Source organism: Roseovarius sp. 217 (genome assembly GCF_000152845.1).
Lineage (GTDB): Bacteria > Pseudomonadota > Alphaproteobacteria > Rhodobacterales > Rhodobacteraceae > Roseovarius.
Genome location: NZ_CH902584.1, coordinates 971718 through 1025893, shown reverse-complemented (window position 1 = coordinate 1025893; position 54176 = coordinate 971718). Strand labels below are relative to the sequence as shown.

Below are 54176 nucleotides of genomic sequence, written 5' to 3'. Positions count from 1 at the left end.
CGCGAAAGGGCGCGCTATTGGTGTGAAAATACTGCTTTTTGGCAGGGCGCGAGGGCATGTTGTCGGCGAGAAAGTTGAACAGGGTGGTGCAGGCCGCCTTTTGCGACCAGAAGAACACGGCCCTGCTGTCATCGTGAATATATCCGCGCCAGCCCATGTGATCCTGCGATGCCTTCATTCTCTCTGAGCCTTGGCTTAAAGCCCCGAGGGATGCTTGGCAACGTGGGGTTTGCGTATTTGCGGCTTGTGTCATTTCTTGGGGAACACTAGGGTGCTGCCGACCGGTTGGTGAGGCAGTTGATCAGTATGAAGAAGCGCCTTTTCCTGCATGTCGGCATGCCGAAATGTGCGACGACGTCAATTCAGGCCTATCTGGCAGACCATGCCAACGAACTGGCGGCGCGCGGAATTCACTATGAGTTCGCCCCCGGAGAGCGTGTTCCCGAGCAGGGCAATGCCTTGCATCTCGCCAATGCGATGCTCGAGGGGGACACGGCCCGCGTGAAATCACTGCTCGATTTCTTTCTGCGGCGCGATGGCGATGTGATCCTGAGTTCGGAGTATCTGTTCGGTGTCGCGCGCGGCTCGATTGCTCTTGAGGTGGTCGAGCGCATGCGACAGGCTGGATTCGACGTCGGCGTGATCTGTTATTTCCGGCGACAGGATCTGTGGATCGAATCCGACTACAAGCAGCATGTCAAAAGTGGGGCTGACTGGCGTCGCGGCATTACCGCGCTGATGGAGATGCGGGTCGAAAAGCAGGTGCTGAACTACAATGCGATGCTGATGAACTGGGTCCGTAGCGTTGCGCGCGAGAATATCCTCGCCGTGCCCCTGAGACCAGAGCAAGCCCCGGACTATGCAGTGCGCCGATTTCTGGAGGCGCTGGGCATATCGGATATGTTGCCCGATGATGCGGTGTCCCCTCGGTCGCATAATGTCAGCCCCCCGACCGGGTTGATCGAACCCGCGCGCTATCTCAAGCGGGCCATGCTGGATCAGGGGGTTGCACCGCTGTTGGTGGGACAAGAGGTGGACCGCTTTTTTGCCAAGGCGCCGGCGGTGGTGCGTGTGCCGTCACGGCGGTTTCTGATGACGTTTCTGCGTCGGCAACGCCTGTTGGAGCAATGCGAGATGTCGAATGCTGCGCTGGCGCGGAATTTTCTGAACGGCGACGCCGCCTTTGACATGACGCCCGACTATGATGAGGCCAGCGAGACCCCGCTGGGCGCAGAGGCGGCGGTCATTCTCGCGGCGTATCATGTGCAGGGACAAACCGCGCTGCATTCTCGCAGCCGGCTGCGACGGGGACTAGGCGCACTGAAGCGGACCGTGTCGCGACCGCGCGTCAGAAATTGATGATGTCGCGGTGATAGCGCCGCAAGAGCAGCAAGCCGAGCATCAGCGTGATCCCGGAAACCGTCAGAACATAGACCGAAGACACATATTCAGCGTCATAGGTGCTGTAGATGCCTTTGCGCACCAAACCGATGGGATGCACCAAGGGATTCCACCACAGCCAGTCCCGATAGGGCATGGGCACCGTATCATAGAGGAAAATGACGCCCGAGATCAGCAGCAAGGGACGGTTCAAGATCGCCCATGCGCGCTCCCATATCGGGAAAACGGAGAGCAGGAAGCAATTCAGAGTGCCGACGCCTATGCCCAGCGCAAATGCCAGAAGATAGCCCATCGCCAACGCCTTCATGTCGATGATCACATTCACGTCATAGAGAAACAGGATGAGGGGAAACAGCATGACGGCAATCAAGACATGCGTGAGCGCATTCAGGATGAACCGTGCAATGAGCGCGTCGATATAGGTGACGCCGGGATAGAACAGCAGTTGCTTTGAGAACCGCAACGCCAGTGACATTTTGCCGCTGATGTCCATATACGCCATGAAGGGCAGGACGCCCGAGGCGAAGAACAAGGGGAAATTGGTTCCAAGACTCGGGCTTCTGAAGGCCAATGAGAAAAGGAAGGTCATCAGCATGATGCCTGCGACCGGCTCTAGAATGGCCCAAAGATAGCCCAAGGCCGAACGACCATAGGTCGAGGACATCTCGCGCAGGATCAGCGCCATGACGGTCTGAAGAGTGCCTGTGCGCTTGCGCGGTAAGGCCGGAGGGAGGGCTATATTTGTCATCTTGATGGATGGTGTATCACCGTGTCCTTTGATAGAAAATCCCCAACCGGCGCATCTGTCGGGCGGTAGCATAGTGAAGAGCTAGATTTGACTCAGACCAACTCTCCTGCGGAAAAACTGGCTGCAACCCCGGGCAAGGGGGCTGCGCCTGAAACGAAGACGGGTCCGAACGTGGTTCAGGCTCCGGCGAATAGAACTCCTGTGCGCCCCACTGCAAAGCCCGCGCGTGTCAAGACGCGCCATGTGATCATTGGGCTTAGCTTTGTGGCCTTGGTGGTTTTACCGGTGATCCTGTCGATCTGGTATCTCTACGGGATCGCCCGCGACCAATACGCCAGCCATGTCGGGTTCTCGGTGCGCACCGAAGAGATCGGATCAGCCATCGAGTTGCTGGGCGGGATCACCGAGTTGTCGGGGTCCAGCTCTTCGGACACGGATATTCTGTATGAGTTCATCCAGAGCCCGCAGATCGTGCGCGCGGTCAACGAGCAGCTTGATCTCTCGCGGATCTATCAGCGGCCCGGCGATCCGGTGTTTACCCTTGGGGACGATACGCGGATTGAGGCTCTGTCGAGCTATTGGCAGCGCATGGTCAAGATTTTTTACGATCGCAGCAGCGGTCTGGTTGAAATTCGGGTTCTGGCCTTTGATCCGCAGGATGCGCGGTCCATCGCCGAAGTGGTCTTTCGCGAGAGCAGCGATATGATCAACCAACTGTCTGCGATCGCGCGGGCGGATGCAATGCGTTATGCCGAAGAAGAGTTGGCGCGTGCCGAAGATAGGCTTTTGGTGTCCAACCAGTCGCTTACCAGCTTTCGCAACCGGACCCAGATTGTTGATCCGGTGGCGGATATTCAAGGCCAGATGGGGCTGTTGAATTCGCTCAACGCGCAGATGGCAGAAGCCCAGATCGAATTGGAACTTTTGCTCGACGGGTCTGCCGAGAGCGACCCGCGCGTGACCCAGACCAATCGCAAGATTGCGGCCATTCAGAAATTGATTGACGAAGAACGGTCGAGTTTCGGGGGCGTGAGCGGGGTCTCGGGTGTGACGCAATATGCGGAATTGCTGGAAGAGTATCAGGCGCTGGAACTTGAACGGCAGTTTGCCGAGAAAAGCTATCTGTCTGCTCTGGCGGCGCGTGATGTGGCCTTGGCCGAGGCGCAACGGCAATCGCGGTACTTGGCCACCCATATTTCACCCACTTTGGCCGAAACGGCGGAATATCCGCGACGTCTGATGCTATTGGGCATGATCTCGGGATTTCTGCTGATGTGCTGGTCGATTATGGTGATGGTCTATTATTCCTTGCGTGACAGGCGCTGAGCGGGCCGGGCCAATGATCGAGATACGCAACCTGTGCAAGACCTTTGTGCTCAACGGGCAGCACAAGGTGGTTGCGGATGACATCTCGGCTGTGTTTCCAGACCGCACAGCAGTTGCCATTCTTGGCCGAAATGGCGCTGGAAAATCGAGTTTGCTCAAGATGATCTCTGGCTCGATGGACCCCGACAGTGGGGAGGTGATCAGCACCGGGACGATTTCCTGGCCGGTCGGCTTTGCCGGGAGTTTTCACCCCGAGATGACCGGGCTGCAGAATGTGCGATTCATTGCGCGGGTTTACGGTGTCGATACCGAGGAGCTTGCGGATTTCGTCGCGGATTTTGCTGAGCTGGGTCCACACTTCAACCTGCCGGTGCGCACCTATTCTTCGGGCATGAAATCGCGGCTGGCGTTTGGCGTGTCCATGGGCATTCATTTTGACACCTACCTCGTGGACGAGGTGACTGCGGTCGGCGATGCCGCATTCCGCGAAAAGTCAGAAGAGTTGTTTGCCGAGCGGGTTCAGAGCAGCGGTGCCATCATGGTGACGCATGGGGTTGGGCAGGTCAAACGCCTCTGTAGCCATGCCGCCGTGCTCGAGAATGGGCAGTTCAGCTTTTACTCCGATGTCGATGAAGCGATTGCGCATCATCATGCCCTGATGAAAATCGACACGGCGAAATCTGCCTGAGGGAGGACGTTCAGGCGATGCGGAGGGCCAGCGTCGAACGCCCCGCCGTGCCGATGCCGGGAATCAAACCTCGGTATCCTCTGGGATAATGACCCGGTTATCAAAGCCGAACTGCGCCAATAGAGCGTCATTCTGGGGTTTGAATTGCTCTTCGAGCCACGCAATGCGCTGCGGGTTGCGACCCATGTCCGGGTTCTGGGTGTGATGATACGCTGTGAGGAACATCTGTCGGATATCCTCGTCGGCGCATTCCGGGTCCAGCATCGCGGCGGCGATGATGTCACAATCCTGCATGCGCAGTGACGGATTGGTGTCGTGGATCGGCACGTCCCAGTTCATCCCCGTGGGATGTCCGAGCACGTCGTCTAGAACCTGCTGAATGTTGCGGTGGCTGTCGAGAATGATCGGCAGGTCCGGAAACAGCTTGCCCCAGTTGGCCAAATAGGCCGCCGGTTTCATCGTGTCGATCCGGCGTTTGGCAAAGGTCGGGAAATCGCGCCCGCCATAGGGTCTGCGCTCGGCCAGAAAGGTATCGAAATGCTGCTTCATGAACTGCGAGTAATCGCCGAAAACGAAATCGCTGAAGGGACGCAAGAAAGCGAGAATCTGTACGGCGATTCCAGCCTTGGCGGTGATCTCTGCAAGTGCGATGCCGCGTTTCGAGAGCGAGTAGAGATCCTCATGGCTGAGAACAACGGTTTCCGCGCCATCCGCGAACATGGCTGTGACCTGATCTTCTGTGATCTCGGCCAGTTTGCCGGCATTGCCGGGATGTGATCCGGTCGGTGCTGGATAGCAGATGCCGTGCTGCGACAGGCAGTCTGTATTCTGGAGCATGACGCGCTGAAGATAGGTCGAGCCACATTTTGGCGAGCCGATATGCAGGATGATCTTTTGTGTCATGGGGCTGTATTTTAGATCCGTGGCACGCGCGTGACAAGCCGATTGGCCAGACTGTCGATCATATCTTCGGGGTGGCTTCCCAGATCAAGCAGATTGATCTCGCGGTCGGATTGGCTCACCGGGGCGGCGTGCCAAGACGCGCTGAGCGCCCCCGCCAGATCGGGTGCGGTCGCTGGCACCGAGAGGATTGCCGGGCTGAGGCGGCTCAGATCCTTGGGGCCGAACGTGTTGGTGACGACCCGCACACCGGCGGCGGCCATTTCGAGAGGGGGGTGGCTGGGATGAGGCGAATACATCAAGGAGAGACCCAGATCAACGCTGCCAAGGTAGTCGGGATAATCCTCCCAAGCAAGTTTTCCGAGGCTCTTGAGGACGAGACCGCCGGGCAGGGTGACATCGCCATGATGCTGGCCGATGGACACCAATTCGATATCCTCCGCGCCAAGCTGCTCTTGCGCGACAAAGCGGGCCAAGGCCTCGATTGCGGTGGCGTACATATTTCGCGGCACGTCCGGACGCCCATAGAGCGCCAGACGGCGCGGTGCGCCACCCGGCGTGGCGCGTGCCACGCGGCTATAGCGCTCGATGTCGATCGAGGGATGAAAGGCGAGGGCATCATCGGTGGCAAAGCCAAAGTTCTGACCCGCAAACCAGTCGCGCAGCAGGGTGGTGTTGAACACTGGATCAAATGCAAAATCATAGCTTGCCATGGCATCGGCGAATTCGGGGCCCCACGCGTAGAAATGCGGTTCGTAATCCTGAATGAGATAGAGAAACCGCGAATGGGTCATGGCGTGGCGGCGGATCAGCTTTTCTGCGACATGCGCGCTCCACCATGCGGTGGCCATGAACACGTCCTGGGCATTGAGCGACAGGGTCTTGCTCTGAACGCCGCAGAGCAGGCTGATGCGGTCCGCCGCGCCTTGCAAGTCATGCGCTCTGGGCAAGCGGCCCAGCACAAAGCTGCGGGAGGTGCCGGGGGACGAGAGGGGCAAGTCGGTGGCGATGAACCGGACGTGGTAGCCGCGGGCCGCAAGCCCGAGACCGATGTCGAGCGCTGTGGCGATTCCGGCAAAGATCTCGGTTGGGTTCAGCGTCGGCACAAGGATGTTCAGCGCAGGATGGGGCGCTGTGAACTCGGGCACAAAGCGCGGCTCTTTGCGCAGGTCGACAATGCTCTCGTATTTGACCGGGGGCCTGTCCTGCCGGTGCGAGGACGAGGGTGGCCGGGGCGTCATGCCGGGAGAGAGCGAGTAAAGCCGGGTGTCGAACCCGTCGATCGTGGTTTTCAGGCTGGGCCCAAAGGCCTCGCGCAGGGTCCAGACCATGCGTCCTGTGCTGACCACGGCAAAGCCCGCCGCGATCCGCGCCAGACCCGTGTGCCCCTGTAGGGTCAGGACGAGCGCGTCGCGCAGATGCGTGCCCATCCCGCGCATCCGCCGCAGATAGGGACGCAGCGGGGCGGCTTTGGCCTCGCCATGACTGAGTCGGCCATCGGCGATGGCATCGGTGAGCCGGTTATAGGTCGATTGTCCGAGATAGCGGGCCAGCGCATAGGCCGTGGCCTCTTTGCGCAGCCACATCGCGTCGGGGCGCTTGACGCGCAGGCCTCCGCCTTGGCGGCGGTCGATTGCGCCCATCACATTGCTGTCATGCTGCCGGTAATCAACGAGGCACTCGTCGATCACGTGGACGCCGCCGGTCGCACTCGCCAACAGTCCGAGCCAGAGGTCGTGATAGAAATGGACCCCGCTCTGGGGGGGAAAGGGAAGGGCCAGTCGCACCAGCCGGGGTCGCATGAGGGTCGTCATGCCGGTGATGTTGTTGCGATAGAGCAGCCCGCGCAGACCGGGATTGCGCTTGCGCCGCTCGGTGGCGAACATGGAGCGCTGCAAGACGGTCTTGCCATCCGGCCCCACCAGCCGCGCATCACTATGCACGAGGTCGGCACCGCTGGCTGCGAGGGCAGCCACGCCTTTCTCCAGACGATCCGGATGCCAGATGTCATCTTGATCACACAGGGCGATGAGAACCGCGTCGTCGTCCAGCCCTTCGGCGGCGATTAGGCGCAGCGTCTCGCTCAATCCGGCCTCGAAGGCGCGGACGGAATCCAGCGTGACGTCGCTGGGAACAAGGCTAACGGGAAGGCCCGCCGCTGTGGCGAGGTCGGACACCAGCGTATCTGAACTGGTATCGGCAATCACGGCAATCAGACGTCGGGATGCATGGGTCTGATCCGCGATAGATCGGATCTGTGCCTCCAGATAATCAGGCTCTGGCCGAAACACGGCCATTATGATGAAAATGCAAGGAGACATCATGTCCAGAGTGATCGAAATACCGTCTGGCGTCTAACGGAGCGTTGGGCGCAATGCAAGCGGTGCCCCACCCGGTCGGCATCATCGCGCGCGATGCCCTGTCTCACTCGACCGTGACGGATTTGGCAAGGTTGCGGGGCTGGTCGACGTCTGTGCCTTTGGCAATGGCGGTGTGATAGGCGAGGAGTTGGGCAGGCAGGGCGTAGAGGATCGGGGTGAGAATGGGGTCAGTGGCGGGCATTGTAATGGCCTGCCAGACGCCATCACCGGCCTCGGCGACACCGCGCGCGTCGGACACGAGCAGGATGCGGCCACCACGGGCCATGACCTCTTGCATATTGGACACGGTCTTGTCGAAGAGCGCATCGCAGGGGGCCATGACGATCACCGGCATTGTGTCGTCGATGAGGGCGATCGGGCCATGTTTCAGCTCACCCGAGGCATAGGCCTCGGCATGGATATAGCTGATTTCCTTGAGCTTGAGCGCGCCTTCCAGCGCCAGCGGATACATCAGGCCACGCCCCAGAAAGAGCGCGCTGGGGGATGTCGCAAGCTGGCGGGCGACGGTCTGGATCTCTGCGTTGCAGCCCATTGCGGTGTTGAGGGTGGCGGGCAGAGCGCGCAGGGCCGACAAGAGGTCAACCAGACGTTCCGGCTCGATCTCTCCCCGGTCCTGCGCCGCCTTGAGCGCCAGCAACAAGAGCACGGTCAGTTGGCAGGTAAAGGCCTTGGTCGAGGCCACGCCGATCTCGGCCCCGGCATGGATGGACAGCGCCAAATCGCTCTCGCGGGCGATGGAGCTCTCGGAGACGTTGATCACCGAGATGATCTGTTCTGCGCGTCCCGTTGCATAGCGCAGAGCCGCGAGCGTATCGGCGGTCTCGCCCGACTGGCTGACAAACAGCGCCACGGTTCCGGGGGTCACGGGGGGCTCGCGATAGCGGAATTCCGAGGCGATATCGACCTCGACCGGCAGGCGGGCCAATTGCTCGAACCAGTATTTGGCGGTGAGGCAGGCATAATGTGCGGTGCCGCAGGCGACCATGGTCAGCCGTTCGATGCCGGCGAAATCCGGCAGCCCCTCGGGCAGGGTGATGCGGGTGCCATCGCTGCTGAGGTAATGACCCAAGGCCGCGCCGATCACCGAGGGCTGTTCAGTGATTTCCTTGGCCATGAAATGCCGGTGGCCAGCCTTGTCGACGCGGGTGCTGTCGATCTCGATGGTCTTGATGGGGCGATTTGCCAGATGGCCATGGCGATCGGTGATGGTCAGGCTGGTCCGCGTGAGAACCGCGATGTCACCCTCTTCGAGATAGGTGATGCGGTCGGTCATCGGGGCCAGCGCAATGGCATCCGAGCCAACGAACATCTCGCCCGTGCCATGGCCTATGGCCAGCGGGCTGCCGCGTCGTGCCGCCACCAGAAGATCGGGTTCGCCCTCAAACAGAAAGCAGAGCGCGTAGGCCCCCTCGAGCCGGGCGATGGTTGTGCGCGCGGCTGTGACGGGGTCCATGCCCTGCGTCATGTAGTGATGCGTCAGAAGGGCGACGGTTTCGGTGTCGGTGTCGGTCTTATGGCCGATCCCGGCGGCGGCCAGTTCGGTGCGCAGGGTGCGGAAATTCTCGATGATACCGTTATGCACAACGGAGACCGGGCCAGAGCGGTGCGGATGGGCATTGGCCTCGGTCGGCGCACCATGCGTGGCCCAGCGGGTGTGGCCAATCCCGGCCTTGCCCGCCAGCGGTTGATGCACCAAGAGATCCGAGAGATTGACCAGCTTGCCCACCGCGCGACGACGGTCAAGATGCCCGCCATGCACGGTGGCAATCCCGGCGCTGTCATAGCCACGATATTCCAGCCGCTTGAGGGCCTCGACCAAGAGGGGCGCTGCCTCGTGATTGCCAAGAACTCCAACAATTCCACACATCAGTTTGATCCTTTGTCGCGGCTTCGGGTCTTGGCGCGGAGCATTTCGAACAGTTTGGCGGCCATTCCGGGTTTGTCCACCTGCCGCGCGCGGGCGATCGCCAGCGCATCCGGTGCGACATCGCGGGTGATCACCGATCCCGACCCGGTCATGGCCCCGTCACCAACGGTGACAGGGGCCACTAGCATGGTGTTGGAGCCGATAAAAACCCGCGCGCCGATCACAGTCTCATGCTTGGAGACACCATCGTAATTGCAGGTGATGGTGCCTGCGCCGATATTGCTCTCATCTCCCACGCGCGTATCGCCGATGTAGCTCAGGTGATTGACCTTGGCCCCCTCGCCGATCAGCGCGTTCTTGAGCTCGACGAAATTGCCGATGCGGGCGTGCTCGGACAGTTCTGTCCCGGGGCGAAGCCGGGCATAGGGGCCGACCACCGCGCCGCGCGCCACATGGCAGCCTTCGAGATGCGAGAAGGCGCGGATATGTGCGCCGGTTTCGATGGTCACGCCGGGGCCGAAGACGACATAGGGTTCGATCACGCAATCACGGCCGAGCCATGTGTCATAGGCGAATTGCACCGTTTCCGGCGCGACAAGGGTTACGCCGGTTTCCAGCGCTTCGGCGCGTTTGCGGGTCTGAAATCCAGCCTCGGCGCGTGCGAGTTCGGCGCGGGAATTGATGCCCATCGTCTCGGACTCTTCGCAGGTGACGGCAGTCGCCGACAGCCCCCGCACCCGCGCCAGACCCACGATGTCGGTCAGATAATATTCGCCCGAGGCATTGGTATTACCAACCTGTGCGATGAGATCGAAAAGCAAAGCGGCGGGCGCCAGAACCACGCCGCTGTTGCATAGGGTCAGAGCGCGCTCGGCCTCGGTGGCGTCCTTGAACTCGACGATCCGCAGGAGATCATCGCCGTCCGTCACCAACCGCCCGTAGCGGCCCGGATCGGCCGCCTCAAAGCCCAGCACGACGATGTCATGGGTACTGCGCGCGGCCTGCATCCGCTCCAATGTCTCGGGCTGGATGAAGGGTGTGTCGCCATAGAGCACAAGCGCGTCACCGGGGTAGTTCGCCAGGAGCGGCGCAGCTTGGGCCACCGCATGGGCAGTGCCCAATTGCTCGGATTGGATCACGATCTGCGCGGTCTCGTCAAACTCCAGCGCCGCGGCGCGTACGGCCTCGGCCCCATGTCCGGCCACCACGATCACATGATCGGGCTCGAGGGTCGCGCCCGCCTGTATCGCATGCCCCAACATCGGCGCGCTGCCAATTGGGTGCAGCACCTTGGGAAGCTCGGAATTCATCCGCGTCCCCTGACCTGCCGCCAGTATGATCAGTGCCGTCGCCATTGCGCGTCCTCTTGCTCGTCTGAGTCCGTTTTATCCGGTTGCGGCACAGGTGCAAGTGTAGGGGCGGGCTCTGCCAAAAATCACCACGAATATCGACAATTTTAACCTTTCCTTCACGCCGACGCGGTGCTGTAGTCCTGCTGCAACCCATTGCAGCGCAAGGAGGTGAGGAAACTGAGAGAAACCGACTTTCGGAAATGGATGGTTTTACTTGCAGCGGGGACGCTGCTTGTTGGGATCATCCGGCTCTTGATAGGGCTCTAAGCCCCTGAAAGAAAAGACCCTGCGGAGTAGGCGCTCCGCAGGGTCACGTTTTCGGTGAGGTCACTGAAAACCGATTTTCGGATGTCCTGTTTATAGCCCAATTCTTACCAAAAAGTAAAGGCACGCTTGCGCCCCATGCAAAACGCCGCCCCGAGGGGCGGCGTTTGTCGTATCCGTCCAGAAACAGGGTTCAGAACCCGAGACCGGCGTATTTGTTCTTGAACTTGGACACGCGGCCACCGGCATCCATCAGACGCGAGCTGCCGCCGGTCCAGGCGGGGTGCACCGACGGGTCGATGTCGAGCGACAGCGTGTCGCCTTCTTTGCCATAGGTCGAGCGCATTTGCACAACAGTGCCATCGGTCATCTTGACGTTGATGGCGTGGTAATCGGGGTGAATCTCTTTTTTCATCGTACCAATCCTTACGCGGAAGCGCCCGATTGGGCCTTGTAGGTGGAATCCTCGGCGATGCGGGCCGATTTGCCGCGACGCGAGCGCAGGTAGTAGAGCTTGGCGCGACGCACGCGACCACGGCGCACAACCTCGATATTGTCGATATTGGTCGAATAGAGCGGGAACATACGTTCCACACCTTCGCCAAAGGAAATCTTGCGGACGGTGAACGACCCTGCGATGCCCTTGCCGTTTTTGCGGCTGATGCAGACGCCTTCAAAGTTTTGCACGCGCGAACGTGTGCCTTCGGTCACCTTGTAGCCGACGCGAATGGTGTCGCCGGCCTTGAAATCGGGAATGGTTTTCCCGAGCGAGGCGATCTGTTCCGCCTCAATCTGAGCGATAATATCCATCGCTTCTCTCCTGATTTACTTGCGGTTTTTCCGCAAAGATGTCTCGCGCCCTCAGAGCTCTTGGTCTTCTTCCGGGTCCGCAGTTGCGCCCGCCAGAGATCAGGTCGTCATTGTCTGTGATCCGTTTGCCAAGGCTACCGCAGGCGACCGAAGAAGGTCTGGTGGGCCGTCATGCCTAAAACAAACAGGCCCGGAGCCGCAAAGCGATTCCAAGCAAGGCGGTATATAGGGACAAGTGGCGGGCGGATCAAGCCCGATGATACGTTCAAAGCGGTGCATTAAAGGTCAGGGTTGAGCTTTGTTTGGATGGCGATTATCCATGCAAATGCATGCAATCAACAAGAGAGAAATCATGAAGAGAGTAACGAGTACTGTGCTGATGCTGGCGGCATTCTTGGCCGGGTGTGGAGATGTCCCGACGGCAGCGGAAACTCAGGCACAAGCCAAGACCGACGCTGGCTGGGCGACGCGTGAAGCTGTCACTTACAACGGCAATCCGTTCGAGATCGCCGTTAATCCGGAAAGAACAGTTGCTCAAGTTCAAGCAGGCAATAAGAATTTTTCCTACACGCCGAACGATGTCGAAGCAGTTGCGCGCAGCAAGACCGGTTGCAAACCCAAGTTTGAAGCTGGTGTTTTGGCCTTCATGGGCGGCTTTGACGGCACTGCTGATCTAAAAATTGTCAAGGGAAAGAACAACCAACCATTCCGATGGAGCGTTAGCCTGACATGCTAAATCGGCGCGTTAGGCGCGCGGTTGCTCTTGGGGCGGTGGTTTTGCAATCGGCGTGTAGCGATGCGTCCCTTCCAAGCCGCAGCGCGACGGGCGCTATTGCAGAGGTGACGGCACGGGATAATCAGTTCGCTGATTATCCTGTTATCGGCACCACTTATTTGTCATTCGATGGCGCACACGGGTTTCAGATCAATTATATAGGGCCTAGGGGTAAGGCTTGGCTATGGTATCCAGGCAACCGTAGGGGCGTCGCCGAAGAGTGGAAGCTTGACACCGTCAATGGGTCCTCTGCGATCTGTTTTCGCCACCCAACAAAAAGCTACAACCCGATCACCAAAACCACAGGCGGCGCATTTGCATGTCAGAGCCTTGCGTTGTCGCAAAAAGCCAAAGTTGCAAGCCTTCCCGGAGATCCATTCGACTTGGCGTCCGGATCCGTGCCGTATGTCTTGGCAAAATGCGCCGCGCCGCAGGCGTTTCAATTTGATCTCAAGAAGTTTGGTTGCTAAGCGGATATCACCGCGCAGCGTTTACTTGGCCTTTTGGGACGCCCGATATGCATCCCAAAGGTCGGGACGCCGTTCAGCGGTTAGGCGCTCGGACATTTCGCGCCGCCATTTCTCGACCCGCGCGTGATCGCCAGAGGTCAGAACCTCTGGGATGACCCGGCCCATCCATTCGGCAGGGCGGGTATACTGCGGATGCTCCAGCAACCCGTTGGAATGGCTTTCCTCGGCCGTGCTTTCGGCATTGCCCAGCACACCGGGCAAGAGCCGCACGGTGGCGTCGATCATCGCCTGCGCGGCAATCTCGCCGCCGGTCATGACGAAATCGCCCAAGGAGACCTCTTGGATGCCATAATGCTCGATCACGCGCTCATCCAGCCCCTCGAACCGACCACAGATCAAGGTGACACCGGGGCGCTGCGAGAGGTCCTGCGCCATCGCCTGATCAAACCGCCGCCCGCGCGGGCTGAGGTAGATCAGCGGCCAGCCGGGCGGGGTGGCCGCCATAGCCTCGTCAATCGCGCGGCCCATGACATCGGCGCGGATCACCATGCCCGCGCCGCCCCCGGCGGGCGTGTCATCGACGTTGCGATGCTTGCCCTCGCCGTAAGGGCGCAGGTCGATCGCGTTGAGTGCCCAGAGGCCGTTTTGCAAGGCGCGTCCCGTCAGGCTCTCGCCCAGAATGCCCGGAAACGCTTGGGGAAGCAGGGTGATCACCCGCGCGGTCCAGACGCCTGCGAGGTCCGGCGTGGGCGTGATCAACTCGCGCGGGGTCAGGGTGGCGCGGATGGATTTGCGCCCGTGCGAGCGGGGCGTGTCGCTCATATCAGACCATCGGGCGGGTCGGCGATGATGCGGCCAGAGGCCAGATCGACGGTTGGCACCGCCTCAAGCGTGAAGGGCAGCAGAACCGTGGCGCTGAGGCCGGGACCGTGGATTTCCAACAGGTCAGACGCACCGTGATTGAGCACCGCCTTGACCCGTCCCAAGAGGGTGCCGCCCGTGTCGAACACCTCAAGCCCAATGAGATCGGCGTGGTAATATTCATCATCCGGCAGATTGGGCAGTTGCGCGCGCAGGGCATAGAGCCGGGTGCCACGCAGGGCATCGGCGGCCTCTTTGGTGGCGATGCCGGACAGATGTGCGGTAAAGCCGTTGGTGGTCTGGCCGGTCAGGCTGATGTCAAACTGCCGCGTGCCATCCTCAGAGGTCAGAGGGCTATAGCTGGCTATATCCTCGGGCATGGCGGTAAAGCTCTTGAGCCGCACTTCGCCGCGCACGCCAAAGGCGCCGCCGATGGCGCCCACACAAATGCGGTCACTGTCGCTCATGGCGTGGTCTCCGGTTTGACAGATCGGGATATGATCCGCTGAATTCCGCGGATGTGCAATGGGGCCACACGCATGCTCAACGCACCTCGGTCGGCAGGGTGGGGCGGCGGGTTTCCCATCCAGCCTGTTCCAGCTCTGGCGTGTCGCTGGTGGTTTCGGGCCAGCCGACGCAGAGATAGGCGACCAACGCCCAGTCGGCGGGCACGTCGAGGTCGCGCGCGAGTTGCTCTGGATCAAGGATCGAGACCCAGCCGACGCCAAGCCCCTGCGCACGCGCCGCGAGCCAGAAATGGGTGATCGCGCCGACAACGGAATAGCGCCGCATCTCGGGCATGGTGCCCGCGCCAAGGCCCGCGCCCTTGTCGGTGGCCTCGTCGCAATAGATCGCCAATTGCACCGGCGCCTCTTGCATGCCGGACAGTTTCAAGCCGCTGTAAATGCGTGACTTTTCACCGTGATACCCCTTGAGGGCGCGGTCATTTTCGGCTGTAAAGTTGGCCAGTGCCGCGGCGCGGGCCTCGGGGGATTGCACCCGGATCACGCGCCACGGTTCGCTCAGACCCACAGAGGGCGAGAGCAGGAAGGTGTCGAGGCAGTCCTGTAAGACAGCCTCATCCACCGCGTCCCGGCGGAAGCGGCGCACGTCGCGCCGCCACCGCATGAGATCGCGCAGGGCGGTCTGGAAGTCCTTGGAAAACTGTGACATTCCAGCGCCTTACCTGTCTTATTCCTCGGTTGCAGCCTCTTCGACCACGGCCTCTTCGGCGGGGGCGTTTGCCGCTGCTTCGGCTGCTTCGGCCTTGGCTGTCTTCTCTGCGGCACGTTCCTGAGCTTTCTTGCCCGGAACGGCTTTCTTCAGGTTTGCGCGCTCTTTCTTGGCGACAACGCCGGCGGTCTCAAGCATGCGGCTGATGCGGTCGGTCGGCTGAGCGCCCTGCGCCAGCCAGTGCTGGATACGCTCGACATCCATTTTCACGCGGTCTTCGCTGTCCTTGGGCAGAAGCGGGTTATAGGTGCCCAGTTTCTCAATGAAACGACCATCGCGCGGCATGCGGCTGTCGGCGGCGACGATACGGTAGAAGGGGCGCTTTTTGCTGCCACCACGGGCGAGACGGATTTTCATAGCCATTTGATATTCTCCTTTAATGGCGGGGGTTGATGGGGTTTGATCCCACCTTACGATTGGTGTTGTTGGTGATGTCGGATCACCTCGGCGATGATGAAGTTCAGGAACTTCTTGGCGAATTCCGGGTCCAGATCGGCCGTTGTCGCCAATTCTTCGAGCCGTTCGATCTGCGCGGCTTCGCGCGCGTGATCGGACGGGGGAAGGTCGTGTTCAGCCTTGAGTTTCCCCACGGCCTGCGTGTGTTTGAACCGCTCAGCCAGCGTGAAGACGAGGATCGCGTCAAGCCGGTCGATGCTCTGGCGGTGCTCTTTCAAAAGCTGGGCGGCAAGGGCGGTTGCGTCAGTCATGCGAGCCTCCGGCCTGTACAAACCTTGAGGTTTGCGGCGTGAAACGTAAGGTTTGGGCGATGTCACCCGTACTGGTCGGGATGTCGGTCATGTGGCGCGCCTTTGAGGCCCCGGAGGGGGCCGTGTGCGGTGCATTGAGTTTGGTCAAACAGGTCATGCTGCCACCTCGCCGGATTTCGGGTGTCGCCAAACCTGACAAGGTGTGCCGAGCAGGGTGCCGTCACGCTCAAAGCGCGCACCGAGACGCTCGGCCAGAGCCTGAGAGCGGGTATTGGCCGGGTCAATATAGGAAATCACGCCGTCGAGGCCGAAGTGCGCGGCCCCATGGGTGCGCGCGGCGTGGGCCGCGCGATAGGCGATGCCGCGCTCCTCGTACCCGTCCCAAACCTGCCAGCCAAGCTCCGGCTCGTCCCAGCCTTCGCGAAAGATGAAACCGCAGACCCCGAGCGGGTTGCCAGTGCCGCGATCAGCGATCACCCACATGCCAAAGCCGCGCAGCGCCCAATGGCCGAGGTTGCCCGCGATGAGCCGCCAGCAGTCCGCGCGTGACAGGGGGCCACCGACAAATTGGCTGCGGGTGCCTGCGTAGAACGCAGCGAGCTGGTCAAGATCATCCTCGCAGATGGTGCGCAGGATAAGATCACCGCTTTTGACCTCGGGGATATGCAGGGTGAGGGTGGTCATGCATAGGCCTCGACCGAACCGTCGTCGTCGCGGCCATCGTCTGCGCCCGGCGCGGGGTGGCGGTAGAGCAGATCGTGTCCCATGTGGATATTCTCATATTCCCGCTCGAACCATGCGCCCAAGCGTTCGGCAAGGGCGACCGAGCGGGTGTTGCCCGGCACGATATTCGAGGTGAGTGTCGAGAATCCAAGATCCTCATAGGCATAGCGGCGCGCGCGGGCCGCGGCCTCATAGGCGATGCCGCGCCCCTCGAACCCGGCATAGAGCGCCCAGCCCAATTCCGGCTCGGGCCAGCCTTCGGGGTTCCAGATGCCGGCGATGCCTGCGGTTTCACCGCTGTCTTTCATCTCGATGGTGAAATAGCCGTAGCCATGAATATGCCAATGGCCGACGTTGAGGGCAAACCAGCGCCATGCCTCGCCCCGGTTGGGCGAAGACCCAAACCCCTCGGACCGCTCCCGGTCGAGCAGAAAGGCGATGGTGGGGGCGATATCCTGTGGTTCTGGTCCACGCAGGATCAGGCGCGAGGTTTCCAGCGTGGGGGCCTGGGTCAGGTTCATCGCTGTGCCATCCCCCGGCGAGGTGCCGGCTGCGCAGTGGGATTTGAGTATTTTGGGAACAGTGAAAGCATGGCGTTATTTCTTTTTGCCAAAGCCGGAGAGGCCGGGGGGCAGGCCCATGCCGCCACCAAGGCCGGGCAGACCGCCACCCAAGCCGCCGGGGAGTTTGCCGCCAAGTGATTTGGCCGCCTCTTCCATTGCTTTGGGGTCGTTCATGTCGGGCATGCCGCCCTTGCCGAACATGCCCTTCATGGCCTGTTTCAGCATGCCGCCTTTGCCCATCTTGCCCATTTTTTTCATCATGTCGGACATTTGGCGGTGCATTTTGAGAAGTTTGTTGAGGTCCGAGACCTCCATGCCGGACCCGGTCGCGATCCGCTTTTTGCGGCTGGCCTGAAGCAGCGCGGGATTGGCGCGCTCTTTCTTGGTCATTGACTGGATCATGGCGATCTGGCGGGTGAGCATCTTGTCGTCGAACCCGGCCTCCTGCACCTGTTTCGACATTTTGCCCATGCCCGGCATCATGCCCATGAGCCCTTCCATGCCGCCCATTTTCTGCATCTGCTCAAGCTGGCCCTTGAGGTCGTTCATGTTGAACTGACCCTTGGCCATGCGGCGCATCATCTTTTCGGCCTCGGCGGCCTCGATGGTTTCCTGCGCCTTTTCCACGAGGGCGACGATGTCGCCCATGCCAAGGATGCGGCCCGCGATACGCTCCGGCTCGAAGGTTTCGAGCGCGTCCATCTTTTCGCCAAGGCCGACAAAGCGGATCGGCTTGCCGGTCACGGCGCGCATCGAGAGCGCCGCACCGCCGCGCCCGTCGCCATCCATCCGGGTCAGGACCACACCGGTGACGCCGATCTTGTCATCGAATTCGGTGGCGACGTTGACGGCATCCTGTCCGGTCAGACCATCGACCACGAGCAGGGTTTCGCGGGGATTGGCGACGTCGCGAACTGCCGCCGCCTGCGCGATCAACTCTGCGTCAATGTGCAGCCGCCCTGCGGTGTCGAGCATGTAGACGTCATAGCCACCAAGCGCCGCTTGGGTCTTGGCGCGTTTGGCGATTTGAACCGGGTCTTCGCCCTTGACGATGGGCAGCGTATCGACGCCGATCTGTTTGCCCAAGATTGCCAGCTGTTCCATCGCCGCCGGGCGGTTGGTATCAAGCGAGGCCATGAGCACGCGCTTGCCGTCGCGATCCTTGAGCCGCTTGGCGAGCTTGGCGGTGGTGGTGGTTTTGCCCGAGCCTTGCAGCCGACCATCAGAATGGGGCAGGCGGGTGTCGATCTTGAGCGCGCGGGATCACGGCGCCGCGCAATGTCTCGACCAGGCGTCATGCACGATCTTGACGACTGCTGGCCGGGGTCACGGATTTGGTCACGGCCTGCCCGGTGGCGCGGCTCTCGACGGTCTTGATGAAATCCCGGGCGACGGGCAGGGACACGTCAGCCTCAAGCAGGGCGACACGCACCTCGCGCAGGGCGGTTTTCACATCCTCTTCGGACAGCGCGCCTTGCTTGGTGAGCCGGTCAAAGACACCGGAGAGGCGTTCGGATAGATTTTCAAACATCGCTCAGGCTCCTGTGCCGGTTGCTGCCATGTCACCCCCATATAGGGGCAACGGTTCAAACGATAAACGCCCCCGTGGGCGCAACGCGCTGACGGGGGGCGATCCCGACACGGGGCCGGGACCGGAAGCATCGGCCTCCGGGAATTGGGGGGCGTTTAGCGCGGGGGTGGGGGGGAGTCAAGCGTGGGGTCTAAGACGCGGCGCTGGGCGAGCCAGTCATTGATGGCGCGCACCACCTCGCCTGAGGAGCGGCTGCTGTCATAGATCTCGGTGATCGGGTGCAGGAGCGCATCACCACTTGCGCCATCGCGCAGCACGAGCGAGGGGCGGTGCAGTTTTCGTCGCACGCGGGCGGGGTCAATGTCGGTAGCAGAGCCTGACAAGGTGGTCTCACCCGTGGCGCGGACTAAGTCGTCAAGCGGAAACACCGTCTCGCGGTGGCGAAAGATGGTGCGTGAGCGCAGGGTTGCGGTGCCCGCCCCCGCGTCTAGGATGAGTTGCAGGCGTTCGACAAAGATGCCGACACCCGCAAGCCCCATGCCGCCGCCGACCAGCAGAAAGACCAGACCGCCAACGAGGCTCTGCGGCATCACCAAAAGACCCACCCCGGCAAAGAGCATCGTAAAGAGGCTGAGCATGATCGCGATGAACCACGGTATCTCTTCGATGATCAGCAGATCCGGGCTGGTGTGTGTGACGTTCATCAGGGGGCGCTCTACGGCTGGGTGCCGCTATGCTACGCGCATCGCAGGTGATTGCAACCGCCGCTCCGCCGCCGCATAGTTGCGCGGCGAACGGGACAGCGGGCAGGGTGATCGCGGTGATGGACAATTGGGACGAAGTGCGGACCGCGTATAATGTGGCGCGGATCGGCACTGTGAGCGGGGCGGCGGAGGTGTTGGGCGTGCATCATGCCACTGTCATCCGCCATATCGACGCGCTGGAGGAGCGGCTGGGCGTCAAGCTCTTTCAGCGGCACGCGCGGGGCTACACCCCGACTGAGGCGGGCGATGACCTGCTGCGTGTGGCGCAGGCGACAGATGACCAGTTCAATCAGTTGGCCGGGCGCATCAAGGGCCAGGGCAACGATGTCTCGGGCGAGTTGGTCGTGACCTCGATCGGCGGTTTGAGCCATCTTTTAGTGCCGGTGCTGGCGGCGTTTCAGCACGATTATCCCGGTCTGGTGGTGCGCTATCTGACGGGCGATCGCCTGTTCCGGCTGGAATATGGCGAGGCGCATGTGGCGATCCGGGCGGGGTCCGTGCCGGATCAACCCGACAATGTGGTGCAGCCGTTCTTTCAGCAGCAATTCACGCTCTATGCCAGCGAAGGATATGTGGCGCGCTACGGGTTGCCCAAGGGCACGGAGGATCTGGCCAAGCATCGCTTTATCGGCGCGGATGATCCCAAGACGCGCGCGCCGTTTCTGCGCTGGTTGCAGGATAATGTGCCTGGCGAGGCCATCGTGTTTCGCTCGGGCGATGTGCATGCGCAGCGCAATGCGATTCTTGCCGGGGCGGGGATCGGATTCACGTCAGTGTTGCAGGCGGCAGAGATGCCGGGGCTGATACAGGTCATGCCCCCCAGACCGGAATGGGCCGCGCCGCTCTGGCTTGTCACGCATATGGATCTCCACCGCACCACCAAGGTGCAGGCATTTCTGAGTCACCTCAAGGAACGCGCGGCAGCGTGGCAGGCGGGATGACACCTGCCCTCAAGGGGCATTTGGCGATGCTGTGTTTCTCGGGGTTGGTGGCCGGGTCCTTTGCGCTGGGCTCGATGGCGGCGCAGCATTTGGCACCTGCGGCACTCAACGCGCCGCGTTTCCTCCTGGCGGCTGTGATCGTGGGCACGGGGGCCATGCTGAGCACGGGTATTCCGCGCAGCACCTGGGTAGCGCCCTGGCGCTACCTGCTGCTCGGCGGCGCGATGGGGCTCTATTTCGTGATGATGTTCGAGGGGCTCAAGACGGCGGCGCCGGTGTCGGCAGCGGCGGTGTTTACCCTCACCCCGATCATGGCGGGGATCGCCGGCTATGTGCTCTTGCGCCAGATCACCACGCCGCGCATGGCGCTGGCGCTGGGTGTGGGGGCGATGGGCGCGCTCTGGGTGATCTTTCGCGCCGACCTCTCGGCTTTGGTGGCGTTCGAGGTCGGGCGCGGCGAAGTGATCTATTTCTTTGGCTGTGCCGCACATGCGATTTACACGCCGCTGGTACGCCTGCTCAATCGCGGCGAACGGCCGGTGGTGTTTTCCTTTGGCACCATGCTGGGGGCTGCGGTGCTGATCACGGCGGCGGGCTGGGGCGAGATCCGGGCGACCGATTGGGCGGGCCTGCCCGCGATCGTCTGGGTCACCATTGTCTATACGGCGGTTTTCGCCACCGCGATGACCTTCGTTCTGTTGCAATATGCCAGCCTGAACCTGCCCAGTGCCAAGGTGATGGCCTATACCTATCTCACGCCCACATGGGTGACGCTCTGGCAGGCGGCGCTTGGGCATGCCTTGCCACCGCTTTTGGTCCTGATGGGGGTGGGGCTGACGGTGGTGGCGCTGGTGTTGTTGTTAAAGGACGAGAGCGCGCCTCAGATGAAACCTGCGGCCTGAAGATCGCCGCGCAGCTGGCGCAATTCGGTCGGGGTCGGATCGTCCTCCGCGCTGGGTGCAAGCTGCGCAAGGGCGGCGGTCGTGGTCAACTCCACCTCTGAGAAGCTGGTGATCTGCCGGGCGATGGCGTCGAATGTGTCCTGACGGGTGCGGCGCTGGATGAGGCCAACGTTGGTTCCGGGGGTCATCACGAAGGCGGCCATGTGGAACGCCGAACCATCAGGGCCGACGATCACGCGGGCAGCGCGGTAGCGCGCAATCTGCTCGGTCACGCTGTGGCGCTCCGGGTGAAAGATGTCGTAGCCCGCGCGGGACATCCAACGCTCGATGAGCTGTTCATGCGGCACCTGTTGTTCCGGATTCTTGAGGCGACGGCGCGAGACATAGACCTTGTCTGGTCCAACGGGCGCGTCCCCGGCGCAGAGGTGGCGGCGCATATAGGTGCGGGCCTCGGGCGTGCCGCCGCTCCAGTGCAAATGGCCAAATCCCTGTGTCGGAAGGATCAGCTCATCGACCTGTGTCGGGATCTCGACCAGATGCACGGGGAGGGCCTGCCCCAGCATATCCAGCAGCGGGCCAAGACGGCGGCGCAGCACGGCGGCGATGTCACGGCCCGCCATTGGCAGCAGCGCGATGCCGTCCACGGCCCCGATCACATGATCGAGCGCCCAGAGACGTGGCACCGCTTCGAGCAGGAAATGACCGAAATGGTGCCGCCCCACCCCGGCAAAAAGCCAGCGTCCCGGAAGCTGTGCGCATGCGCCGGGTGACAGCACGGGGTCGGCTGTAAAACGCCCGGCGGATAAGAGGGTGCGTGCCGCAGGCAGGACCATGCCGTCGGGCATGAGCGCACCACAGGCCATGCCGGTCTCGGCGCGCAATGGCATGAGGATGGCCCCCGGCACGGTGTCGATCCGCGCCTCGGGCATATGGCGGGCGTCAGGGATCATCCGGCAATTCGCTTTGCAGGAACCGCTCGAACGCATCGAGATTGACCGCCTCGAACTGGCCAAAGCTCTGCATCCAGATCGAGGCATCGCGCAGGGCGTCCGGCTCCAGCTTGCACCAGGTCACCCGGCCCCGCCGGTCCTGACTGATGAGACCGGCGCGGCTGAGGATGCCCAGATGTTTGGAAATCGCGGCAAGGCTCATCTCGAACGGTTCGGCCACATCCGTGACCGCCATGTCATCCTCGAGCAGCATCGACAGGATCGCGCGCCGGGTGGGATCGGCGAGGGCGGCAAAGATCATATCGAGGGCAGGCGTGCTGTGCATGTTTCTCATAAGCCCAAGCGCGCGGCCCGCGTCAACGGCAGATCCATGCCGACAGGGCTGAAATTGGTGTTGATCTGTGACAATGTCGGGCTGCGCCAGAGCCGCTAGGCTGGTTCGACGCAAAACGGAAACACGAAAGGAAAGACCATGTTCTCGACAATCCTGGTTCCGGTTGATCTGCTCCACAAGGACACATTGACCAAGGCACTCGACGTGGCGGGGGATCTCGCCAAACGGCACGGGGCGCGGATCAAGGTGGTCAGCGTGGGCGGGGAACTGCCCAATGAGCTGGGTCACAACGCTGCCGAATTCTCGCAGACGCTGAAGCGCTTTGCCGATGATCTGCGGACCAAATACGCCGTCACGGTCGAGGCCGAGCCGATCATCAGCCACGATCCCGAGGTCGAGACAACGTCGGCGCTCATGCAGGCGATCGAGCGGACTGGTGCCGATCTGGTCGTGGTGGCCAGCCATGTGCCGGGCTTTCTTGAGCATATCTTTGCCTCGCATGGCGGCTATATTGCCCAGCATGCCAAGGTGTCGGTCTTTGTCGTGCGCTGAAACTCAACCGTTCGGTTGAATATGGCAAATGGCCCTTTGGGCGGATAGGGGCGGTTGCGGCAGAATGGCCGCCTCAAGCCTCTTGGTGAAAAATTCGTTCATTAGCAATGGCTTGACCGTAACGTTCTGATACGGTTCGGATGCTTGACTCATGCGCGCCTTGGGCCTAGCAAGTGCGCAACATCCTGAGGGGGAACCGCGTGACCGATCCCGAGCAGAGCGAGCGACTGGCAGAGCTGGAAGCAAGGATCGCCAAGCTCAAGGCCAAGGACGCGCCAAAGCCCCATCAGGACGAGCATTATTCGCAGGCTCAGATGGCATGGCGGATGGTGATTGAGTTGGTGGCCGGTCTGATGATCGGTTTTGGCATGGGGTACGGGCTGGATTCCCTCTTGGGAACGATGCCCATTTTCCTTGTCATATTTACGTTGCTGGGGATGGCCGCGGGCGTCAAGACGATGATGCGCAGCGCCGCCGAGATCCAGCAGGGCATAAACGATCCCGCACAAGGCGGGGATGAGAGGGCAAAGAATGGCGACTGAAGCGCACGGTGCCGATGACGGTGGTCTGGTTTTCCACCCGATGGATCAGTTCATAGTCAAGCCGCTGTTTGGCGAGGGCGCGGTGGGCGTGTTCACGCTGACCAACGTCACGCTGTGGATGGCGCTGACGGTTCTCGCGATTATCGCGCTTCTGGTTATGGGCACCTCTGGACGGGCGACGATCCCGACCCGGATGCAGTCGGTGGCCGAGCTTCTGTATGAATTCGTCCGCAAGATGGTCGAGGATGTGGCAGGCAAGGATGCGCTGGTGTTCTTCCCCTATATCATGACGCTGTTTCTCTTCATCCTCTTCGCCAACTTTCTTGGCCTCCTGCCGATGGCCTTTACCACCACGAGCCATATCGCGGTGACGGCGGTGATGGCTGTGATGGTGTTTTTGACGGTGACGATCCTCGGTTTTGTCAAGAACGGCCCGGCCTTTCTGAGCCTGTTCTGGGTCAGTTCCGCGCCGCTGGCGCTGCGGCCCATTCTGGCCGTGATCGAGCTGATTTCCTACTTCGTGCGCCCGGTCAGCCATTCCATTCGTCTTGCCGGCAACATGATGGCCGGTCACGCCGTGATCAAGGTGTTCGCTGGCTTCAGTCAGGTGGCGATGATCGCCCCGCTGTCGATCCTTGCGGTCTCGGCTATGTATGGGCTCGAAGTGCTGGTGTCCTTCATCCAGGCCTATGTCTTTACCATCCTCACCTGCGTGTATCTCAAGGATGCGCTGCATCCGCACCATTGAGGGTGATCGAGGGGTTTTAACCACCCTGTGAACAACCAGACTACGGCGGGTCCGCCCGCCTCACGACCAACCTCGCAATGCCAATTCCAACGTAAGGAGACATCTCATGGAAGGCGATATCGCACAATTGGGTCAATTCATCGGTGCAGGCCTCGCAGGCATCGGTTCGGGTGCTGCCGCGATCGGTGTGGGCCACGTGGCCGGCAACTTCCTCGCAGGCGCGCTGCGCAATCCGTCTGCTGCCGCCGGTCAGACCGCGACGCTGTTCATCGGCATCGCATTCGCCGAAGCTCTGGGGATCTTCTCGTTCCTCATCGCGCTTCTGCTGATGTTTGCTGTCTAAGTCCCTCGGGTAGCTGATCCTTACGGCCGAGGGGTGGCGCATCGCCAGCCCTCGGTGACACGGAACTTTCCCCTAGGAGGACGACATGGCAAGCGAAACGCATGACGCCGCTGGTCAAGCCGCATCCACGCCGGGCCTGCCCCAGCTGGATTTTTCGACCTTTGGCAACCAGATTTTCTGGCTCCTCGTCACGCTGGTCGTGATTTACTTTGTCCTGTCGCGTATCGCGCTGCCGCGCATTGCGGCGGTGATGGCAGAGCGTCAGGGGGCCATTACCAATGACCTCGCTGCGGCGGAGGATCTGAAGGTCAAGGCCGAGCAGGCCGAGCTGGCCTATCTCAAGGCGCTGGCCGATGCCCGCGCCGAGGCGCAGACGATCGTCGCCAAGGCCAAGGCAGAGATCAAGGCGGAGCTTGATGCCGCCACCGCCAAGGCGGACGCCGAGATTGCGGCACGCGCCGCAGAAGGCGAGCAGAAGATTGAGGAAATCCGGGCCAATGCCATGGACAGCGTCAAGGAAGTGGCCAAGGACGCCGCTGCCGAGATCGTTGCCGTCATGGGGGGCAAGGCAGACGCGAAAACGGTCAGCGCAGCCGTCAACGCCCGGATGAAAGGATAAGCGCCATGCAAAAGATGCTCTTGACCATGGTTGCCGCTCTTATCGCCAGCCCTGCGCTGGCAGCGAGTGGCCCGTTCTTTTCGCTGGCCAACACGAATTTCGTCGTGTTGCTCGCGTTTCTGCTCTTTGTCGGGTTTCTGATCTATGTGAAGGTGCCAAGCCTTGTAGGCAAGAAGCTCGATGAGCGGGCAGTCAGCATCAAGGCGGAACTCGACGAGGCGCGCGCGCTGCGTGAGGAGGCACAGACCCTGCTGGCCAGCTATGAGCGCAAGCAGAAGGAAGTGCAGGCGCAGGCTGACCGGATTGTGGCGCACGCCAAGGACGAAGCCAATGCCGCCGCCGAAGAGGCCAAGGATGAGATCAAGGCGTCGATTGCACGCCGGATGCAGGCCGCCGAGGAGCAGATCGCAAGCGCCGAGGCCCGCGCCATCCGCGATGTGCGGGATCAGGCCGTGGTCGTGGCTGTCGCTGCCGCGCGCGATGTGATCGCCAAGCAGATGACCGCCGCAGACGGCAACGCGCTGATCGACGCGGCCATTGCCGATGTGGATGCCAAGCTGCATTGAGCGGCTGACAGAGGTGTAATTGGCCCGGGTTGGAAACGACTCGGGCTTTTTCATGTCAGATTGAGATTTGTGATCACAAATTCGTGTCTGTTCAAGATTTCATCAGGGTGGCCGGTGCCCTGTCGGCCAGAGACTCGGGGCAAATGCGACGGAAACCTTGATTCCTTTGCTTGAGCTTTGTGATCACACGATTATTTTCGTGATCACAAAAGTAAAATTTTTGCGGCCATTTGACCCTAATTGGGGGATTTGTCATGCTGGACAGGTGACAGAGCCGAGAAAAAGTATAACAAAAGGCGCAGCAAAAGACGGCTATCGCGCCGCCCGCCATCTGCAAAGGAGTTGCTCCATGGCTGAAACCAAACAGGTTGAACGCCCGCTTTCGCCGCACTTGCAAATTTACCGTCCGCAACTGACCTCGATCACCTCCATTCTGACACGGATCACCGGCAATGCGCTGGTGGTGGCGGCAGCGCTGATTGTGTGGTGGCTGCTGGCGGCTTCGACCTCTGACAATTATTTCGCAATGGCCGATGCGGTGCTGACCTCTTGGTTTGGCGATCTGGTGCTGACGCTCTCTCTCTGGGCGGTGTGGTATCACTATCTGGCCGGGCTGCGGCATCTCTATTTCGATGCGGGCAAGGGGATGGATATTCCCACGGCGGAAAAGCTGGGCTGGGCCTGTATCATCGGGTCGGTCGTGCTGAGCGTCATCACGCTTTTGCTGGTTTGAGGAGAGTATCATGCGCTATCTGACCGCACGTAAACGCGCCGAGGGCAAGGGTGCCGCCGGCACCGGGACCGAACATTTCTGGTATATGAAGCTGTCCGGCGTGGGTCTTGCGCTGATCATCCCGGTGTTTCTGGTGGCCTTTGGCCGCGCTTTGGGCGGCGACCGCACCGAGGTGATGGCCGCCTTTGCCCACCCCGGCATGGCAATCCTCACGGGTCTCGTGATCTTTTTCGGGCTGCGGCACTATGCCAGCGGCGCGCAGACGATGATTGAGGATTACAGCCACGGCAGCATGCGCCGGGGCCTGATTATCGCGGTGACTGTCCTAAGTTATGGGCTGATCGCCACCGGGCTTTTTGCCCTCGCCAAGATCGCGCTGTGAGGAAGTATTAAATGGCTGCTTATGAATACGAGACGCATGATTATGACGTCGTTGTTGTGGGCGCGGGCGGGGCGGGCTTGCGCGCGACGCTGGGCATGGCCGAACAGGGGCTGCGCACCGCTTGTGTGACCAAGGTTTTCCCGACCCGTTCACATACCGTGGCGGCGCAGGGCGGCATTGCGGCAAGCCTTGGTAACATGGGCCCCGACAGCTGGCAGTGGCATATGTATGACACGATCAAGGGCTCGGATTGGCTGGGCGATACCGACGCGATGGAATATCTCGCGCGCGAGGCCCCCAAGGCGGTCTATGAGCTGGAACATTACGGCGTGCCGTTCTCGCGCACCGAAGAGGGCAAGATCTATCAGCGCCCGTTCGGCGGCCATACAACGGAATTCGGCGAAGGCCCGCCGGTGCAGCGCACCTGCGCCGCCGCCGACCGGACGGGGCACGCGATCCTGCATACGCTCTATGGTCAGAGCCTCAAGCAGAAGGCCGAGTTCTACATCGAGTATTTCGCCATTGATCTGGTGATGACCGATGGCACCTGCACCGGCGTCGTCTGCTGGAAGCTGGACGATGGCACCATTCATGTCTTTAACGCCAAGATGGTCGTGCTGGCCACCGGCGGCTATGGCCGGGCCTATTTTTCGGCGACCTCTGCCCATACCTGCACCGGCGATGGTGGTGGCATGGTGGCGCGCGCCGGCCTGCCGCTGCAAGACATGGAATTCGTGCAATTCCACCCGACTGGTATTTTCGGCGCGGGCTGCCTCATCACCGAGGGCGCGCGCGGCGAGGGCGGATACCTCACCAATTCCGAGGGTGAACGGTTCATGGAGCGTTATGCGCCCAACTACAAGGATCTCGCCCCCCGCGACTATGTCAGCCGCTGCATGACCATGGAAATCCGCGAAGGGCGCGGCGTGGGGGCGGATGGTGATCATATTCACCTCAACCTCAGCCACCTGCCACCCGAGGCGCTGCATCTGCGCCTGCCCGGCATTTCCGAAAGCGCGCGCATCTTTGCGGGTGTGGACGTCACCAAGGAACCGATCCCGGTTCTGCCCACCGTCCACTACAACATGGGCGGTGTGCCGACGAATTATTGGGGCGAGGTGGTCAATCCCACCAAGGACAATCCCCATAACGTCGTCCCCGGTCTGATGGCTGTGGGTGAGGCGGGCTGTGCAAGCGTGCATGGCGCGAACCGGCTTGGCTCCAACTCGCTGATTGACCTCGTGGTGTTTGGCCGCGCCGCCGCCATTCGCGCAGGCAAGGTGGTGGACGCCGAGTCCGCCGTTCCGGGCACCAACAAGGCCGAAGTCGACAAGGCATTAACGCGCTTTGACGCGCTGCGTCACGCGACCGGCAAAATTCCGACGGCCGAGTTGCGGCTCGAGATGCAGCGCACGATGCAGGCCGATGCCGCCGTGTTCCGCACCTCGAAAACGCTGGCCGAAGGCGTCGAGAAGATGAAGGCCGTGGCGGCCAAGATGGACGATATCAAGGTCACGGACCGGAGCCTCGTGTGGAACAGCGACCTGATGGAAACGCTGGAACTGACCAACCTGATGCCCAACGCACTCGCCACGATCTTTGGTGCCGAGGCACGGCAAGAAAGCCGGGGCGCGCATGCGCATGAGGATTTCAGCACCCGCGACGATGAAAAATGGCGCGTGCACACGATTGCACGGGTCGAAGGCAATACCGTCGATCTCAGCTATCGCCCGATCATCACCGATCCTCTGACGACCGAGGATGAGGGCGGTATCAGCCTCAAGAAGATCGCGCCAAAGGAACGGACGTTCTGATGCGGATTGCTTTGGCCTGTCTCGCGCTTGCGGCTCTGAGCGCCTGTGAGGCGACCAATCAGGTCGCGGACGGCCTCGCGCGCGCGCAGGCCAAGAGCGTGGTCAACACGGTCGTGGCGCAGCGGTTTCCGGGTCTCAACGCTGCCCCGATCACCGATTGCGTGATTGATGCCGCCTCTGCCGGTGAAATCATCCAGATCGCGAGCGCAAGCGTCACAGGGGTGACGCCGGAGACCACGCAACAAGTGATCGCAATCGCGCAGCGCCCCGAGGCCGTGCAATGTATTGCCCAAAATAGCCTGACCCTCTTGGGCGGCTGACAAGGAGTAGCAAGATGGTTCAACTCACACTCCCCAAGAATTCGCGCATGACGACGGGCAAGACATGGCCCAAGCCCGAAGGGGCCAAGACTGTGCGCAAGTTCCAGATTTACCGCTGGAACCCGGATGATGGGAAAAACCCGCAGGTCGATACTTATTTCGTCGATATGGACACCTGTGGCCCGATGGTTCTGGACGCGCTGATCAAGATCAAGAACGAGATTGATCCCACGCTCACCTTCCGCCGCTCTTGCCGTGAGGGGATCTGCGGATCTTGCGCGATGAATATCGACGGGATCAATACGCTGGCCTGCATTTATGGCATGGATGAGATCAAGGGCGACGTGAAGATCTATCCGTTGCCGCATATGCCGGTGGTCAAGGACCTGATCCCCGATCTCACGCATTTCTACGCCCAGCATGCCAGCATCATGCCCTGGCTGGAAACCAAGACCAACGCCCCCGCCAAGGAATGGAAGCAGTCGATCGAGGACCGCGAAAAGCTGGACGGTCTTTATGAATGCGTGATGTGCGCCTGTTGCTCGACCTCGTGCCCGTCCTATTGGTGGAATGGCGACAAATACCTTGGACCGGCAGCGCTCTTGCATGCCTATCGCTGGATCATCGACAGCCGCGATGAGGCGACGGGCGAGCGTCTGGATGATCTGGAAGATCCGTTCAAGCTCTATCGGTGCCACACGATCATGAACTGCACCAAGACCTGTCCCAAGGGTTTGAACCCGGCCAAGGCGATTGCCGAGATCAAGAAACAGATGGTCGAGCGGCACGTCTGAGGTCCTGACATTCTTGCGGTGGGCAACAGCCTGCCGATCTGCGGGATAGGCTTTGGGAGTCGTGTTGCGACTGTGATATTCTCTCAGAAATGGGAGGACCTTTGATATGTCGATGACAATCATGGTGGGCACCACCAAGGGTGCATTCCTGCTACGTTCCGATGATGGGCGCTGGGACGTCGAAGGTCCGTTCTGCGATGGCTGGCCGATCAATCATGTGGTGGGTGATCCGGAGACCGGGCGGTTTTGGGCGGCGGGCGGCGGTGAATGGCACGGCGCAGGTGTCTGGCGGTCAGACGATGACGGCGAAAGCTGGACCCTTTCCAAGCTCTCGAATGGCCAGTTGGACGAATGGGCTGCAAATGATCCGAAATTGGCTGGGATGTTTGGCTGGAAGCCAGTCGAGGCCCCTTATGATGGCGAGGTATCGTCAATCTGGTCGCTGCATCATGCGCATGACACGCTCTATGCGGGGGCAAAGCCAGCGACGCTTTTTGTCAGCCGGGATGGTGGGCAAAGCTGGGACCGGGTTGAAGGCCTGAACAATCATCCATCGCGGGAAAGCTGGAATCCCGGCGCTGCGGGGCTGGTGCTGCACACGATCCTCAGCGATCCGCAGGAGCCGGACAAGCTCTGGCTGGGGATTTCTGCGGCGGGCGTTTTTGCCACGGAAGATGGGGGCGAAACATGGGTGCGTCGCAATCGTCTGTCGAACGCCGGTGCCAGCGCCGAACATAACCACCCGGCGGCACCGAGTGACGGCGAGATTGGACACTGCGTGCATAACATGGCGCGCGCGGCGGGGGATGAAGTGATCTATCAGCAGAATCATCATGGCGTGTTTCGCAGCACTGACGGGGCAAGGACATGGGAGGACATCACGGTCGGATTGCCCTCGACCTTTGGTTTTCCCATCGCTGTGCATCCGCACGATGCTCTGACGGTTTGGGTCTTGCCGCTCAACGGTGATACCGAGGGGCGATATCCCCCGGAGGCTGCGGCGGCGGTGTGGAAATCCACCGATGGCGGAAACAGCTGGATAGCTAAGCGTGAGGGGTTGCCCGGACAGAATTGCTATTTCACCGTGCTGCGTCAGGCCATGGCCACGGATACCTCCAGCCCAGTTGGCGTCTATTTTGGCACCAATACCGGCTCTGTCTTTGCGAGCCGGGATGAAGGCGAGAGCTGGACCGAGATCGCGCGCCATCTGCCAACGGTCTTGTCGGTCGAGGCGATGGAGCGGGCGGGCTGAGGTAAATCCACCATTGCGCGACGTTTGCCATGCGGTTCCTGCATGGCGAACATGCAGGGATGTGGGTTTATGCTGCGGTGCAGCGTCTTATGTTTCCAACATAGGAAATATGGAGATAATGCCATGGCTTACCCGGCCAAAAAACCCGTGAACCCGGTCCCGTCCCCGAAAGCCGAAACCCCTGATTGGGTGGCGGTTTACTACAGTCCGGAGGCACCCGCCAACCAGTCCACAGCACCGGGCGTCGATGCCTTGGAGCAGATGTACGCGTATTACGACGCCTGATTGAGCGTTCACGCAGATGTGGCCCCTGCCGGAAACGGCGGGGGTTTTCTTTTGGCCCGTGCTGCGGGACTGTCCCCTGCAACCAGAGGAGATGACCCGATGCCGCTATTGCCAAGCCTGCCTGATCCCGCGCATCTGAGGGATCTATACGCGCGGTTTCCCCATAACGTTCGCCCGCTCATGGAGTATACCGACGGTCTCTTGCGCGGCGACGGGGAATTGAGCGTGGGCGAGCGTGAGTTGATCGCGACCTATGTTTCGGCCCTCAATGCCTGTTCCTTTTGCACCGGCGCGCATCGCGCCTATGCCGAGGTCTTTGGGATCGACGGCGCGCTCATCGACGCATTGATCGAGGATTTCGAGACAGCGCCGGTGGACGAAAGACTACGCCCGGTGCTGGCTTATGTGGCCAAGCTCAACACCCTGCCGAGCAAGCTGATCAAGCGCGACGCGCAGGCGGTCTATGACGCGGGCTGGTCCGAGGCGGCGCTCTATGAGGCGGTGCAGGTCTGCGCACTCTTTAACATGATGAACCGGATCATCGAGGGGACGGGCGTAAATTTTGACTATGCCGAGGCGCCAGACGGCCATCCCGCGGCAGGATCGACGCCCGGGGATCAGGCGGCAACCTATCGCCGGTTCGGTGAAATGATAGAGGCAATGGCCAAGGGATAGTTGCATGCTTGTCGTGGTCGGCCTGATCATAGCCTTTGTGCTGGTGCTGATCCTGTCCAACCGGCGCACACGCGTCTGCCGCTGGCGGGCGGACCGGCGACAGGATCGCGACGGGCAGTTTTATTATCGCTGCATGGCCTGCGGGGCAGAGGTCTTTACATCCACGGGCAAACCGCCTTTGGATTGCGTGGTGAACCCCCGCAATCCCTGAGAGGTGTGAGATGACCCAAGCCCCCGCCGATGCCGAGGCCCGCCGTGCGCTGCGCCCGGTGATCTGCTATCCCAATGACACGCTGGCGCAGCCTGATCTGGCGCTCTATGCCGCCGCGCGCGAGGGGGCAGAGAAGCTGGCAGAAGTGGTGATCCCTCCGCGCGAGGCCGCCTGTTTTCGCGTCGCTGCGGGTCAGTTTTTCCGGATCACCAGCGTCGAGGGGCCGCAGGTGGGCGACCTCAACCTGTGGAACGCGACGGACCTGTCAGAGCGGTTTTATTCCGGCAAGACGCGGGCGCTGCATGGCACGCATGTGACGCGCGGCGAGCGGCTCTGGTCATCTTTCCCGCATCTGCGGCCGATTGCCACGATTGTCGAGGACACATTGGGCTGGTACGGGATCGACGAATTCGGTGGCTCTGTGCATGATGTGATCGGCACGCGCTGCGATCCCTATACCGGTAATCTGCTGTCAGGTGTGCAGTATCACCATTGCTGCCATTCCAACCTGACGCGCGCCTTGGCGGATGAGTTGGGCGTGAGTTTGGCAGAGGCTGAGCGCCATGTGCATGACGTGCTCAACGTCTTTATGTGTACCGGATTCACCCGCGATACGGGGCAGTATTTCATGAAGGCCAGCCCGGTCCGCCCCGGCGACTATCTGGAGTTTTTCGCCGAGATAGACCTGCTTGGCGCGCTCAGCGCCTGTCCCGGTGGCGATTGCTCGTCCGAGCATACCAGCGATACGGCGGCCTGCTATCCGATGCTGGTCGAGGTGTTCGCGCCTGTGAAGGGCCCGCTGCAGGGATGGCAGAGCCCCGCGCGCAACGGGTATGATGGGAGTCACGGTCGGTAGAGAGTGGGTTTTGGGCCAGTTGCGGTCGTTTAATTTGCCACGCGCGCGGAACAAGGCGCGAAGCGCCGCCGCGCGATCGCTGGGCCGTCCGTCGCACCGAAGGTGCGCCGCTTTGCCTCGGCACGCCTTTGGCGTGACGGCCTAGCGATTTTGAGATGGTGTGCATCTCTTTGAAGTCATACGGACTTTGCTTGCATCAAGTGGCAGTTGCCGCCGTTGCATCGCTAGTCCCCGGCCCAGCGATCGCGCGGCTCATCGCACGGGACCAATGCCAGCAAAAGGCCAGAACCGCCCCCCTGACCATTCAGAGGGGCGGTTTTGATTTAGTGAACCACGGCGTTCTGTGGCGGTTCCTGCGTGGTGTTGCCCACCCGGTCGCCGATGATCAGCCCCTCAGGCCCCGCCGTCACCGGCACCACGGCCCCGTCGAGGATATCCCCCGCCAAGAGCGCCTCGGCCAAAGGATCCTGCAACGCGCGCTGGATCACCCGTTTCAGCGGGCGCGCGCCATAGACGGGATCATAGCCCTCGTCGGCCAGCCATTTGTGGGCAGCGTCATCCAGCTCCAGACGGATCTTGCGCGCCGCCAGCCGCTTGAGCAGACGTGCCATCTGGATATCGACGATACCGTCCATCTGCGGTCTTGTGAGCCGGTCGAACACCACGATCTCATCCAGCCGGTTGAGGAACTCGGGCCGGAAATGCGCGCGCACGGCGTCCATCACGTCGCGCTTGGCGGTGGCGGCATCCGAGCCTTCAGGCAACTGACTGAGCGCCTGAGAGCCAAGGTTCGACGTCAAGATGATCAGCGTCTGCTTGAAGTCCACGGTGCGCCCCTGACCATCGGTCAGCACGCCATCGTCGAGCACCTGCAAGAGCACGTTGAACACCTCGGGATGCGCCTTTTCGACCTCGTCGAACAGGACCACCTGATAGGGCCTGCGGCGCACGGCCTCAGTCAGAACACCGCCCTCGTCATACCCGACATAGCCCGGAGGTGCGCCGATCAGACGCGACACTGAATGCTTCTCCATGAATTCGGACATGTCGATCCGCACCATGGCGCTGTCATCGTCAAAGAGGAACTCGGCCACCGCTTTGGTCAGTTCGGTCTTGCCCACGCCGGTCGGCCCGAGAAAGAGGAAAGAGCCCAGAGGGCGGCCTTCGTCATTGAGACCCGCCCGCGCCCGGCGCACGGCATTGGCCACGGCCTTGACGGCGGTGTTCTGACCGATCACGCGGCGGTGCAGGTTGTCCTCCATGCCGAGCAGCTTGTCGCGCTCGCCCTCCAGCATCTTGGCGGTGGGGATGCCGGTCCAGCGTTCCACCACCTGCGCGATTTGCTCGGGGCGAACGGCCTCTTCGACCATGACGCCATCGTCACCCTGGGTTTCGGCCTCGGCCAGATGCTTCTCCAGCCCCGGAATGACGCCATAGCTCAACTCACCGGCGCGCGCGAGATTGCCTTCGCGCTTGGCGATGTCCAATTCTGCGCGGGCGCGGTCAAGCTGCTCCTTGATGTCGCGCGCCCCGGCCAGCTTGTCGCGCTCGGCCTGCCATTTGGCGGTCATCTCGGCAGAGCGCTGCTGCAAGTCGCCCAGTTCCCGCTCCAGCTTTTCCAGCCGATCACGCGAGGCGGCGTCGTCCTCTTTCTTGAGCGCCTCTGCCTCGATCTGCTTTTGCAGGATCTCACGATCGAGCGCGTCCAACTCTTCGGGCTTGCTGTCCACTTCCATGCGCAGACGGCTCGCGGCCTCGTCCATCAGGTCGATCGCCTTGTCGGGAAGGAACCGGTCGGTGATATAGCGATGCGAGAGCGTCGCCGCCGCCACCAGCGCCGAGTCAGAGATGCGCACGCCGTGGTGCAGTTCGTATTTCTCTTTGATGCCCCGCAGGATCGAAATCGTATCCTCGACCGTCGGCTCCTCAACCATCAGCGGCTGGAACCGGCGGGCAAGCGCCGCGTCCTTTTCCACATGCTTGCGGTATTCATCGAGCGTGGTCGCGCCGATACAGTGCAACTCGCCGCGCGCCAGCGCCGGTTTGATCAGGTTTGCGGCATCCATCGCGCCATCGGCCTTGCCGGCCCCTACCAGCGTGTGCATCTCGTCGATGAACAGGATGATCTCGCCCGCCGCCTGCGTTACCTCGTTGAGCACGCCCTTGAGCCGCTCCTCGAATTCGCCGCGATACTTGGCCCCCGCGATCAGCGCGCCCATGTCGAGCGACAACAGACGCTTGTTACGCAGGGATTCCGGCACATCGCCATTGACGATGCGCAGGGCCAGACCCTCGGCGATGGCGGTTTTACCCACCCCCGGCTCACCGATCAGAACCGGGTTGTTCTTGGTCCGGCGGCTGAGCACCTGCATGGCGCGGCGGATTTCATCGTCACGGCCAATGATGGGATCAATCTTGCCCTCACGCGCCGCCTTGGTCAGGTCGCGGGCATATTTCTCCAGCGCCTCATAGGTGTCCTCTGCCGAGGCAGAATCCGCCGTGCGCCCCTTGCGAATGTCGTTGATCGCCTCGTTGATCTTTTGGGCGGAAACTGCCCCAGCCGCCAGCGCCTCTTTGGCGGGGGATTTCACCAGCGCCAATGCGGTGAGGATACGCTCGACGGGGACAAAGCTGTCACCCGCCTTTTGCGCCAGTTTCTCGGCCTCGGCCAGAACCTTGCCGGTCTGTTGGTCCATATAGGTCTGCCCGGCATCGCCGGACACCTGCGGAATCTTGGACAGGGCAATATCATTGGCCTGTGTCACGCGCTCGGGCGCGCCACCGGCACGTTTGATCAGATTGCTGGCCAGACCCTCTGGGTCATCGAGCAGCGCCTTGAGAATGTGTTCGGGGGCCAGTTTCTGGTGGCTTTCGCGCATGGCGATAGTCTGGGCGGCCTGAATGAAACCACGCGACCGTTCCGTGAACTTATTGAAGTCCATGGGCTTTCTCCTTGTGACAAGCGTTACCCCTGTGGCGCACCCAGCATTAGGCATGCGTCGGTCGGGAACCTCAAATGATAAATGGGTAACGCGCCTGTGCGGTTCAAGACGGATTTTACGGGAATCGCGCAATCCCCACGTTTTCGTGACGGGGTCTTGGCAGAAGCCGTTGGCCACCCAATCTGTTCAAGAGTTATCCACAGGACGTTTTCGCCCATTCCGGAGGACAAGAACCATGACAGAATCACGCGTGAGACTGGAAGCCATCGGATATAATCCCGAATGGGCCGCGTTTGTCGCACGGGCCGAGGTGATCCAAGGGGCCGAGCGGCTGGTCTATCCCGTGCATTTCTGCGCCCCCCTGACCGCAGAATTCGCCCGCATCGCGCGCGGCTTGACAGACTGCGCCCGGCACTTGCATCGCTCTGGCCGCGCGGACCTGAGGATGCGGCGCGCCCCGGGCCGGACCCCGCCTGCCCTGACGGCCTGAACGCATGTTGCGCGTATGATAGCCAGGGCGCAGTCATACAGGGCGCAGTCATATTTTTGGCGTGATTCCGCGCGCATGTATATTTGGAGTAAACTAGGTAAAATATCGGCGTAGCGTGCCGTTAGTAGAGTAACGAGTGAGTGGGTTTTCTGGAATGCATATTACCAAAGTGCGCGCGCGCGATCTGCGCCGGGACGTCCCGACCGGCTGTGTCAGCGGAGTTCTCTTGCTGGAAACCGGAAACGGACAAGTCAGCCTCAATGTAAGCGCCCCCGTGGCAGAAGCCCTCAACGACGGTCTCTGGTCGGACGCCTTGCGACAATTGCAACGCCTGCCAGAGTTTCGGCGCAACGCGGCTCAGATCACCTTGGCGGCGTCCGCCTTGGACGGGATGTGCGCAGAGGCGTGACAGAGGCTTGACGCAGCCCACCGCCGCCGCGACAAGGGCGCGACACCTGCCGCAAGAGGAGCGCCGCCAATGACCGCCGTCGTGACCGATGATCGCCTGATCGTAGCCCTGGATGTGCCCAACGCGCTGAAGGGGCTCAAGCTTGCAGAGCAATTGGGTGACAGTGTCGGGTTCTACAAGATCGGTTTGGGGATGCTCACAGGCGGGGGTCTTGGCCTTGCCAACGAGCTCAAGACCGAACTGGGCAAGCGGATTTTTCTGGACATGAAGCTCTTTGACATCGGCGCCACGATCGAGGCGGCGGTGCGGGGGCTGGCGCAGTTTGATCTGGATTTCCTGACCGTGCATGGCGATCCGCATGTCGTGCGCGCCGCCAAGCAAGGGGCCTCGGGCAAACCGATGAAGATCCTCGCGGTGACGATCCTGACCTCGCTCGACCGCGCCGATCTCGACGCCGGGATGATCAAACCGGGCGATCTGCCCGATCTGGTGGCCGAGCGCGCGGGCCGCGCCTTTGACGCCGGGGCCGATGGCGTGATTGCCAGCCCGCAAGAGGCGGCGATGATTCGTGCCCTGCCTGAGGCTTCGGGCCGCCTTATCGTTACACCGGGAGTGCGGCCTGCGGGCAGTGCGCTGGGTGATCAAAAGCGGGTGGCAACCCCGGCACAGGCAATTGCTGACGGGGCCGATCACATCGTCGTCGGACGCCCCATCTGGTCCGCCCAAGATCCGCGCGCGGCGGCTGAGGCGATTCTGTCCGAATTGCGCGGCTGAGTGGCTGAAAATATCTGGAGCGGGTAACGGGAATCGAACCCGTAACTGAAGCTTGGGAAGCTTTCGTGATACCTTTTCACCATACCCGCCGCGGCGCTCTGGATAGCACCGTCGCTCTGCCTGCTTCAAGCGAAAACTTGCGGGCCTGACCGGCGCTTTATGACTAACCCGCCCGGTTCAAGACCCAAACCGGATCAGGCTCTGCCCCTTGGGGCTTGTGCTGCGGTACACCACCGTCTCGGGCAGGTGTAGCGTCAGCGGTGCCTCTGCCAGCCCGGCCCGCCACGGCTGGCCGAGATCAAGGCAGCTCGCCTGCGCGCCGGTATAGTCGCGGCGCAGCGACACCCACCGCAGATTGCCCAGATCGCGGGCAATCTCGCGCCCCGCCTGCGTCACGCTGCTGCGGCGCAACATCTCGCGCCCCAGACCTTCGGTGCGGGTGTCCTGTCCTGGCAGATCGGACCAGACCCCGCAGAGATGCGCGCGCCCGTTGATCGGCCGCAGTTCCGCCGCAAGGCGCAGGCCCCCGCCGCTGCTGTAGCGCCCCTCGACCACCTGAGCGGCACCAGAGAGCGGCACCGTGCGGCTGTTGCGACTGAGGAACGGGAGCACTTCCAATGCGGCACTCATCGCGCCGGTGCCGGTCTGGCGAAAGTCGATCTGCGGATCGCTGCCGCCGCCGTTCCTACGGCTGATCTGCTTGCGCGGCACGAACACCTCGGGCACGCGGCCCGGTTGCCATGTCAGCGTGGTGAGGATGCAGCGTGCGGGCGCGCCGGCATAATCGAGCCTCGGGTCGATCTGCGGTAAATCCCCGAGGTTCCGCGCGACGCGCTGACCATCCACATAGACCGTCGCCAGCCGCACAATCTCGCGCGCGGCGCCTGTGGTATAGCTCGACTGGCTCTCGCTCTCGGACCAGACGCCGCAGAGCGCGGTGCGCCCGTCCGTTGTCGGGCGCAGCTCGGTGGCGATGGTCAGGCCGCCACCGCTGCTGAAGGTGCCATGTGCGAGGCTCACCCGCTCGCTCAGCGTGGTTTGCGCCTCTGCGCCCCCGGCCAGTCCAAGGATCAGAGCAAATGACAGGGACAAACGCAGCATGAGAGCCTCCGGGGGTGTTTGGTGCAGTGTAGCAGGCCAAACACCCCAGCTCAATTGACCTCGGCGGAGCGGCGTCAGCCCGCCGCTTGCAGCAATTGCTCTTCGACCAGACGGTCGGCGAGGATTGCGGGGCTTATCCCTTCGCCCGCTGCGCGCGTCAGGATATGCGCCATGCGCGCCTGCATCGCGCCCAGCCGCTCTTCAACCCACGGGGCGCGGGGCGCGATCTGCAGGATTTCGGCGGCGACATTGATGATCCCGCCGCCATTGGCAACGTAATCGGGCAGGTAGAGGATGGCGCGCGCGCGCAGGCGGTCGGCATCCTCGGGCGTGGCCAGTTGGTTGTTGGCCGCGCCACAGACCATCTTGGCCTTGATTTCGGGGATACTGCGCGCATTGAGCACGCCGCCGATGGCACAGGGCGCAAAGATATCGGCGTCAACGGCATGGATGGCGCGCGGATCGACCACGGTTGCGCCAAACTCGCGCACCGTGCTGGCGGCATGCGCCGGGTTCATATCTGCGACGCTCAGGCGCGCGCCGGTCTCATGCAGCAAGAGACAAAGATGCCAGCCGACATGCCCCAATCCCTGCACCGCGACATGGCGCCCCCTCAGATCGTCCGTGCCCCAGAGCTGCGCAGCACCGGCGCGCATCGCGCCCAACACGCCGCGCGCGGTCACCGGAGAGGGATCACCGCTGGCATGCGCGCCCGTGTCCAGCCCGGCGACAGACCGCGTTTCGCGGGTGATCTCGGCCATATCCTCGGGCGACATGCCCATATCCTCGGCGGTCCAATAGCGACCGCGCAGCATGTTGATCGCACGGCCCATGGCCCGCAGCATTTGGGGCGTCTTGTCGCGCATCGGATCACCGATGATCACCGCCTTGCCACCGCCCAACGGAAGGCCGGCGGCGGCGTTCTTGTAGCTCATGCCCCGCGAGAGGTTCAGCACATCCTCAAGCGCGGCATCGTCACCGTCATAGACGCGCATGCGCAGGCCGCCCGCGGCCGGGCCAAGCCGGGTGGAATGCAGCGCGATAAACCCGCGCAAGCCGCTCTCGCGATCCTCGACGCGGTAAACTTCCTCATGGGTGGGACTGGCCAGACGTGTGAGCATGATGGACTCCTCCTTGACCGCAAGGATAAGAGCGGTCAGACGCGATAAAACGGCAAACATGGGTCACATGCGTGGAGATTTTGGGTGATATCCCCAAGAACAGGGAGTAGATTAGGTTAAATGGATCGTATCGACCGCCAGATCATCGCCGCCCTGCAACGCGACGGACGCCAAAAGCTCGCCGATCTGTCGGCGGTGGTGTGCCTCTCGCCTACGCCTCTGGCACGGCGTATCGCCCGGCTCGAATCCGATGGGGTCATCACCGGCTATGCCGCGCGGGTCAATCAAGAGAAGCTCGGCCTGCCGCTCAACGCCTTCATCTTTGTCGAGTTGGAGCATCACACCCGTGACGCGATCACAGCGTTTGAAACTCGGCTCAGGCGGTTTGACGAGGTGATGGAATGCTACCTGATGACCGGCACCCGCGACGTGCTCTTGCGGGTGGTGGCCGCCGACCTCTCAGACTTTGACCGATTTCTCGAGGAGGGGTTGATGCAGACCCCCGGCATCCGCTCCATGCGGTCAAGTTTTGCGCTGCGGACCATGATCCGCCGCGACGCGTTGCCCGAGGTCTGAGCCGTGCAGCGGTTCGACGTGATCGTGGTCGGGGCCGGGCCTGCTGGCGCATCCGCCGCTTATGCTGCGACGCGCGCGGGGCTGCGGGTGGCGCTGATCGACCGCAAGTCATTCCCGCGCGAGAAACTCTGCGGCGGGTTGATCACCGGGCGCGCGCGCAGGCACTACGCCGAGATTTTTGGACATGCGATGCCGTTCGAACCGCAGGACTGCAAGACCACGGTGGATTTCTGGTTTCGCGGGCGGCCCATGGGCCTGATCAAAGACGCCCCCGCCCTCTACACAACGATGCGTTGGGATATGGATGCGATGCTCTGCGGGCAGGCTCTCGGGGCAGGGGCGCAGGATTTCACCGGGCAGGCGGTGGCTGAGATCGACCACGACGCCCGGACCGTGATGCTCAAAGGCGGGGCTGTGCTGGACTACGGCGTGCTGATCGGCGCGGATGGCGTCCATTCCCAAGTGGCGCGCGCCCTCTTTGGCCAGCCATTCGATCGGCAGCGCATTGGCTTTGGGCTCGAGATTGAGGCGCGCGGCGCGCCAAGCGACCCCGCCGCGCCGATTCGAATAGATCTGGCGGCGGCGCAGTGGGGCTATGGCTGGGTCTTTCCCAAGCGCTGCTCGACCACAGTGGGGGTGGGCGGCCTCTTGTCAGAGAACCCGGATATGAAACGCGCCATGGCGGACTATTGCGCGGTGCTGGGGCTCGCGTCGGAGGAGGCGAGCGTCAAGGGTCAGTTCTTGCCGTTTGGCGATTTTCGTCCCATACCGGGGCAGGGTGCCGTGCTGCTTGTGGGCGATGCGGCGGGGCTGGTCGATCCGATCACCGGCGAAGGCATCGGCTATGCGATGCAGAGCGGGCAATTGGCGGCAAAGGCCGCGATTGCCGCGCTGGGCGCGGGGCGGCCCCAGACGGCACTCAGCCATTACCGCCGCGCGCTGCGCCCGGTTCACCGCGCCCTGCACATGGCGCGCCTGATCCGTCCGGTGATCTTTCTGCCCGCGCTAGAGCCGGGCTTTGCCCGTGCCTTTCAACGCTCCTCCACCCTGCGCCACGATTACCTGCGCCTGATGGCGGGAGAGGTGGAGTATGGGCAAATTCTGGCGCGTCTGGTGCTGCGCCTGCCCCGCCTCGGGATCATGGCTCTGCGCGCCCGCTTCTGACCGGGGGAGGAGGGATGGGGGACGCTGTCCCCCAAACCGTCAGAATGCCGCCTTAAAGAGCGCCGTCAGATTGGTCTCGGTCAGTGGCACCGGGTTGCCGCCACAGCTTGGATCGGTCAACGCACCCGCGACGAGGTCGGGAATCGCGGTCTCGGTCACGCCGAGATCGCGCAGGCCGCGCGGGATGCCGAGGCTGTCGTTGAAGTCCTGTACAAAAGCGCGGAACCCGGCATAGCCGCCTTTGAGGCCCAGATATCCCGTCGCCCGGTCGAACCGGTCGCGGATCACATCGGCGTTGAGATCGAGCACGGCAGGCATGCAGACCGCATTCGTGGTGCCGTGATGGGTGTTGAAATAGGCGCCGACCGGATGGCTCATGGCATGGATCGCGCCCAGACCCTTTTGAAACGCGGTGGCCCCCATGGCGGCGGCGCTCATCATCTGCGCGCGCGCCTCGATATCCGTGCCATCGGCATAGGCGCGCGGCAGGTAGTCGATCACAAGGCGCATGCCCTCCAGCGCGATGCCTTGGGACATCGGGTGGTAATGCGGGCTGGAGAATGCCTCGACGCAATGGGCAAAGGCGTCAAGCCCGGTGCCTGCGGTGATGAATTTCGGCATGCCGACGGTCAGTTCGGGATCGCAGATCACCACCGTGGGCAGCACCTTGGGGTGAAAGATGATCTTCTTGGCATGGGTCACGGAATTGGTGATCACCGAGGCGCGCCCGACTTCTGATCCGGTCCCGGCGGTGGTGGGCACGGCGATGATGGGCGCAATGGCATCGGCATTCGCGCGTGTCCACCAATCGCCGATATCCTCATAGTCCCAGATGGGCCGCGTTTGCCCGGCCATAAACGCCACCATCTTGCCCAGATCGAGGCCAGAGCCACCTCCAAAGGCGATCACCCCGTCATGCCCGCCCGCCTGATAAGCAGCGACACCGGCGGCAAGGTTGATCTCATTGGGGTTGGGATCGACCTCGGAAAACATCGCGCGGCCAAGGCCAGCGGCATCGAGGATATCGAGCGCGCCCGCCGTGACCGGCAGCCCCGCCAGCCCCTTGTCGGTGACCAGAAGCGGGCGCGTGATCCCGGCCTGCGCACAGGCAGCGGGCAGTTCAGCAATCCGGCCAGCGCCGAATTTGATCGCGGTCGGATAGGACCAGTTGGCAGTCAGGGTCATTGCGTCACCTTCTTGAGATGGTAGGATTTGGGGCGTGTGAGGTTGTGATAGCCGATCACCGACAGGCCGCCGCCGCGCCCGGTGTTCTTGCAGCCGGTCCAGCAGAGGCCGGGATCAAGATAATCGGCGCGGTTGAGAAACACCGTGCCGGTTTCGACGCGGTCGCCCACCGCCTGTGCGCGGGCGACATCGGCCGTCCAGAGGCTCGCGGTCAGGCCAAATTCGCTGTCGTTCATCAGCGCGATGGCCTCGTCATCCGAGGAAACCGGCATGATGCCCACCACGGGGCCAAAGCTCTCGTCGCGCATGACGCGCATCTTGTGGGTCACTTTGGTCAGGATCTGCGGCGTGAGGTAAGCTGCGCCATCGTCGCCGGGCATGGTCGCGATATGCGCCTTGGCTCCCATCTCCAGCGCCTCGGCCACCTGTGCACGCACCTCTGAGGCAAAGCGCACATTGGCCATCGGCCCGATCGTGGTCTCAGCCTCCAGCGGATTGCCCAGTTTATAGGACTTTACCAGAGCCACGGATTTCTCGACAAAGGCATCGAACAGGCTCTGATGCACATAAATCCGCTCGATCCCGCAGCAGCATTGCCCCGAGTTGAACATCGCCCCGTCGATCAGCGTCTCAACGGCGGCATCCAGATCAGCATCCTCCATCACATAACCGGGGTCTTTACCCCCCAGTTCCAGCCCGAGCCCGGTAAAGGTGCCCGCCGCCGCGCGTTCCATCGCGCGCCCGCCGCCGACAGAGCCGGTAAAGTTGATGAAATTGAACGCTCCCCCCGCAATCAGCGCCGATGTGGTGTCATGGTCCAGAAACACGTTTTGAAACACATCCTCGGGCACGCCCGCCGCATGAAACGCCTGTGCCATGCGCTCGCCCACCAGAAGGGTTTGGGTCGCATGTTTCAGCACCACGGTATTGCCCGCGATGAGCGCGGGCGCCACGGTGTTGATCGCGGTCATATAGGGGTAATTCCACGGGGCCACGACAAAGACCACGCCATGCGGCACCCGCCGGATATAGCGCAGGAACGTGGCATCCTCGCCCACCGCGATATCCGCCAGCGCGCCTTGGGCAATCGCCGCCATATGGCTTGCACGCTCGTTGAAACCGCGGAACTCGCCGCCATAGCGCACCGGGCGGCCCATCATATGCGCCAGTTCCGGCACGATCTCATCGTTCATCGCGCCCACGGCGGCGACACCGGCCATCACCAACTCTATCCGCTCCTGCAAAGGCCGCGCCGCCCAAGCCGCCTGTGCCGCACGCGCCCGGCCCGCTGCCGCTTGCGCAGCTTCCAGCGTCAGCACCGGACGCTCGGCATAGACCGACCCGTCGATGGGAGAGATACATTTCACTGTCTGCATGATCGCATCCTTGATCACGGGCATGACGCCCGTCCTTTCATCGTTCCACAAATACTCAAATCCGACCGTGCGGCGCTCAGGCCCGCTCGAATCCGCGCGCCACCTCGTAATCCGTGACCACGCGGTCGAAATCCTCGATCTCGACCTCGGCGGCGCGGGCGTAATGGTCTATGACCGCATCGCCGAATGTGTCGCGCAGGAATTGAGACTGCTTGAGCGTGAGATAGGCATCGCGCAGCGTTTCCGGGATGCGCCCTGTCTCGCCGCTATAGGCATCGCCCGTAGCGGGCGGGGCCAATTCCAGCTTGTCTTCGATCCCCTTGATCCCCGCCGCCAGCATCGCGGCCATGGCGAGATAGGGGTTGAGGTCCGATCCCCCGACGCGGCATTCCACGCGCACCGCCTTGGACCCCGCACCGCAGAGGCGAAAGCCTGCGGTGCGATTGTCGACCGACCACAGGATACGGGTGGGGGCAAACGTGCCCTTCTGGAACCGCTTGTAGCTGTTGATATAGGGGGCGAGGAAATAGGTGTAATCAGGCGCGTATTTCAGCAATCCGGCCATGTAATGCTTCATCATCTGGGACATGCCCAGCTTGTCCGCAGGGTCAAAGAATTCCGGTTTGCCATCCTGCCACAGCGATTGATGCACATGGCTCGATGAGCCGACGCGCCGATGATCCCATTTCGGCAGAAAGCTCGCGGCATGGCCCTGTTGCCACGCAATCTCCTTGATCGCGTGCTTGGCAATGGTGTGGTAATCGGCGGTATCGAGCGCCGGGGCATATTTGATGTTGAGCTCTTCTTGCCCCGCCTCCGCCTCGCCCTTGGTGTTCTCGATCGGCAGACCGGCAGCAAAGAGGTGATTGCGGATGGGCCGCATCACATGCTCTTCCTTGGTGGTCTGGAAGATATTGTAATCCTCGTTATAGCCCGAGAGCGGCGTCAGCGCGCGATAGCCGGATTTGCGGATTTCATCATAGCTTTTCTCGAACAGGAAAAACTCCAGTTCCGTTGCCATCATCGCGTCAAAACCCATGGCATCCAGCCGCGCCAATTGCCCCTTGAGCATGGCGCGGGGGCTGTGCGGCACCTGCTCATGCGTGTGGTGATCCAACACATCGCAGAGCACCATCACCGTCCCCTCGAGCCAGGGGATCGGGCGCAATGTGCTCAGGTCCGGCTTCATCACATAGTCGCCATAGCCGCGCTCCCAGCTTGTGGCGGCAAAGCCCTCGGGCGTGGTCATTTCCAGATCGGTGGCCAGCAGGTAGTTGCAGCAATGCGTCTCTTCCCAGGCGCTGTTGACGAAGTGCGCGGCGTGAAAGCGTTTGCCCATCAGGCGGCCCTGCATGTCCACAAGGCACACGAGCACGGTATCCACCTTGCCCGCCGCGACCTCTGCCTTGAGGGTTTCGAATGTCAGCCCCATGATGTGCTCCGTCTTTCCGTATCTGAACGTCTTTAAAGGTTTCGGGTTGTGGGTAAAGCGCCCCCCGGCGCGACACCGGGGGGCAGTTGGACTCAGGTGTAGCGATAGGGTCGTCCGGCCTTGGCCATGTCTGCGTTGTACTTCTTGAAGATCTCGACAACCTTGGCCTTGGTCGGGCTTTCGGCGGCGATTTCGTCCCAGAACACCAGAGCGGCATCCTCGACCTGCTGCCATTCGGCATCGGGAATTGTCGTCAGCTTCATCTTGGTGCCATCGACCCGCAGCGAGGCCTCGCCGCCCCAATACCACCACTGGCGATAGTAATGCGACTGGTCACAGCACACCCGGAACAGGGTTTGCAGATCCTCGGGCAACTCGTTCCAGCGGTCCATATTGGCAAAGAACGACCCGGCCCAAGCGCCCGAGATGTTGTTGGTCAGGAAATAATCGGTCACATCCGCCCAGCCCACCGTATAATCCTCGGTGATGCCCGACCATGCGATGCCATCAAGTTCGCCGGTCTGCACCGCGACCTCGATATCCTCCCACGGCAGGGTGACAGGCACGACACCGAACTGCGTCAGGAACCGGCCCGCCGTCGGGAAGGTAAAGACCCGCTTGCCCTCCAGATCCTTGAGGCTGTTGATCGGCTCCTTGGTGGCGAAATGGCAGGGGTCCCATGCGCCCGCGCTGATATGCTTGACGCCGACCTTGGAATATTCCTCGTCCCAGATCTCGTTCAGGCCGTATTGGTTGAAAAGGACAGGTACATCGAGGCTGTAACGGCTGGCAAAGGGGAAATAGCCGCCAAAGACGGTCACTTCGGTGGGGCTTGCCATGCTGTCATCATCCGACTGCACCGCATCAATCGTGCCGCGCTGCATGGCGCGGAACAACTCGCCCGTTGGCACCAGCTGATCGGCAAAGAACAGTTCGATCTGCATGCGGTCGCCGGCGATCTTGTTGAACATGTCGATGGCGGGTTTCACCACATGCTCGGCCAGCGCGGCCCCGGCATAGGTCTGCATCCGCCAGGTGATGGTCGATTGCGCGAGCGCCGGGGTGGCCAGCGGCGCGGCCAGCGCGCCTGCCCCGGCAGAGGTCAGAAACTTGCGTCTAGAGGTCATCGTCTTCTCTCCTTGTTGTGAAATCCGGCCCCTGTCCGGGGCTCTTCTCGGGGTTATTTTCCGTAAACATACTCTGGCAGCCAGAGGGCGATTTGCGGGAACACCATCACCAGAACCAGCGCCAGCACCATCACACCGACAAAGGGCACAATCGAGCGATAGATGTCGCGCAGGCTGATTTCCGGTGGGGCCATGGCCCGCATGAGAAAGAGGTTATAGCCAAAGGGCGGCGTCATATAGGCAATTTGCGTGGTGATCGTATAAAGCACGCCATACCAGATCAGATCGAACCCAAGCGCGCCCACCAGCGGCACATAAAGCGGCGCCACAATGACGAGCATCGCGGTGTCATCCAGAAATGTGCCCATCAGGATGAACGAGAGTTGCATCAGGATCAGGATCATCCACGGGCTGAGATTCAGTTGCTCGGTAAAGAGATATTCAATCGCCTTGACCGCACCCAACCCGTCGAAGACCGCGCCAAAGCCCAAGGCGGCCAGAATGATCCACATGAACATGCACGAAATCGCCAGTGTGTTGCGCACCGAGGTCTCGAACACCTCCCGTGTCATCCGCCGCTTGAGCACCGCCGCCACAAAGGCTGCCATTGCCCCAATCGCCGAGCTTTCCACAAGGCTCGTCCAACCTTTGACAAAGGGAAACATCATCGCGGCAAAGATCACCAGCGGCAGCAGCCCCGCGCGCAAGAGGCGCAGCTTTTCCGCCAGTGGCACGTTGCGCTCGTCCTCGGGCAGCACCGGGCCAAGCTCGGGCTGAATCCGACAGCGCACATAGATGTAGATCACGAACATCGTGGCCATCATCAGCCCCGGCAGCACGCCCGCCAGCCACAATTGCCCCACGGGTTGCCGCGCGATCATCGCATAGAGCACCAGCACCACCGAAGGCGGCACAAGGATGCCGAGGGACGAGCCCGCCTGAATGACCCCCGTCACCATGATCTTGTCATAGCCGCGCCGCAACAGTTCCGGCAGGGCGATGGTGGCCCCAATCGCCATGCCCGCCACCGACAGGCCGTTCATCGCGGAAATCAGCACCATGAGGCCAATCGTGCCAATCGCCAATCCGCCGCGCACCGGCCCCATCCAGACATGGAACATCTTGTAGAGATCATCGGCGATCTTGGATTCCGACAGCACATAGCCCATGAAAATGAACATCGGCAGCGTCAGCAGCGGATACCATTTCATCAGCTTCATGGCGCTGGCAAAGGGCACATCCACCCCGCCCACGCCCCAGAGCAGCATCGCCGCCGCCGCGCCGACAAATCCGATAGCCCCGAAGACCCTCTGCCCGGTCAGGAGCATCAGCATCATCGAGGAAAACATCAGGATGGCGATCATTTCATAGGGCATCAGAGCGCCTCGCCTTTGATCCGAAGGATGTCACGGCAAAGTTCTGCCAGTGCCTGCAACAGCATCAAGAAAACGCCCAGACAGAGCACGGCCTTGATCGGCCAGATAAATGGTCGCCACGCGGTCGAGGAGCGCTCCATAAAACCAAACATCTCGCCCGCCGCCGTTGGCCCTTGGGTCACCAGGGTCTTGACCACCTTCCAGAACCACGAAAACGGCTCTGTCCCGAAATACCCCAGCGAATAGGCGGTAGAGCCCACCGCGCCATAGAGCAGCACACCGAGATAAAACAGCAGGAAGAACACGGTAAACGCATCAACCCAGGCCTTGGTGCGATCCGTCCAGGCACCGTAAAACAGGTCCATCCGCACATTGCTGCCCAGTTGGATCGAATAGGGCCCGCCCAGCACGTAATAGGCCACCATCACGAATTGCGCCGTCTCCAGCGTCCAGAGCGAGGGATCAAAGAATGTCTTGGAGATCGAGGACCACAGGAGCACCCCGATCAACACGAAAATCAGATACATGGCGACCCGCCCGATAAAGCGGTTCATCGCGTCGATGGCACGGATATAGCTCAGCACGGCTCTAGGCATGCGCCCCCCCTTTGACGGTCTCGCCAAGAACGTTCAGCGCCGGACGCAGCAGGGTCAGCAGCTCATCCGTCATCCGCGCCTCAGCCGCCGCATCGCGCAAGAGATCATTGCGGATCTCGATCATCACATTGGGCAGGTTATGCGCCAGACCATGCAGCTTGAGCGAATGGGTCACACCATCCTCGGGGCCGTAAGGATCATTGCGGCGGATCACCCGATGGGGCAGGCGGTGCGCCTCGGCCAGCATCGCATCCGCCAGCCCTGTGTCACTGTCATGCAGAATACCGATCTCGCAGCCGCGCGGGGTGCCGAACCAGACAGGGGTAAAGCTGTGGATGGTGATCAGCGCCGTCACCAGCCCCGCCGCCTTGCGAGCGGCAATCACCTGACTGACAGCGGTGCAAAACGGCGCATAGACCTCTGCAACCCGTTGGGCGCGGGCCGCTGCATCAAGGTTGCGATTGCCCGGCACCTCGATCACCTCGGAGCGGTCGGGCATGGCGCTCTCTGCCTCGGGCGGGCGGTTGCAGTCATAGACAAGGCGCGACACCTTGGCCGCCACCATCGGCGCATTCAGCGCCTTGGCCAAGGCCAGCGCCACAGCCCGCGCACCGGGGTCCCAGGCCGCATGGCTCTGCCGCGCCTCGGCACTCAGTCCAAGGCCGTGATACTGCGCCGGGATGACATTCGACGCATGTTCGCACAGGATCAACGCCGGGCCAGTGGCCTGCCCGCCGATCACCTCGACCACGTCAGAATCATCCTCTTGCAAATCGCGTGTCATGCGCCCCCCTGCGGCGTTTGTAAAAATGTTTCCACATGAAGAAATTTGTGTCAATATATTTCCAGCGGGTATCACCGGATTGCGATCCGGCCTGCCTGTTTCGACGGCACCAGTTTAGGATCAGCGATGTGACCAAGCCCCCGCCAACCGTGCGCGACTTGATCCGCGCGCATTACAGCGCTCTCACCCAATCCGAACGCAAGTTCGCGCAGGCGCTGCTCGACAGCTACCCGGCGGCGGGTCTGGCCTCGATCACCATCGTCGCGGCGAATGCCGGGGTCTCTACGCCCACCATCGCCCGCATGGTGCAGAAACTGGGATTCAAGGGCTATCCGCAATTCCATCAGGCCCTGTTGAAAGAGTTGGAGGCCAAGGTTTCCGGCCCGACGCAGCGCCGCGCCAACTGGGCCTCAGAGGCCCCCGCCACCCATTCGCTCAACCGCTTTGCGCAGGCGGTGACACAGAATATCGAACAGACCTTCGCCAATATCGACAGCGCCCGCTTTGACGAGGCCGCGCGCCTCTTGGCCGATACCGACGGACGACTCTATCTGGTCGGTGGGCGGATCACCCGCGCACTGGCCGACTATGCCTTCACCCATTTTCAGGCGGTGCGCGGACGGGTCACGCATATGACCTCGTCCTCCGCCACTTGGCCGCATTACGTGCTGGATATGGTCGAGGGCGACACGCTTCTGATGTTCGACATCCGGCGTTATGAAACCAGCCTGATGCGTCTGGCCGAGATTGCCACGGCGCGCGGTGTCCGCGTCGTGCTGATCACCGATCAGTGGATGAGCCCCATCTCGGATCTGGCCACCCATACATTCAACTGCTGGGTCGAAATCCCCTCGGCTTGGGATTCCAACATCTCGACCATGATGCTCTTGGAGGCGCTGATCGCAGCGGTGCAAGAAGAACGCTGGCCCGCCACCCGCGAGCGCTATGAACAGCTTGACGCCTTGTTCAACGCGACCCGTTTGTTTCAGAAATAACCACACCCTTGCCCGCGATCAGGTGGGTGATCTGCGTCGCCGCCTGCGCCACCGCCGCACCGAACTCTGCGATCTGGGCATCGCCAAACCGGCTGCTGGGGCCAGAGATCGACACACCGGCGCAGGGCTCTCCGCGGTCATTGAAAATCGCGGCACCGATGCAGGACATCCCGTCATACCGCTCATTGCGGTCAAACGACCAACCACGGCGGCGGGTTTCGGCCAGATCATCAAAGAGGGCGCGCGGCGTGATCAATGTCTCTTCGGTAAACCCCTTGAGGCCCGCCCCCTTGAGCAGCGCCATCAGCCGATCCTCAGGCAGCGATGCCAGAATCGCCTTGCCGGTGCCAGAGGCATGCATCGGGGTGCGTGATCCGGGTGGAAAGAAGGCGCGGATCGGATTCTGCGTCTCGACCTGACCGATAAACACCACCTCGGCCCCGTCCGGCACCGCCAGATTGGCGGTCTCGCCGGTCTGCTCCATCAACCGCCGCATCACCGGGCGGCCCGCATCGGCCAGATTGGTCCGCTTGAGATAGGCCACCCCGGTGCGATAGGCCTCGATCCCGATGGTCCAATCCTGCCGCTCTTCGTCGAACCGCACGAAATCGCGTTTCTGCAAGGTGGTCAGAATGCGGTGCGTCGTGGCGGTGGGAATCCCAAGGCTCAGCGACAGATCCGTCAGGTTCACCCCCTCTTGCCGCGCCACGGCGGTCAGCACCGAGAGCGCCCGATCCAGCGCCTGCATTGTCCCGGCGCTGCTATCGGCGAATTGCGATTTCGGGCGGCCGCGCGCGCGCTTGGTCTGGGTCATGGCGGTGATTCCCTTGGTGGCTGTCGTGGTGGGCGATTGTATGCAGAATAAAAAATATTTTCATGTTATTCTTTTAATTCGTTATGAAAAAATAAAAATCAAACAATATCATATGTTTGATTATTTTATTAATATAATGAAAATACCTTTCAAGAAAATTGCAAAGGCGGACTTCCTGCGTCATAGTATGCTCATCTCAGAGGAGGATGGCGCAATGTCAGATCAGAACCCGGTTTTCATTCCCGGCCCCACGAACATTCCCGACCGGTTGCGTCGCGCCATGCAGGTGCAGACGCAGGACCACCGCTCGCCCGCTTTCGTCAACACGCTCAACCCGGTGCTCAAGGGCTGCAAGACCGTCTTCAGCACCACCAAGGGCGAGATCATCACCTTTCCCGCCTCCGGCACCGGCGGCTGGGAGGCGGCGATCACCAACACGCTCAGCCCCGGCGACAAGGTTCTTGTGGCGCGGTACGGCATGTTCAGCCACCGCTGGATCGACATGTGCCAACGCCACGGCCTCGACGTGCAGATCATCGAATGCCCTTGGGGCAGCGGCGCGCCCGCTGACCGTTTCCAAGAGGCGCTGACCGCCGACAAGGGCCACAGCATCAAGGCCGTTCTTGTCACGCATAACGAGACCGCGACCGGCGTCCGCTCGGACATCGCCGCTGTCCGGGGTGCGATGAACTCTGCAAAGCATCCGGCACTTCTCATGGTCGATTGCGTCAGCTCCTTGGGCTCTATGCCCTTCGAGATGGATGACTGGGGCGTCGATATCGCGGTCTCCGGCTCGCAAAAGGGCTTCATGCTCAACACCGGCATGGCAATCCTCGCCGTCAGCCCCAAGGCGCTGGCGATGATGGAAACCGCCAAATTGCCGCGCACCTTCTTTGATTTCCGTGATATGATGGGTGCCAATGCCAAAGGTGGGTTCCCGTATACCCCGCCCTTGCAATTGATCTACGGCATGGCCGAGAGCCTCAACATGCTGTTCGAAGAAGGGCTTGAGAATGTCTATGCCCGTCACGCCCGGATCGCAGAGGGCGTGCGCCGCGCGGTTGACGCCTGGGGCTTGAAACTGGTGGCGCAGACGCCAGATCTCTACTCGGACACCGTCAGTGCGGTCTTTGTGCCCGAGGGCTTTGACAGCAACCGCCTAACAGAGCGTGTCTTTGGAACCTACGGCATGAGCTTTGGCGTGGGTCTGGGCGAGATGAACGGCCGCGCCTTCCGCATCGGCCATCTCGGGAGCCTGACCGAGTCGATGATGCTCTCGGGTCTGGCGACGCTCGAAATGGCGATGGTGGATTTGAATTACCCGGTTAAACTGGGGTCTGGTGTGATCGCGGCGCAGGAATACTACCGCTCGACCGCCAAACCCGTTCTGGCCGAAAAAGCCGCGTGAAAGGAAGAGACATGCTGGATCAACGCATCGCAAGCGATCTGACCATTGACGACATGCGCGCCGCGCATGAGCGTATCAAACCCTACATCCACCGCACGCCTGTGCTGACCTCGTCCTTTCTCAACGACCTGACCGGGGCGGAACTGTTCTTCAAATGCGAGAACTTCCAAAAGGCCGGTGCCTTCAAGGTGCGCGGTGCCTCCAACGCGGTCTTTGGTCTGACCGACGCGATGGCGGAAAAGGGTGTGGCAACCCACAGCTCTGGCAATCATGCGCTGTCGCTCAGCTATGCCGCTGGGCGGCGAGGCATCCCCTGCTACGTGGTCATGCCCCGCACCGCCCCGCAGGCGAAAAAGGATGCTGTGCGGGGCTATGGTGGCATCATTACGGAATGCGAGCCATCAACCACCAGCCGCGAAGAAGTATTTGCCAAGGTTCAGGCCGAAACCGGCGCGGAATTCGTCCACCCCTACAACGACCTGCGCGTCATTGCCGGTCAGGCCACCTGCTCTGCCGAACTGCTGGAACAGGTGGATGGGCTGGATGCCGTGATCGCCCCAATTGGCGGTGGCGGCATGGTGTCGGGCACCTGCCTCACGCTCTCGAATCTGGCACCGCATGTCAAAATCTATGCCGCAGAGCCGGAACAGGCGGACGACGCCTATCGCAGCTTCAAGGCGGGGCACATCATCGCGGATGACGCGCCTGAGACCGTGGCCGATGGCCTCAAGGTGCCGCTCAAGGAAAACACCTGGCATTTCGTCAGCCACAATGTCACCGACATTCTGACCGCCAGCGAAGAGGAAATCATCGACGCGATGAAACTCACCTGGAAGCGGATGAAGATCGTGATCGAGGCAAGCTGCGCCGTACCTCTTGCCACCATCCTCAAAAACCGCGAGGTTTTCGCGGGCAAGCGCGTGGGTGTGATCATCACCGGCGGCAATGTCGATCTCGACACGCTGCCGTGGATCAAATGACCAATTTCCTTCGGTGCGCGATCCTCGCGCGCCGCAACTGAACAACCCGTAATCTGGGAGGATATCCGATGAAAGACACGATCAATCTCGACGAATTCGAAGTGGGCTATGACATTCCCGCCCTGCCGGGCATGGACGAATCCGACATCCAGACGCCCTGCCTTGTGCTCGATCTCGATGCGCTGGAACGCAACATCAAGAAGATGGGCGATTGGGCCCGCGATCATGGCATGCGCCACCGTGTCCACGGCAAGATGCACAAATCCGTTGATGTGGCGCTCCTGCAAGAAAGCCTTGGTGGTGCCTGCGGCGTCTGCTGCCAAAAGGTCAGCGAGGCCGAGGT

At 61.7% G+C, this 54176-nt stretch carries 61 protein-coding genes, 1 tRNA gene and 1 pseudogene (2 of these 63 cut by a window edge); 32 read left to right on the top strand and 31 right to left on the bottom strand.

The features are described from left to right. Nucleotides 1-178, bottom strand: the beginning of a protein-coding gene (locus ROS217_RS04845; RefSeq protein WP_009816559.1) for a sulfotransferase family 2 domain-containing protein. The gene continues 677 nt to the left of window position 1, outside the view; the window shows 178 of its 855 coding nt (coding positions 1-178); it begins with the start codon at nt 176-178; its stop codon lies beyond the left edge, outside the window. 128 nt (nt 179-306) lie between these two features. On the opposite strand from ROS217_RS04845, the gene ROS217_RS04840 reads away from it, so the two are divergent. Continuing rightward, nucleotides 307-1359: a hypothetical protein gene (locus ROS217_RS04840; RefSeq protein WP_009816558.1), complete on the top strand. Its 1053-nt coding sequence runs from the start codon at nt 307-309 to the stop codon at nt 1357-1359. On the opposite strand, the gene ROS217_RS04835 is transcribed toward ROS217_RS04840, so the two are convergent. After that, on the bottom strand, nt 1349-2149 hold the full coding sequence (locus ROS217_RS04835; protein WP_040650362.1) for an ABC transporter permease: 801 nt from the start codon (nt 2147-2149) through the stop codon (nt 1349-1351). The two genes, ROS217_RS04840 and ROS217_RS04835, sit on opposite strands and share 11 nt — an antisense overlap. 201 nt (nt 2150-2350) lie before the next feature. Between ROS217_RS04835 and ROS217_RS04830 the strand changes: the two genes are divergently transcribed. After that, on the top strand, nt 2351-3475 hold the full coding sequence (locus ROS217_RS04830) for a sugar transporter (RefSeq protein ID WP_009816556.1): 1125 nt from the start codon (nt 2351-2353) through the stop codon (nt 3473-3475). A 13-nt stretch (nt 3476-3488) separates the two neighbouring features. Continuing rightward, nucleotides 3489-4163 carry an ABC transporter ATP-binding protein gene (locus ROS217_RS04825; RefSeq protein WP_009816555.1) on the top strand — a complete coding sequence of 225 codons (675 nt, stop codon included), beginning with the start codon at nt 3489-3491 and terminating at the stop codon, nt 4161-4163. Nucleotides 4164-4226: 63 nt separating this feature from the next. Here ROS217_RS04825 and ROS217_RS04820 read toward each other — a convergent pair whose 3' ends face one another. The 6 genes from ROS217_RS04820 to rplS form a co-directional block, all read right to left on the bottom strand. Next, a complete protein-coding gene (locus ROS217_RS04820; RefSeq protein ID WP_009816554.1) occupies nt 4227-5066 on the bottom strand; it encodes a hypothetical protein in 840 nt (279 codons plus the stop codon). An 11-nt stretch (nt 5067-5077) separates the two neighbouring features. After that, nucleotides 5078-7387, bottom strand: a complete 2310-nt coding sequence (locus ROS217_RS04815) for a rhamnosyltransferase WsaF family glycosyltransferase (RefSeq protein ID WP_157046545.1) — start codon at nt 7385-7387, stop codon at nt 5078-5080. Nucleotides 7388-7487: 100 nt separating this feature from the next. Continuing rightward, nucleotides 7488-9311 carry a glutamine--fructose-6-phosphate transaminase (isomerizing) gene (glmS, locus tag ROS217_RS04810; RefSeq protein ID WP_009816552.1) on the bottom strand — a complete coding sequence of 608 codons (1824 nt, stop codon included), beginning with the start codon at nt 9309-9311 and terminating at the stop codon, nt 7488-7490. Then, entirely contained in the window at nt 9311-10666 is a 1356-nt protein-coding gene (glmU, locus tag ROS217_RS04805) for a bifunctional UDP-N-acetylglucosamine diphosphorylase/glucosamine-1-phosphate N-acetyltransferase GlmU (RefSeq protein ID WP_009816551.1), read from the bottom strand. The genes glmS and glmU overlap by 1 nt, the downstream gene beginning before the upstream one ends. Nucleotides 10667-11120: 454 nt before the next feature. Further along, nucleotides 11121-11342 (bottom strand): 50S ribosomal protein L31, encoded by a 222-nt coding sequence (gene rpmE / locus ROS217_RS04800; RefSeq protein WP_009816550.1) that lies wholly within the window; start codon nt 11340-11342, stop codon nt 11121-11123. Between the two features lie 11 nt (nt 11343-11353). Next, the gene (rplS, locus tag ROS217_RS04795) at nt 11354-11737 is read right to left on the bottom strand and encodes a 50S ribosomal protein L19 (RefSeq protein ID WP_009816549.1); all 384 of its coding nucleotides are present in this window, start codon (nt 11735-11737) and stop codon (nt 11354-11356) included. 319 nt (nt 11738-12056) lie between these two features. Here rplS and ROS217_RS04790 point away from each other — a divergent pair, with 319 nt between their 5' ends. Both ROS217_RS04790 and ROS217_RS04785 read left to right on the top strand, forming a co-directional pair. Next, nucleotides 12057-12473: a hypothetical protein gene (locus tag ROS217_RS04790; RefSeq protein ID WP_009816548.1), complete on the top strand. Its 417-nt coding sequence runs from the start codon at nt 12057-12059 to the stop codon at nt 12471-12473. After that, complete coding sequence (locus tag ROS217_RS04785; protein WP_157046544.1) at nt 12467-12982, top strand: hypothetical protein; 516 nt, start codon at nt 12467-12469, stop codon at nt 12980-12982. The genes ROS217_RS04790 and ROS217_RS04785 overlap by 7 nt, the downstream gene beginning before the upstream one ends. A gap of 21 nt (nt 12983-13003) precedes the next feature. On the opposite strand, the gene trmD is transcribed toward ROS217_RS04785, so the two are convergent. The 9 genes and pseudogenes from trmD to ROS217_RS04740 all read right to left on the bottom strand — a co-directional run bounded on the left by trmD (nt 13004) and on the right by ROS217_RS04740 (nt 19304). Then, nucleotides 13004-13804, bottom strand: coding sequence for a tRNA (guanosine(37)-N1)-methyltransferase TrmD (trmD, locus tag ROS217_RS04780; RefSeq protein ID WP_009816546.1), 801 nt, complete (start codon nt 13802-13804; stop codon nt 13004-13006). Then, nucleotides 13801-14310, bottom strand: a complete 510-nt coding sequence (rimM, locus tag ROS217_RS04775; RefSeq protein ID WP_009816545.1) for a ribosome maturation factor RimM — start codon at nt 14308-14310, stop codon at nt 13801-13803. The genes trmD and rimM overlap by 4 nt, the downstream gene beginning before the upstream one ends. A gap of 76 nt (nt 14311-14386) precedes the next feature. Further along, complete coding sequence (bluB, locus tag ROS217_RS04770) at nt 14387-15016, bottom strand: 5,6-dimethylbenzimidazole synthase (protein ID WP_009816544.1); 630 nt, start codon at nt 15014-15016, stop codon at nt 14387-14389. An 18-nt stretch (nt 15017-15034) separates the two neighbouring features. Further along, nucleotides 15035-15439 (bottom strand): 30S ribosomal protein S16, encoded by a 405-nt coding sequence (rpsP, locus tag ROS217_RS04765; RefSeq protein WP_040650361.1) that lies wholly within the window; start codon nt 15437-15439, stop codon nt 15035-15037. A 47-nt stretch (nt 15440-15486) separates the two neighbouring features. Continuing rightward, nucleotides 15487-15783, bottom strand: a complete 297-nt coding sequence (locus tag ROS217_RS23410; protein ID WP_083781515.1) for a chorismate mutase — start codon at nt 15781-15783, stop codon at nt 15487-15489. A 153-nt stretch (nt 15784-15936) separates the two neighbouring features. After that, nucleotides 15937-16467 carry a GNAT family N-acetyltransferase gene (locus tag ROS217_RS04755; protein ID WP_009816540.1) on the bottom strand — a complete coding sequence of 177 codons (531 nt, stop codon included), beginning with the start codon at nt 16465-16467 and terminating at the stop codon, nt 15937-15939. Continuing rightward, complete coding sequence (locus tag ROS217_RS04750; RefSeq protein ID WP_009816539.1) at nt 16464-17027, bottom strand: GNAT family N-acetyltransferase; 564 nt, start codon at nt 17025-17027, stop codon at nt 16464-16466. The genes ROS217_RS04755 and ROS217_RS04750 overlap by 4 nt, the downstream gene beginning before the upstream one ends. A 75-nt stretch (nt 17028-17102) precedes the next feature. After that, a pseudogene (gene ffh, locus ROS217_RS04745) lies at nt 17103-18600 on the bottom strand (signal recognition particle protein). Nucleotides 18601-18755: 155 nt separating this feature from the next. Then, nucleotides 18756-19304, bottom strand: coding sequence for a hypothetical protein (locus ROS217_RS04740; RefSeq protein ID WP_009816536.1), 549 nt, complete (start codon nt 19302-19304; stop codon nt 18756-18758). Nucleotides 19305-19423: 119 nt separating this feature from the next. Here ROS217_RS04740 and ROS217_RS04735 point away from each other — a divergent pair, with 119 nt between their 5' ends. Both ROS217_RS04735 and ROS217_RS04730 read left to right on the top strand, forming a co-directional pair. Then, complete coding sequence (locus tag ROS217_RS04735) at nt 19424-20305, top strand: LysR family transcriptional regulator (RefSeq protein ID WP_040651106.1); 882 nt, start codon at nt 19424-19426, stop codon at nt 20303-20305. Then, on the top strand, nt 20302-21207 hold the full coding sequence (locus ROS217_RS04730; protein ID WP_009816534.1) for a DMT family transporter: 906 nt from the start codon (nt 20302-20304) through the stop codon (nt 21205-21207). The genes ROS217_RS04735 and ROS217_RS04730 overlap by 4 nt, the downstream gene beginning before the upstream one ends. Here ROS217_RS04730 and ROS217_RS23125 read toward each other — a convergent pair. Together ROS217_RS23125 and ROS217_RS04720 are read right to left on the bottom strand one after the other, a co-directional pair. Further along, a complete protein-coding gene (locus ROS217_RS23125) occupies nt 21186-22157 on the bottom strand; it encodes a glycosyltransferase family 61 protein (RefSeq protein WP_009816533.1) in 972 nt (323 codons plus the stop codon). The two genes, ROS217_RS04730 and ROS217_RS23125, sit on opposite strands and share 22 nt — an antisense overlap. Further along, nucleotides 22147-22482, bottom strand: coding sequence for an ArsR/SmtB family transcription factor (locus ROS217_RS04720; protein ID WP_009816532.1), 336 nt, complete (start codon nt 22480-22482; stop codon nt 22147-22149). The genes ROS217_RS23125 and ROS217_RS04720 overlap by 11 nt, the downstream gene beginning before the upstream one ends. 147 nt (nt 22483-22629) lie before the next feature. Between ROS217_RS04720 and ROS217_RS04715 the strand changes: the two genes are divergently transcribed. From ROS217_RS04715 to ROS217_RS04640, 16 genes are all read left to right on the top strand, one after another. After that, nucleotides 22630-23043 carry a universal stress protein gene (locus tag ROS217_RS04715; RefSeq protein ID WP_009816531.1) on the top strand — a complete coding sequence of 138 codons (414 nt, stop codon included), beginning with the start codon at nt 22630-22632 and terminating at the stop codon, nt 23041-23043. Between the two features lie 200 nt (nt 23044-23243). After that, nucleotides 23244-23585, top strand: coding sequence for an AtpZ/AtpI family protein (locus ROS217_RS04710; protein ID WP_040651104.1), 342 nt, complete (start codon nt 23244-23246; stop codon nt 23583-23585). After that, nucleotides 23575-24333: a F0F1 ATP synthase subunit A gene (locus ROS217_RS04705; RefSeq protein WP_040650360.1), complete on the top strand. Its 759-nt coding sequence runs from the start codon at nt 23575-23577 to the stop codon at nt 24331-24333. Before ROS217_RS04710 ends, ROS217_RS04705 begins: the two co-directional genes overlap by 11 nt. Nucleotides 24334-24439: 106 nt before the next feature. After that, nucleotides 24440-24676 (top strand): F0F1 ATP synthase subunit C, encoded by a 237-nt coding sequence (locus tag ROS217_RS04700; RefSeq protein WP_009816528.1) that lies wholly within the window; start codon nt 24440-24442, stop codon nt 24674-24676. A gap of 85 nt (nt 24677-24761) precedes the next feature. After that, the gene (locus ROS217_RS04695; protein WP_009816527.1) at nt 24762-25295 is read left to right on the top strand and encodes a F0F1 ATP synthase subunit B'; all 534 of its coding nucleotides are present in this window, start codon (nt 24762-24764) and stop codon (nt 25293-25295) included. Nucleotides 25296-25300: 5 nt separating this feature from the next. Beyond that, nucleotides 25301-25861: a F0F1 ATP synthase subunit B gene (locus ROS217_RS04690; protein ID WP_009816526.1), complete on the top strand. Its 561-nt coding sequence runs from the start codon at nt 25301-25303 to the stop codon at nt 25859-25861. A gap of 349 nt (nt 25862-26210) precedes the next feature. Continuing rightward, the gene (gene sdhC / locus ROS217_RS04685) at nt 26211-26594 is read left to right on the top strand and encodes a succinate dehydrogenase, cytochrome b556 subunit (protein WP_009816525.1); all 384 of its coding nucleotides are present in this window, start codon (nt 26211-26213) and stop codon (nt 26592-26594) included. 10 nt (nt 26595-26604) lie between these two features. Then, on the top strand, nt 26605-26976 hold the full coding sequence (sdhD, locus tag ROS217_RS04680) for a succinate dehydrogenase, hydrophobic membrane anchor protein (RefSeq protein WP_009816524.1): 372 nt from the start codon (nt 26605-26607) through the stop codon (nt 26974-26976). An 11-nt stretch (nt 26977-26987) separates the two neighbouring features. Beyond that, on the top strand, nt 26988-28790 hold the full coding sequence (sdhA, locus tag ROS217_RS04675; RefSeq protein ID WP_009816523.1) for a succinate dehydrogenase flavoprotein subunit: 1803 nt from the start codon (nt 26988-26990) through the stop codon (nt 28788-28790). Then, entirely contained in the window at nt 28790-29110 is a 321-nt protein-coding gene (locus ROS217_RS04670; RefSeq protein WP_009816522.1) for a hypothetical protein, read from the top strand. Before sdhA ends, ROS217_RS04670 begins: the two co-directional genes overlap by 1 nt. Nucleotides 29111-29124: 14 nt before the next feature. Next, on the top strand, nt 29125-29904 hold the full coding sequence (locus tag ROS217_RS04665; RefSeq protein ID WP_009816521.1) for a succinate dehydrogenase iron-sulfur subunit: 780 nt from the start codon (nt 29125-29127) through the stop codon (nt 29902-29904). A 106-nt stretch (nt 29905-30010) separates the two neighbouring features. Beyond that, a complete protein-coding gene (locus ROS217_RS04660; RefSeq protein WP_009816520.1) occupies nt 30011-31156 on the top strand; it encodes a sialidase family protein in 1146 nt (381 codons plus the stop codon). Nucleotides 31157-31279: 123 nt separating this feature from the next. Beyond that, complete coding sequence (locus ROS217_RS04655) at nt 31280-31441, top strand: hypothetical protein (protein ID WP_157046543.1); 162 nt, start codon at nt 31280-31282, stop codon at nt 31439-31441. 99 nt (nt 31442-31540) lie between these two features. Next, nucleotides 31541-32116, top strand: coding sequence for a carboxymuconolactone decarboxylase family protein (locus tag ROS217_RS04650; RefSeq protein ID WP_083781513.1), 576 nt, complete (start codon nt 31541-31543; stop codon nt 32114-32116). A 4-nt stretch (nt 32117-32120) separates the two neighbouring features. After that, entirely contained in the window at nt 32121-32327 is a 207-nt protein-coding gene (locus ROS217_RS04645; protein ID WP_009816517.1) for a hypothetical protein, read from the top strand. A 10-nt stretch (nt 32328-32337) separates the two neighbouring features. Then, nucleotides 32338-33183 (top strand): urea carboxylase-associated family protein, encoded by an 846-nt coding sequence (locus ROS217_RS04640; RefSeq protein WP_009816516.1) that lies wholly within the window; start codon nt 32338-32340, stop codon nt 33181-33183. A 323-nt stretch (nt 33184-33506) separates the two neighbouring features. Here ROS217_RS04640 and clpB read toward each other — a convergent pair whose 3' ends face one another. Beyond that, nucleotides 33507-36125 carry an ATP-dependent chaperone ClpB gene (gene clpB / locus ROS217_RS04635; protein ID WP_009816515.1) on the bottom strand — a complete coding sequence of 873 codons (2619 nt, stop codon included), beginning with the start codon at nt 36123-36125 and terminating at the stop codon, nt 33507-33509. A 235-nt stretch (nt 36126-36360) separates the two neighbouring features. Between clpB and ROS217_RS04630 the strand changes: the two genes are divergently transcribed. From ROS217_RS04630 to pyrF, 3 genes are all read left to right on the top strand, one after another. Further along, nucleotides 36361-36615, top strand: a complete 255-nt coding sequence (locus ROS217_RS04630; protein WP_009816514.1) for a hypothetical protein — start codon at nt 36361-36363, stop codon at nt 36613-36615. Nucleotides 36616-36769: 154 nt separating this feature from the next. After that, nucleotides 36770-37024 (top strand): hypothetical protein, encoded by a 255-nt coding sequence (locus ROS217_RS04625; protein WP_009816513.1) that lies wholly within the window; start codon nt 36770-36772, stop codon nt 37022-37024. Between the two features lie 69 nt (nt 37025-37093). Next, a complete protein-coding gene (gene pyrF / locus ROS217_RS04620) occupies nt 37094-37798 on the top strand; it encodes an orotidine-5'-phosphate decarboxylase (protein ID WP_009816512.1) in 705 nt (234 codons plus the stop codon). Between the two features lie 15 nt (nt 37799-37813). Here the strand turns inward: pyrF and ROS217_RS04615 are convergent. The 3 genes from ROS217_RS04615 to ROS217_RS04605 form a co-directional block, all read right to left on the bottom strand. Beyond that, nucleotides 37814-37887, bottom strand: a tRNA-Gly gene (locus ROS217_RS04615). 88 nt (nt 37888-37975) lie between these two features. Beyond that, nucleotides 37976-38899: a hypothetical protein gene (locus ROS217_RS04610; RefSeq protein ID WP_009816511.1), complete on the bottom strand. Its 924-nt coding sequence runs from the start codon at nt 38897-38899 to the stop codon at nt 37976-37978. Nucleotides 38900-38973: 74 nt separating this feature from the next. Then, a complete protein-coding gene (locus tag ROS217_RS04605) occupies nt 38974-40020 on the bottom strand; it encodes a Glu/Leu/Phe/Val family dehydrogenase (RefSeq protein ID WP_040651098.1) in 1047 nt (348 codons plus the stop codon). A 120-nt stretch (nt 40021-40140) separates the two neighbouring features. Here ROS217_RS04605 and ROS217_RS04600 point away from each other — a divergent pair, with 120 nt between their 5' ends. Both ROS217_RS04600 and ROS217_RS04595 read left to right on the top strand, forming a co-directional pair. After that, a complete protein-coding gene (locus ROS217_RS04600; RefSeq protein WP_009816509.1) occupies nt 40141-40596 on the top strand; it encodes an Lrp/AsnC family transcriptional regulator in 456 nt (151 codons plus the stop codon). 3 nt (nt 40597-40599) lie between these two features. After that, nucleotides 40600-41760, top strand: a complete 1161-nt coding sequence (locus ROS217_RS04595; RefSeq protein ID WP_009816508.1) for a geranylgeranyl reductase family protein — start codon at nt 40600-40602, stop codon at nt 41758-41760. 39 nt (nt 41761-41799) lie between these two features. Here the strand turns inward: ROS217_RS04595 and ROS217_RS04590 are convergent, their stop codons facing one another. The 7 genes from ROS217_RS04590 to ROS217_RS04560 form a co-directional block, all read right to left on the bottom strand. Beyond that, a complete protein-coding gene (locus ROS217_RS04590; protein WP_009816507.1) occupies nt 41800-42945 on the bottom strand; it encodes an iron-containing alcohol dehydrogenase in 1146 nt (381 codons plus the stop codon). Further along, a complete protein-coding gene (locus ROS217_RS04585) occupies nt 42942-44345 on the bottom strand; it encodes an aldehyde dehydrogenase family protein (RefSeq protein ID WP_009816506.1) in 1404 nt (467 codons plus the stop codon). The genes ROS217_RS04590 and ROS217_RS04585 overlap by 4 nt, the downstream gene beginning before the upstream one ends. A gap of 52 nt (nt 44346-44397) precedes the next feature. After that, on the bottom strand, nt 44398-45753 hold the full coding sequence (locus ROS217_RS04580; RefSeq protein ID WP_009816505.1) for a glutamine synthetase family protein: 1356 nt from the start codon (nt 45751-45753) through the stop codon (nt 44398-44400). Between the two features lie 92 nt (nt 45754-45845). Then, nucleotides 45846-46880, bottom strand: coding sequence for a TRAP transporter substrate-binding protein (locus tag ROS217_RS04575; protein WP_009816504.1), 1035 nt, complete (start codon nt 46878-46880; stop codon nt 45846-45848). Nucleotides 46881-46933: 53 nt separating this feature from the next. Next, the gene (locus ROS217_RS04570; protein WP_009816503.1) at nt 46934-48256 is read right to left on the bottom strand and encodes a TRAP transporter large permease; all 1323 of its coding nucleotides are present in this window, start codon (nt 48254-48256) and stop codon (nt 46934-46936) included. Beyond that, complete coding sequence (locus tag ROS217_RS04565; protein ID WP_040650359.1) at nt 48256-48852, bottom strand: TRAP transporter small permease subunit; 597 nt, start codon at nt 48850-48852, stop codon at nt 48256-48258. Before ROS217_RS04565 ends, ROS217_RS04570 begins: the two co-directional genes overlap by 1 nt. After that, nucleotides 48845-49636, bottom strand: a complete 792-nt coding sequence (locus ROS217_RS04560) for an N-formylglutamate amidohydrolase (RefSeq protein WP_009816501.1) — start codon at nt 49634-49636, stop codon at nt 48845-48847. Before ROS217_RS04560 ends, ROS217_RS04565 begins: the two co-directional genes overlap by 8 nt. A 128-nt stretch (nt 49637-49764) precedes the next feature. On the opposite strand from ROS217_RS04560, the gene ROS217_RS04555 reads away from it, so the two are divergent. Then, nucleotides 49765-50631, top strand: a complete 867-nt coding sequence (locus tag ROS217_RS04555; RefSeq protein ID WP_040651095.1) for a MurR/RpiR family transcriptional regulator — start codon at nt 49765-49767, stop codon at nt 50629-50631. Here ROS217_RS04555 and bhcR read toward each other — a convergent pair. Then, the gene (gene bhcR, locus ROS217_RS04550) at nt 50603-51445 is read right to left on the bottom strand and encodes an HTH-type transcriptional regulator BhcR (protein WP_009816499.1); all 843 of its coding nucleotides are present in this window, start codon (nt 51443-51445) and stop codon (nt 50603-50605) included. The genes ROS217_RS04555 and bhcR overlap by 29 nt on opposite strands. A gap of 214 nt (nt 51446-51659) precedes the next feature. Here bhcR and bhcA point away from each other — a divergent pair, with 214 nt between their 5' ends. The 3 genes from bhcA to bhcC form a co-directional block, all read left to right on the top strand. Continuing rightward, entirely contained in the window at nt 51660-52853 is a 1194-nt protein-coding gene (bhcA, locus tag ROS217_RS04545; RefSeq protein ID WP_040651093.1) for an L-aspartate--glyoxylate aminotransferase BhcA, read from the top strand. A gap of 11 nt (nt 52854-52864) precedes the next feature. Beyond that, a complete protein-coding gene (gene bhcB / locus ROS217_RS04540; RefSeq protein ID WP_009816497.1) occupies nt 52865-53833 on the top strand; it encodes a beta-hydroxyaspartate dehydratase BhcB in 969 nt (322 codons plus the stop codon). 68 nt (nt 53834-53901) lie between these two features. Further along, nucleotides 53902-54176 carry the beginning of a 3-hydroxy-D-aspartate aldolase BhcC gene (gene bhcC / locus ROS217_RS04535; protein ID WP_009816496.1) on the top strand. The gene runs 889 nt beyond the window's last position, so the window shows 275 of its 1164 coding nt (coding positions 1-275); its start codon is at nt 53902-53904; the stop codon falls past the right edge of the window.

Excerpts from the sequence above, each read along its gene's own strand:
- ROS217_RS04840 (WP_009816558.1), top strand. The coding sequence starts at position 307 with ATGAAGAAGCGCCTTTTCCTGCATGTCGGCATGCCGAAATGTGCGACG.
- ROS217_RS04835 (WP_040650362.1), bottom strand. The coding sequence starts at position 2,149 with ATGACAAATATAGCCCTCCCTCCGGCCTTACCGCGCAAGCGCACAGGC.
- ROS217_RS04825 (WP_009816555.1), top strand. The coding sequence starts at position 3,489 with ATGATCGAGATACGCAACCTGTGCAAGACCTTTGTGCTCAACGGGCAG.
- ROS217_RS04820 (WP_009816554.1), bottom strand. The coding sequence starts at position 5,066 with ATGACACAAAAGATCATCCTGCATATCGGCTCGCCAAAATGTGGCTCG.
- ROS217_RS04815 (WP_157046545.1), bottom strand. The coding sequence starts at position 7,387 with ATGATGTCTCCTTGCATTTTCATCATAATGGCCGTGTTTCGGCCAGAG.
- glmS (WP_009816552.1), bottom strand. The coding sequence starts at position 9,311 with ATGTGTGGAATTGTTGGAGTTCTTGGCAATCACGAGGCAGCGCCCCTC.
- glmU (WP_009816551.1), bottom strand. The coding sequence starts at position 10,666 with ATGGCGACGGCACTGATCATACTGGCGGCAGGTCAGGGGACGCGGATG.
- rpmE (WP_009816550.1), bottom strand. The coding sequence starts at position 11,342 with ATGAAAAAAGAGATTCACCCCGATTACCACGCCATCAACGTCAAGATG.
- rplS (WP_009816549.1), bottom strand. The coding sequence starts at position 11,737 with ATGGATATTATCGCTCAGATTGAGGCGGAACAGATCGCCTCGCTCGGG.
- ROS217_RS04790 (WP_009816548.1), top strand. The coding sequence starts at position 12,057 with ATGCAAATGCATGCAATCAACAAGAGAGAAATCATGAAGAGAGTAACG.
- ROS217_RS04785 (WP_157046544.1), top strand. The coding sequence starts at position 12,467 with ATGCTAAATCGGCGCGTTAGGCGCGCGGTTGCTCTTGGGGCGGTGGTT.
- trmD (WP_009816546.1), bottom strand. The coding sequence starts at position 13,804 with ATGAGCGACACGCCCCGCTCGCACGGGCGCAAATCCATCCGCGCCACC.
- rimM (WP_009816545.1), bottom strand. The coding sequence starts at position 14,310 with ATGAGCGACAGTGACCGCATTTGTGTGGGCGCCATCGGCGGCGCCTTT.
- bluB (WP_009816544.1), bottom strand. The coding sequence starts at position 15,016 with ATGTCACAGTTTTCCAAGGACTTCCAGACCGCCCTGCGCGATCTCATG.
- rpsP (WP_040650361.1), bottom strand. The coding sequence starts at position 15,439 with ATGGCTATGAAAATCCGTCTCGCCCGTGGTGGCAGCAAAAAGCGCCCC.
- ROS217_RS23410 (WP_083781515.1), bottom strand. The coding sequence starts at position 15,783 with ATGACTGACGCAACCGCCCTTGCCGCCCAGCTTTTGAAAGAGCACCGC.
- ROS217_RS04755 (WP_009816540.1), bottom strand. The coding sequence starts at position 16,467 with ATGACCACCCTCACCCTGCATATCCCCGAGGTCAAAAGCGGTGATCTT.
- ROS217_RS04750 (WP_009816539.1), bottom strand. The coding sequence starts at position 17,027 with ATGAACCTGACCCAGGCCCCCACGCTGGAAACCTCGCGCCTGATCCTG.
- ROS217_RS04740 (WP_009816536.1), bottom strand. The coding sequence starts at position 19,304 with ATGAACGTCACACACACCAGCCCGGATCTGCTGATCATCGAAGAGATA.
- ROS217_RS04735 (WP_040651106.1), top strand. The coding sequence starts at position 19,424 with ATGGACAATTGGGACGAAGTGCGGACCGCGTATAATGTGGCGCGGATC.
- ROS217_RS04730 (WP_009816534.1), top strand. The coding sequence starts at position 20,302 with ATGACACCTGCCCTCAAGGGGCATTTGGCGATGCTGTGTTTCTCGGGG.
- ROS217_RS23125 (WP_009816533.1), bottom strand. The coding sequence starts at position 22,157 with ATGATCCCTGACGCCCGCCATATGCCCGAGGCGCGGATCGACACCGTG.
- ROS217_RS04720 (WP_009816532.1), bottom strand. The coding sequence starts at position 22,482 with ATGCACAGCACGCCTGCCCTCGATATGATCTTTGCCGCCCTCGCCGAT.
- ROS217_RS04715 (WP_009816531.1), top strand. The coding sequence starts at position 22,630 with ATGTTCTCGACAATCCTGGTTCCGGTTGATCTGCTCCACAAGGACACA.
- ROS217_RS04705 (WP_040650360.1), top strand. The coding sequence starts at position 23,575 with ATGGCGACTGAAGCGCACGGTGCCGATGACGGTGGTCTGGTTTTCCAC.
- ROS217_RS04700 (WP_009816528.1), top strand. The coding sequence starts at position 24,440 with ATGGAAGGCGATATCGCACAATTGGGTCAATTCATCGGTGCAGGCCTC.
- ROS217_RS04695 (WP_009816527.1), top strand. The coding sequence starts at position 24,762 with ATGGCAAGCGAAACGCATGACGCCGCTGGTCAAGCCGCATCCACGCCG.
- ROS217_RS04690 (WP_009816526.1), top strand. The coding sequence starts at position 25,301 with ATGCAAAAGATGCTCTTGACCATGGTTGCCGCTCTTATCGCCAGCCCT.
- sdhC (WP_009816525.1), top strand. The coding sequence starts at position 26,211 with ATGGCTGAAACCAAACAGGTTGAACGCCCGCTTTCGCCGCACTTGCAA.
- sdhD (WP_009816524.1), top strand. The coding sequence starts at position 26,605 with ATGCGCTATCTGACCGCACGTAAACGCGCCGAGGGCAAGGGTGCCGCC.
- sdhA (WP_009816523.1), top strand. The coding sequence starts at position 26,988 with ATGGCTGCTTATGAATACGAGACGCATGATTATGACGTCGTTGTTGTG.
- ROS217_RS04670 (WP_009816522.1), top strand. The coding sequence starts at position 28,790 with ATGCGGATTGCTTTGGCCTGTCTCGCGCTTGCGGCTCTGAGCGCCTGT.
- ROS217_RS04665 (WP_009816521.1), top strand. The coding sequence starts at position 29,125 with ATGGTTCAACTCACACTCCCCAAGAATTCGCGCATGACGACGGGCAAG.
- ROS217_RS04660 (WP_009816520.1), top strand. The coding sequence starts at position 30,011 with ATGTCGATGACAATCATGGTGGGCACCACCAAGGGTGCATTCCTGCTA.
- ROS217_RS04655 (WP_157046543.1), top strand. The coding sequence starts at position 31,280 with ATGGCTTACCCGGCCAAAAAACCCGTGAACCCGGTCCCGTCCCCGAAA.
- ROS217_RS04650 (WP_083781513.1), top strand. The coding sequence starts at position 31,541 with ATGCCGCTATTGCCAAGCCTGCCTGATCCCGCGCATCTGAGGGATCTA.
- ROS217_RS04645 (WP_009816517.1), top strand. The coding sequence starts at position 32,121 with ATGCTTGTCGTGGTCGGCCTGATCATAGCCTTTGTGCTGGTGCTGATC.
- ROS217_RS04640 (WP_009816516.1), top strand. The coding sequence starts at position 32,338 with ATGACCCAAGCCCCCGCCGATGCCGAGGCCCGCCGTGCGCTGCGCCCG.
- clpB (WP_009816515.1), bottom strand. The coding sequence starts at position 36,125 with ATGGACTTCAATAAGTTCACGGAACGGTCGCGTGGTTTCATTCAGGCC.
- ROS217_RS04630 (WP_009816514.1), top strand. The coding sequence starts at position 36,361 with ATGACAGAATCACGCGTGAGACTGGAAGCCATCGGATATAATCCCGAA.
- ROS217_RS04625 (WP_009816513.1), top strand. The coding sequence starts at position 36,770 with ATGCATATTACCAAAGTGCGCGCGCGCGATCTGCGCCGGGACGTCCCG.
- pyrF (WP_009816512.1), top strand. The coding sequence starts at position 37,094 with ATGACCGCCGTCGTGACCGATGATCGCCTGATCGTAGCCCTGGATGTG.
- ROS217_RS04610 (WP_009816511.1), bottom strand. The coding sequence starts at position 38,899 with ATGCTGCGTTTGTCCCTGTCATTTGCTCTGATCCTTGGACTGGCCGGG.
- ROS217_RS04605 (WP_040651098.1), bottom strand. The coding sequence starts at position 40,020 with ATGCTCACACGTCTGGCCAGTCCCACCCATGAGGAAGTTTACCGCGTC.
- ROS217_RS04600 (WP_009816509.1), top strand. The coding sequence starts at position 40,141 with ATGGATCGTATCGACCGCCAGATCATCGCCGCCCTGCAACGCGACGGA.
- ROS217_RS04590 (WP_009816507.1), bottom strand. The coding sequence starts at position 42,945 with ATGACCCTGACTGCCAACTGGTCCTATCCGACCGCGATCAAATTCGGC.
- ROS217_RS04585 (WP_009816506.1), bottom strand. The coding sequence starts at position 44,345 with ATGCCCGTGATCAAGGATGCGATCATGCAGACAGTGAAATGTATCTCT.
- ROS217_RS04580 (WP_009816505.1), bottom strand. The coding sequence starts at position 45,753 with ATGGGGCTGACATTCGAAACCCTCAAGGCAGAGGTCGCGGCGGGCAAG.
- ROS217_RS04575 (WP_009816504.1), bottom strand. The coding sequence starts at position 46,880 with ATGACCTCTAGACGCAAGTTTCTGACCTCTGCCGGGGCAGGCGCGCTG.
- ROS217_RS04570 (WP_009816503.1), bottom strand. The coding sequence starts at position 48,256 with ATGCCCTATGAAATGATCGCCATCCTGATGTTTTCCTCGATGATGCTG.
- ROS217_RS04565 (WP_040650359.1), bottom strand. The coding sequence starts at position 48,852 with ATGCCTAGAGCCGTGCTGAGCTATATCCGTGCCATCGACGCGATGAAC.
- ROS217_RS04560 (WP_009816501.1), bottom strand. The coding sequence starts at position 49,636 with ATGACACGCGATTTGCAAGAGGATGATTCTGACGTGGTCGAGGTGATC.
- bhcR (WP_009816499.1), bottom strand. The coding sequence starts at position 51,445 with ATGACCCAGACCAAGCGCGCGCGCGGCCGCCCGAAATCGCAATTCGCC.
- bhcA (WP_040651093.1), top strand. The coding sequence starts at position 51,660 with ATGTCAGATCAGAACCCGGTTTTCATTCCCGGCCCCACGAACATTCCC.
- bhcB (WP_009816497.1), top strand. The coding sequence starts at position 52,865 with ATGCTGGATCAACGCATCGCAAGCGATCTGACCATTGACGACATGCGC.